Origin of the sequence: Pantoea sp. KPR_PJ (assembly GCF_041386365.1) — a bacterium.
Lineage (GTDB): Bacteria > Pseudomonadota > Gammaproteobacteria > Enterobacterales > Enterobacteriaceae > Pantoea.
On the sequence record NZ_JABMIK010000008.1, the window covers coordinates 172,475 to 226,236 of the forward strand.

Annotated in this window: 50 protein-coding genes and 4 tRNA genes (1 of these 54 cut by a window edge); 40 read left to right on the forward strand and 14 right to left on the reverse strand. The window is 56.5% G+C overall.

Translation table 11 applies throughout. The annotated features are described in order from the left end of the window. The 6 genes from wzyE to HP564_RS16630 all read left to right on the forward strand — a co-directional run. Positions 1–966 carry the 3' portion of an ECA oligosaccharide polymerase gene (gene wzyE, locus HP564_RS16605; RefSeq protein WP_371244893.1) on the forward strand. Its footprint begins 378 nt before the window's first position, so only the last 966 of its 1,344 coding nucleotides appear in the window; the start codon falls outside the window, past its left edge; its stop codon occupies positions 964–966. Positions 967–1,001: 35 nt separating this feature from the next. Continuing rightward, the gene (wecG, locus tag HP564_RS16610; RefSeq protein ID WP_371244895.1) at positions 1,002–1,742 is read left to right on the forward strand and encodes a lipopolysaccharide N-acetylmannosaminouronosyltransferase; all 741 of its coding nucleotides are present in this window, start codon (positions 1,002–1,004) and stop codon (positions 1,740–1,742) included. Positions 1,743–1,901: 159 nt separating this feature from the next. Continuing rightward, positions 1,902–1,978: transfer RNA gene (locus HP564_RS16615), tRNA-Arg, on the forward strand. A 94-nt stretch (positions 1,979–2,072) separates the two neighbouring features. Continuing rightward, positions 2,073–2,148, forward strand: a tRNA-His gene (locus HP564_RS16620). A gap of 16 nt (positions 2,149–2,164) precedes the next feature. Further along, a tRNA-Leu gene (locus HP564_RS16625) sits at positions 2,165–2,251 on the forward strand. A gap of 25 nt (positions 2,252–2,276) precedes the next feature. Further along, a tRNA-Pro gene (locus HP564_RS16630) sits at positions 2,277–2,353 on the forward strand. A gap of 738 nt (positions 2,354–3,091) precedes the next feature. On the opposite strand, the gene hemY is transcribed toward HP564_RS16630, so the two are convergent. The 4 genes from hemY to hemC are packed head-to-tail and all read right to left on the reverse strand — an operon-like array spanning position 3,092 to position 7,129. Then, the gene (gene hemY / locus HP564_RS16635; RefSeq protein ID WP_371244897.1) at positions 3,092–4,288 is read right to left on the reverse strand and encodes a protoheme IX biogenesis protein HemY; all 1,197 of its coding nucleotides are present in this window, start codon (positions 4,286–4,288) and stop codon (positions 3,092–3,094) included. Positions 4,289–4,292: 4 nt separating this feature from the next. After that, positions 4,293–5,426 (reverse strand): uroporphyrinogen-III C-methyltransferase, encoded by a 1,134-nt coding sequence (hemX, locus tag HP564_RS16640; RefSeq protein WP_371244899.1) that lies wholly within the window; start codon positions 5,424–5,426, stop codon positions 4,293–4,295. Positions 5,427–5,450: 24 nt separating this feature from the next. Next, positions 5,451–6,191, reverse strand: coding sequence for a uroporphyrinogen-III synthase (gene hemD, locus HP564_RS16645; protein ID WP_371244901.1), 741 nt, complete (start codon positions 6,189–6,191; stop codon positions 5,451–5,453). Next, entirely contained in the window at positions 6,188–7,129 is a 942-nt protein-coding gene (gene hemC, locus HP564_RS16650) for a hydroxymethylbilane synthase (protein WP_371244903.1), read from the reverse strand. Before hemC ends, hemD begins: the two co-directional genes overlap by 4 nt. 316 nt (positions 7,130–7,445) lie before the next feature. On the opposite strand from hemC, the gene HP564_RS16655 reads away from it, so the two are divergent. From HP564_RS16655 to corA, 9 genes are all read left to right on the forward strand, one after another. Continuing rightward, on the forward strand, positions 7,446–10,004 hold the full coding sequence (locus tag HP564_RS16655) for a class I adenylate cyclase (RefSeq protein WP_371244905.1): 2,559 nt from the start codon (positions 7,446–7,448) through the stop codon (positions 10,002–10,004). Positions 10,005–10,135: 131 nt separating this feature from the next. Further along, positions 10,136–10,354: a lipoprotein gene (locus tag HP564_RS16660; protein ID WP_371244907.1), complete on the forward strand. Its 219-nt coding sequence runs from the start codon at positions 10,136–10,138 to the stop codon at positions 10,352–10,354. Between the two features lie 29 nt (positions 10,355–10,383). After that, the gene (gene dapF / locus HP564_RS16665; RefSeq protein ID WP_371244909.1) at positions 10,384–11,208 is read left to right on the forward strand and encodes a diaminopimelate epimerase; all 825 of its coding nucleotides are present in this window, start codon (positions 10,384–10,386) and stop codon (positions 11,206–11,208) included. Next, on the forward strand, positions 11,205–11,909 hold the full coding sequence (locus HP564_RS16670) for a DUF484 domain-containing protein (protein WP_371244911.1): 705 nt from the start codon (positions 11,205–11,207) through the stop codon (positions 11,907–11,909). Before dapF ends, HP564_RS16670 begins: the two co-directional genes overlap by 4 nt. Continuing rightward, entirely contained in the window at positions 11,906–12,808 is a 903-nt protein-coding gene (xerC, locus tag HP564_RS16675) for a tyrosine recombinase XerC (protein WP_371244913.1), read from the forward strand. Before HP564_RS16670 ends, xerC begins: the two co-directional genes overlap by 4 nt. Then, positions 12,805–13,521: a 5-amino-6-(5-phospho-D-ribitylamino)uracil phosphatase YigB gene (yigB, locus tag HP564_RS16680; protein ID WP_371244916.1), complete on the forward strand. Its 717-nt coding sequence runs from the start codon at positions 12,805–12,807 to the stop codon at positions 13,519–13,521. The genes xerC and yigB overlap by 4 nt, the downstream gene beginning before the upstream one ends. Positions 13,522–13,619: 98 nt before the next feature. After that, positions 13,620–15,782 carry a DNA helicase II gene (uvrD, locus tag HP564_RS16685; protein WP_371244918.1) on the forward strand — a complete coding sequence of 721 codons (2,163 nt, stop codon included), beginning with the start codon at positions 13,620–13,622 and terminating at the stop codon, positions 15,780–15,782. 67 nt (positions 15,783–15,849) lie between these two features. After that, complete coding sequence (gene ysgD, locus HP564_RS16690) at positions 15,850–15,906, forward strand: YsgD/CorL family protein (protein ID WP_371244987.1); 57 nt, start codon at positions 15,850–15,852, stop codon at positions 15,904–15,906. 190 nt (positions 15,907–16,096) lie between these two features. After that, positions 16,097–17,050: a magnesium/cobalt transporter CorA gene (gene corA / locus HP564_RS16695; RefSeq protein WP_371244920.1), complete on the forward strand. Its 954-nt coding sequence runs from the start codon at positions 16,097–16,099 to the stop codon at positions 17,048–17,050. A 40-nt stretch (positions 17,051–17,090) separates the two neighbouring features. Here the strand turns inward: corA and rarD are convergent, their stop codons facing one another. Further along, entirely contained in the window at positions 17,091–18,023 is a 933-nt protein-coding gene (rarD, locus tag HP564_RS16700; protein ID WP_371244922.1) for an EamA family transporter RarD, read from the reverse strand. A 44-nt stretch (positions 18,024–18,067) separates the two neighbouring features. Then, positions 18,068–18,538, reverse strand: coding sequence for a thioesterase family protein (locus HP564_RS16705; RefSeq protein WP_371244924.1), 471 nt, complete (start codon positions 18,536–18,538; stop codon positions 18,068–18,070). A gap of 186 nt (positions 18,539–18,724) precedes the next feature. Here HP564_RS16705 and pldA point away from each other — a divergent pair, with 186 nt between their 5' ends. Genes pldA through rhtC form a run of 3 tightly spaced genes read left to right on the forward strand, consistent with a single transcriptional unit; the run spans position 18,725 to position 22,085 of the window. Then, positions 18,725–19,597, forward strand: a complete 873-nt coding sequence (gene pldA, locus HP564_RS16710; RefSeq protein ID WP_371244926.1) for a phospholipase A — start codon at positions 18,725–18,727, stop codon at positions 19,595–19,597. A 25-nt stretch (positions 19,598–19,622) separates the two neighbouring features. Then, the gene (recQ, locus tag HP564_RS16715; RefSeq protein WP_371244928.1) at positions 19,623–21,449 is read left to right on the forward strand and encodes an ATP-dependent DNA helicase RecQ; all 1,827 of its coding nucleotides are present in this window, start codon (positions 19,623–19,625) and stop codon (positions 21,447–21,449) included. 12 nt (positions 21,450–21,461) lie between these two features. Continuing rightward, the gene (rhtC, locus tag HP564_RS16720) at positions 21,462–22,085 is read left to right on the forward strand and encodes a threonine export protein RhtC (protein WP_371244930.1); all 624 of its coding nucleotides are present in this window, start codon (positions 21,462–21,464) and stop codon (positions 22,083–22,085) included. A gap of 207 nt (positions 22,086–22,292) precedes the next feature. Here the strand turns inward: rhtC and rhtB are convergent, their stop codons facing one another. Then, positions 22,293–22,916 (reverse strand): homoserine/homoserine lactone efflux protein, encoded by a 624-nt coding sequence (gene rhtB, locus HP564_RS16725; RefSeq protein ID WP_371244932.1) that lies wholly within the window; start codon positions 22,914–22,916, stop codon positions 22,293–22,295. 113 nt (positions 22,917–23,029) lie between these two features. On the opposite strand from rhtB, the gene pldB reads away from it, so the two are divergent. Together pldB and yigL are read left to right on the forward strand one after the other, a co-directional pair. Beyond that, a complete protein-coding gene (gene pldB, locus HP564_RS16730) occupies positions 23,030–24,013 on the forward strand; it encodes a lysophospholipase L2 (RefSeq protein WP_371244935.1) in 984 nt (327 codons plus the stop codon). 51 nt (positions 24,014–24,064) lie between these two features. Continuing rightward, positions 24,065–24,865: a sugar/pyridoxal phosphate phosphatase YigL gene (yigL, locus tag HP564_RS16735; RefSeq protein WP_371244937.1), complete on the forward strand. Its 801-nt coding sequence runs from the start codon at positions 24,065–24,067 to the stop codon at positions 24,863–24,865. 32 nt (positions 24,866–24,897) lie between these two features. Here the strand turns inward: yigL and glpT are convergent, their stop codons facing one another. Continuing rightward, complete coding sequence (glpT, locus tag HP564_RS16740) at positions 24,898–26,244, reverse strand: glycerol-3-phosphate transporter (RefSeq protein ID WP_371244939.1); 1,347 nt, start codon at positions 26,242–26,244, stop codon at positions 24,898–24,900. Positions 26,245–26,550: 306 nt separating this feature from the next. On the opposite strand from glpT, the gene HP564_RS16745 reads away from it, so the two are divergent. Next, positions 26,551–27,405 carry a carboxylate/amino acid/amine transporter gene (locus HP564_RS16745; RefSeq protein ID WP_371244940.1) on the forward strand — a complete coding sequence of 285 codons (855 nt, stop codon included), beginning with the start codon at positions 26,551–26,553 and terminating at the stop codon, positions 27,403–27,405. 432 nt (positions 27,406–27,837) lie between these two features. Here HP564_RS16745 and HP564_RS16750 read toward each other — a convergent pair whose 3' ends face one another. Beyond that, positions 27,838–28,320: a DUF1456 family protein gene (locus HP564_RS16750; RefSeq protein WP_371244942.1), complete on the reverse strand. Its 483-nt coding sequence runs from the start codon at positions 28,318–28,320 to the stop codon at positions 27,838–27,840. Between the two features lie 56 nt (positions 28,321–28,376). Beyond that, complete coding sequence (metR, locus tag HP564_RS16755; protein WP_371244943.1) at positions 28,377–29,303, reverse strand: HTH-type transcriptional regulator MetR; 927 nt, start codon at positions 29,301–29,303, stop codon at positions 28,377–28,379. On the opposite strand from metR, the gene HP564_RS16760 reads away from it, so the two are divergent. Beyond that, positions 29,302–29,451: a hypothetical protein gene (locus tag HP564_RS16760; protein ID WP_371244945.1), complete on the forward strand. Its 150-nt coding sequence runs from the start codon at positions 29,302–29,304 to the stop codon at positions 29,449–29,451. The two genes, metR and HP564_RS16760, sit on opposite strands and share 2 nt — an antisense overlap. After that, the gene (gene metE, locus HP564_RS16765) at positions 29,448–31,721 is read left to right on the forward strand and encodes a 5-methyltetrahydropteroyltriglutamate--homocysteine S-methyltransferase (protein ID WP_371244946.1); all 2,274 of its coding nucleotides are present in this window, start codon (positions 29,448–29,450) and stop codon (positions 31,719–31,721) included. Before HP564_RS16760 ends, metE begins: the two co-directional genes overlap by 4 nt. Before the next feature lie 44 nt (positions 31,722–31,765). Here the strand turns inward: metE and HP564_RS16770 are convergent, their stop codons facing one another. After that, on the reverse strand, positions 31,766–32,593 hold the full coding sequence (locus HP564_RS16770; RefSeq protein ID WP_371244948.1) for a dienelactone hydrolase family protein: 828 nt from the start codon (positions 32,591–32,593) through the stop codon (positions 31,766–31,768). Positions 32,594–32,895: 302 nt separating this feature from the next. Between HP564_RS16770 and udp the strand changes: the two genes are divergently transcribed. From udp to tatD, 10 genes are all read left to right on the forward strand, one after another. Further along, entirely contained in the window at positions 32,896–33,651 is a 756-nt protein-coding gene (gene udp / locus HP564_RS16775; protein ID WP_371244950.1) for a uridine phosphorylase, read from the forward strand. Between the two features lie 60 nt (positions 33,652–33,711). Then, entirely contained in the window at positions 33,712–34,965 is a 1,254-nt protein-coding gene (locus HP564_RS16780; protein ID WP_371244953.1) for a tetratricopeptide repeat protein, read from the forward strand. Positions 34,966–35,049: 84 nt separating this feature from the next. Beyond that, entirely contained in the window at positions 35,050–36,549 is a 1,500-nt protein-coding gene (gene rmuC, locus HP564_RS16785) for a DNA recombination protein RmuC (protein ID WP_371244955.1), read from the forward strand. A 75-nt stretch (positions 36,550–36,624) separates the two neighbouring features. Further along, on the forward strand, positions 36,625–37,383 hold the full coding sequence (gene ubiE / locus HP564_RS16790) for a bifunctional demethylmenaquinone methyltransferase/2-methoxy-6-polyprenyl-1,4-benzoquinol methylase UbiE (RefSeq protein WP_371244956.1): 759 nt from the start codon (positions 36,625–36,627) through the stop codon (positions 37,381–37,383). A gap of 12 nt (positions 37,384–37,395) precedes the next feature. Beyond that, positions 37,396–38,001 carry an SCP2 domain-containing protein gene (locus HP564_RS16795; protein WP_371244958.1) on the forward strand — a complete coding sequence of 202 codons (606 nt, stop codon included), beginning with the start codon at positions 37,396–37,398 and terminating at the stop codon, positions 37,999–38,001. Next, complete coding sequence (gene ubiB / locus HP564_RS16800) at positions 37,998–39,635, forward strand: ubiquinone biosynthesis regulatory protein kinase UbiB (RefSeq protein WP_371244960.1); 1,638 nt, start codon at positions 37,998–38,000, stop codon at positions 39,633–39,635. Before HP564_RS16795 ends, ubiB begins: the two co-directional genes overlap by 4 nt. A 112-nt stretch (positions 39,636–39,747) precedes the next feature. Further along, positions 39,748–40,002 carry a Sec-independent protein translocase subunit TatA gene (tatA, locus tag HP564_RS16805; protein WP_371244961.1) on the forward strand — a complete coding sequence of 85 codons (255 nt, stop codon included), beginning with the start codon at positions 39,748–39,750 and terminating at the stop codon, positions 40,000–40,002. A 3-nt stretch (positions 40,003–40,005) separates the two neighbouring features. Beyond that, on the forward strand, positions 40,006–40,545 hold the full coding sequence (gene tatB, locus HP564_RS16810) for a Sec-independent protein translocase protein TatB (RefSeq protein WP_371244963.1): 540 nt from the start codon (positions 40,006–40,008) through the stop codon (positions 40,543–40,545). A 2-nt stretch (positions 40,546–40,547) separates the two neighbouring features. Then, positions 40,548–41,306, forward strand: coding sequence for a Sec-independent protein translocase subunit TatC (tatC, locus tag HP564_RS16815; RefSeq protein WP_371244964.1), 759 nt, complete (start codon positions 40,548–40,550; stop codon positions 41,304–41,306). A gap of 95 nt (positions 41,307–41,401) precedes the next feature. After that, the gene (gene tatD, locus HP564_RS16820) at positions 41,402–42,184 is read left to right on the forward strand and encodes a 3'-5' ssDNA/RNA exonuclease TatD (protein WP_371244966.1); all 783 of its coding nucleotides are present in this window, start codon (positions 41,402–41,404) and stop codon (positions 42,182–42,184) included. On the opposite strand, the gene rfaH is transcribed toward tatD, so the two are convergent. Continuing rightward, positions 42,181–42,669, reverse strand: coding sequence for a transcription/translation regulatory transformer protein RfaH (gene rfaH / locus HP564_RS16825; RefSeq protein ID WP_371244968.1), 489 nt, complete (start codon positions 42,667–42,669; stop codon positions 42,181–42,183). The two genes, tatD and rfaH, sit on opposite strands and share 4 nt — an antisense overlap. A gap of 197 nt (positions 42,670–42,866) precedes the next feature. On the opposite strand from rfaH, the gene pepE reads away from it, so the two are divergent. The 3 genes from pepE to fre all read left to right on the forward strand — a co-directional run bounded on the left by pepE (position 42,867) and on the right by fre (position 45,899). Next, the gene (gene pepE / locus HP564_RS16830) at positions 42,867–43,592 is read left to right on the forward strand and encodes a dipeptidase PepE (protein ID WP_371244969.1); all 726 of its coding nucleotides are present in this window, start codon (positions 42,867–42,869) and stop codon (positions 43,590–43,592) included. A gap of 79 nt (positions 43,593–43,671) precedes the next feature. Continuing rightward, positions 43,672–45,156 (forward strand): 4-hydroxy-3-polyprenylbenzoate decarboxylase, encoded by a 1,485-nt coding sequence (ubiD, locus tag HP564_RS16835; RefSeq protein WP_371244970.1) that lies wholly within the window; start codon positions 43,672–43,674, stop codon positions 45,154–45,156. Between the two features lie 41 nt (positions 45,157–45,197). Next, a complete protein-coding gene (gene fre / locus HP564_RS16840) occupies positions 45,198–45,899 on the forward strand; it encodes an NAD(P)H-flavin reductase (RefSeq protein ID WP_371244971.1) in 702 nt (233 codons plus the stop codon). A gap of 66 nt (positions 45,900–45,965) precedes the next feature. On the opposite strand, the gene fadA is transcribed toward fre, so the two are convergent. Both fadA and fadB read right to left on the reverse strand, forming a co-directional pair. Beyond that, on the reverse strand, positions 45,966–47,129 hold the full coding sequence (fadA, locus tag HP564_RS16845; protein ID WP_371244972.1) for an acetyl-CoA C-acyltransferase FadA: 1,164 nt from the start codon (positions 47,127–47,129) through the stop codon (positions 45,966–45,968). Between the two features lie 10 nt (positions 47,130–47,139). Beyond that, positions 47,140–49,323 (reverse strand): fatty acid oxidation complex subunit alpha FadB, encoded by a 2,184-nt coding sequence (gene fadB / locus HP564_RS16850; protein ID WP_371244988.1) that lies wholly within the window; start codon positions 49,321–49,323, stop codon positions 47,140–47,142. A 184-nt stretch (positions 49,324–49,507) separates the two neighbouring features. Between fadB and pepQ the strand changes: the two genes are divergently transcribed. Genes pepQ through hemG form a run of 4 tightly spaced genes read left to right on the forward strand, consistent with a single transcriptional unit; the run spans position 49,508 to position 53,488 of the window. Beyond that, positions 49,508–50,839, forward strand: a complete 1,332-nt coding sequence (gene pepQ / locus HP564_RS16855; RefSeq protein ID WP_371244973.1) for a Xaa-Pro dipeptidase — start codon at positions 49,508–49,510, stop codon at positions 50,837–50,839. Further along, entirely contained in the window at positions 50,839–51,456 is a 618-nt protein-coding gene (locus HP564_RS16860; RefSeq protein ID WP_371244974.1) for an IMPACT family protein, read from the forward strand. Before pepQ ends, HP564_RS16860 begins: the two co-directional genes overlap by 1 nt. Positions 51,457–51,481: 25 nt before the next feature. Beyond that, positions 51,482–52,933, forward strand: a complete 1,452-nt coding sequence (gene trkH, locus HP564_RS16865; protein ID WP_371244975.1) for a Trk system potassium transporter TrkH — start codon at positions 51,482–51,484, stop codon at positions 52,931–52,933. An 18-nt stretch (positions 52,934–52,951) separates the two neighbouring features. Next, positions 52,952–53,488 (forward strand): menaquinone-dependent protoporphyrinogen IX dehydrogenase, encoded by a 537-nt coding sequence (hemG, locus tag HP564_RS16870; protein WP_371244977.1) that lies wholly within the window; start codon positions 52,952–52,954, stop codon positions 53,486–53,488. The last annotated feature ends 274 nt before the right edge of the window (positions 53,489–53,762 follow it).

The following is a 53,762-nucleotide window of genomic DNA, read 5'->3' on the forward strand; positions in this document are numbered from 1 at the left end:
GTGACGGTGTTTTTCCTGCATAACGGCTTTCTTTTGTTCCGGCTGACAGCCTATAACCAGATTTTCTCCAGCGAGGTCTCTGGCGTTGCACTGAAGCGCTTTTTCTATTTCTTTATTCCGGCGATGCTGATCCTCTATTTTCTGCGCCCCACACAGCGTAACTGGCTGCTGTTCCTGGTCGTAACGGTGGCTTTTGGCCTGCTGACCTACGCGCTGGTGGGCGGTACGCGCGCCAATATTATTATCGCTTTTGCGCTGTTTTTGTTTATCGGCATTACGCGCGGCTGGATCAGTTTATGGATGCTGGCAGCGGCAGGTGTGCTGGCCGTCTGTGGCATGTTCTGGCTGGCGCTGCGACGCTATAACCTTAGCGTATTTGGCGACGAGGCGTTCTATACCTTTCTCTATCTGACGCGCGATACGTTTTCGCCGTGGGAGAATCTGGCCTTGCTGCTGGAGAATTATTCCAGGATCGCGTTTCAGGGGTTGGCACCCATCTGGCGCGACTTCTATGTCTATATTCCCGGCTGGCTGTGGCCTGGCAGACCCTCAATGGTGCTGAACAGCGCGAACTACTTTACCTGGGAAGTGCTCAACAACCATTCTGGCCTGGCGATTTCGCCTACGCTGCTCGGTTCATTGCTGGTAATGGGGGGCGTATGGTTTATCCTGCCTGGCGCGATTGCGGTGGGACTTATTATTAAGGGCTTTGATACGCTCTACCGACGCGGACGCGACGCCGATAATCGCTACCGCGGTGCGGTTATGCAGAGTTTTTGCTTCGGCGCGGTATTCAATATGATTGTACTGGCGCGCGAAGGGCTGGACGCATTCGGCTCACGCGTCGTCTTTTTTGCTTTGATTTTTCTGGTCTGCCTCGGCGTAGCGAAGATGCTTTACTGGCTGCTGAATCGCGCCGGATTGATTCGACGTCGCAGCGACCGGGTGTTACAAAGTCCGGCTTAACGCCATTAGGCACAACAGGAAAACAGAACTCAACCATGACAAGGTTACCAGAAGCGCCGCAGTATATCATTCGCGGCGTGTCGCTGTATGGTTTTGACAGCATGTCCGCGTTTGTCGATTTTCTGCTGCCGGGTGAAACCGTGCGCAGCGGAACGCTGGTCGCCATCAACGCCGAGAAGATGCTGACAGCAGAGCATGACGATGAGCTGCGTGCGCTGTTGCAGGAGGCGGAGTTCAAATACCCTGACGGCATCAGCATTGTGCGCTCCATTCGCAAAAAGTATTCCCATGCAGCGGTAGAGCGTATTGCCGGTGCCGATCTGTGGGAGGCGCTGATGGCGCGCGCAGGCCGACAGGGGACGCCGGTATTTTTAATCGGTGGACGTCAGGCGGTGCTGGATGAGACCTGCGAGAAACTGCGTCGTCAGTGGAATGTGAATATTGTCGGTGCGCAAAACGGCTATTTTGCGCCTGCCGATCGCGAGGCACTTTTTAGCCGCATTGCGGCCAGCGGCGCGCGCATTGTGACGGTGGCGCTGGGCTCACCACGGCAGGAACTCCTGATGCGTGACTGTCGCGCGCACTGGGCTCATGCGTTGTATATGGGCGTGGGCGGTACTTACGATGTTTTTACCGGGCACGTGAAGCGCGCACCGAAGATCTGGCAGCGTCTGGGACTGGAATGGCTCTACAGGCTGATTCGACAGCCCAGTCGGCTGGGTCGCCAGTTAAAACTGATAAAATATTTACGCTATCACTGGCGCGGCGATCTTTGATATAGCTGATAAGCGCAGTGTTTTTCAGGTGAGGAAATAGCCAAAGTGCCGAATTACTCGACGAAATGCACAAAGCGTAATCAAACGCGTTTTTTTATTAAAAAAGCACTAGACAGGATCACCCCAAGCCCGTAGTATGCCCATCCGCAACGGCGCTACGCGCCCGTAGCTCAGCTGGATAGAGCGCTGCCCTCCGGAGGCAGAGGTCTCAGGTTCGAATCCTGTCGGGCGCGCCATTAAGTTTGTGCGCAGGAGCTGCGGTGGTTACATTACCGCGTTAGTAAAGAGTTACATGGTGTAGGTCAGCGACTTGCAACATACCAAATTGTGGTGGCTATAGCTCAGTTGGTAGAGCCCTGGATTGTGATTCCAGTTGTCGTGGGTTCGAGTCCCATTAGCCACCCCAGATTTTGCTGGGATATGCGAAGGTGGCGGAATTGGTAGACGCGCTAGCTTCAGGTGTTAGTGTCTTAACGGACGTGAGGGTTCAAGTCCCTCTCTTCGCACCAGGCAAAAGAGAACAATAAAAATTATCGGCGAGTAGCGCAGCTTGGTAGCGCAACTGGTTTGGGACCAGTGGGTCGGAGGTTCGAATCCTCTCTCGCCGACCATTTTATAAACCTGCTTGAAAAAGCAGGTTTTTTTTCGTCTTCAGAAAAGAGACGGTGGAGATGGTGTACCCGCAGATGACACAGACGGAGCGCCAGCTCGCTCGTACCTGGGCTTGATCATTCCGCGACATCGCTGTCGTAAACGCTTTGCTCTTCCATGTTATGCCATCTGCGCGCTGGCTGAGGTGCTGCCTCTTTGACAAGAGATGGACGGCAGGACGCTGAGTTTTTCCAGTCATGCTTTCCCACTCTGCACTAAAACAGGTTTGTCGTTAGTTTGAGACAACTAATTATCTGTTTTCTATGTAGATGTAGAGAGCGTGCTCTTTTTGTCTCAAAACACAGACAGTAAAGCAGCTTGATGTCGTCTGTTACCGACAATCTGGCAACCGCTGCCACGACCCCTTTTTTTAATCCTATAAAAAATAAAGGATTAATCTCTTTTCGGCAATCTGGCACGCTCTGTGCAATAATTATCGCGTAGATGCTCATTCCACCTCTTATGTCTGCTTACGCTGCATAAACCTGGGAATGATGCAGAGCCACTTTTGGGTACCTGTTGTCTGCCTGCCTGCATCGCTCACGCCTTACAGGGTCAACAGACACACCGTTGAGTCAGGTACCATAAGGTTGCCTTACCGACCTGATCTTATACCTGCTTCTGGCAGGTATTTTTTTGCGCTGAAAAACAGGCAAAAAAAAGCCGGGCAAGCCCGGCATCAAAAAGTAACAACAACATTAAGCATTCGGATTGTTTTTTAACGTCAGCAACAGTCCTTCCCGGCGCATTTTCGCCGCTTCTTCCTGACGATGCAGACGATCGTAGGCATCCGCCAGCCACGCATAGTCAAAGGCGTCAGGACGCTGTGCCAGCGCCTGCTGGAACGCCTCAACCGCCTGCTGCCATTCAGCATGACGCATCAGCAACTGTCCCAGCGTGCTATGCAGCAGCGGTGTTGCGCCATGCTGTTTAATCTGCTGGCGCAGCGCTTTTTCCAGCGCTTCAGGCGCGGTGCTTTTAATACGTGGCATCAACAATACCAGACGATCGTCGTACTGGCGTTTCAGGCCGTCCAGCACAATTTCCTGCGCGGTCTGGTGATCGTCGCACTCGATCAAATGATCAGCCATCGCCACCTGTAGCGCCGTTTGCTGACGCGTTTTACGGCTCAGATTTGACCACCAGCGTTTCAGGCCATCGCTGCCCTGATCGGCCATTGCCTGATTCATCAGGCCCAGCCATGCCTGCTGTTGCAGGTCGGCACGATGCTGTTCATTTCCCACCTGCGATTTTTCCATCGCTGGCAGGATATCAATCAGCGAACTCCAGGCCCCGGTGCGTACGTAGGCCTGCTCTGCCAGGCGCAGAACCTCTGGGTGACGCGGCGCGACTTCCAGCAGACGGTCGATGCCATGACGCGCAGCATGATCTTCATTGCGCGCCAGCAGGATGCGGGTGCGGGTAATCTCAACCGGAATAACATCGTTATCTGACAGCTCGGCAGCGCGCTCAAGATGCTGATTGGCGCGAATTTCATCGCCGCGCTGCTGTGCGGCTTCGGCTGCCAGCAGATAGTTGGCCACCGGTACTTCAGCGTGGTCAGCATCTTTTGACAGCAGTTTTTCAACCTGGCGATGATCGCCTTCGGCCAGCTTCATCAAGGCGGTCTGGGTATGGCGCTGCGCGCGGCGGCGCTTGCGTCCCGTAAACCAGCCGCGAGTGCGTGCACCGGTGCGGAACAGACGACGCAGCAGCCACTCCACGCCCAGAATAATCAACAGGCTGATAATCAGGATAATCACCAGCCCCGTTACGCTGGTTTCTACGTTCCAGTTATCGGTCTGTATCAACACGTAGCCCTGATGACCAGCAATCATTGGGCCGACCACAATCCCGGCGATCAGCAGCACAAACAGAATAAATACCTTGAGCATAGGCTTAGCCTCCTTGCTGATCAGCGGCGACGGACGGCTGCGCGATCAGGTTGCGCACGCGCGTCTGCATCAGCTTATCCAGCAGCGGCTGGCTTTCGAGACTGTCCGGCAGATCCATATTGATGCTCTGCTGACTCAGCTCATCCAGCTGTGCCAGAAAGGCCTTGGTGGCGGCATCGTTGGTGTCATACCAGGCACGTACCCAACTGGATACGGTATCAATAGACTGTTTGTAGATTTCATCCTGGTGACGTGGCACCGCCTGCGCCGCAATCAGCAGGCGTGAACGGATGTTTTCACGCAGGTAAACATCCTGATTAGGAGCCAGCAATGGCTGCGCGGTGTTATCGCGACGGCGGATGGTAATGAAGTCATCCATAAAGTTGTGCCAGCTTTTCACCAGGTTCTGGCGCCATTCACGTAGCGAAGAGGAGAGTTCACCCTCATCGCTGTCCATAGGCGCATCATCATTGTCGTTGTCTGCCAGACGCAGATTATCGACGCCATTCGACAGCTGGTTTAGCTTCAGAATAATGCCGTCATAGTCGATCTGGTTGATGGCCGAGAGGGTGCTGATATCCTGCGTAAGCGCGCGACGCACGCTGGTCACGCTTGGATCATTCATATCGGCAAGGCTGGCGTCTGCACTTTTTAGCAGCGCCGCCGCAGTTGTGACATCCTGATCGCTCCACAGCTTGCGCCCGGCCAGTTTCACCAGGTAATCCGCCTGCGAAATTAACCAGGTACGCACGTCATTACCTGATAGCGAAGCGACTTTTTCACGCAGCGTTTCCAGCTCTTTCGCCGTCGAATCCTGCTGATTTCGGGCATCATTCAGCGCGCTTTGTGCGCTACTGAGCTGCTGAGCCAGCTGCTGCTTATCGCTGTTTGCCTGCTGCTGCAAGGCATTCAGTTTGTCGCTCAGGCTCTGGTTTGCCTGCGCCTGAAGATCTGTCTGGTGTTTCCCGTTCAGGTACAGGCCTGCCCCCATTGCCAGGGCAATGACAATCGCCACTGCGCCCAGCACCAGTCCGCCATTTTTCTTATCGCGAGGCGGTTTCTGAGGTGAGGCGGGCGAAGTGTCTACCACTGGCGTGGTCTCTTCAACCGGGGCGGAGGTCGCTTTTTGTTCCGTCATCTGTGGTACATCCCATGAGTAAGTTCAGCGTAACGCACGCAGCAGCGCATCGTTATCGGCACCATCGGCTACCTGAATATCGTACCAGCCCAGTTCACTGGCCAGCGTAGCCAAACGTTCACTGACGACAACCAGTCGACAGCGCAATAACCATTCCTCACGATCGATCGCGGGGAACAGCGAAAACAGCTGTTGTAACATTTCACCGCTGGTCACTACCAGCGTTGTGATGCCGCGGTTGCGCCAGCGTCTACCTTCAATGGCACCATCGTACTGTTTTTGACAGCGCTGATAGCACTGGCTGAAAGAGACATCCGCGCCACGATTTTCCAGCGTGTCTGCCAGAAGTTCTCGTCCGGGATTGCCGCGTAGTATCAGCGCCTTCTTACCCGCTACCTGCTGCAACGCGGCCAGGCGAATCAGCTCTTCGCTGGTTTCGTGCGCATGTGGGTAATCGACATGACGACCGCTGGCGGTGTGAAACGCCAGCGCCGTGCTGCGACCAATTGCATAATAGTTCAGGTCTGACGGCCATGCTGCGCCGTGTCGCGTTAGCGCGGGCTGCGCATGGTAAATGACCTGCTGTGACAGCAGAAAAACCAGATCGCCAGCGCGCAGAGCGGCAAGCTGTTGCGGCAGAACATCAAGATCGCTGCCCGGGGCAAACTCAATCAGCGGCAGGCTCCACGCCTCGCTGCCGAGCTTGTGAAGACGCGAGACCAGCGCACTGGCCGCAGGCTCCGGGCGAGTGATCAGGATGCTCATACAGGCGGCTGCCCCTGATAGACATCGTGCAGAATTTCACGTGCGCCTTTAGCGAGCAGCTCTTCAGCCAGAGAAATGCCCATGGCTTCCGCTTCGGTGCGCGGGCCACGACGTTCGCCGCGTACCATTATGCTGCCGTCTGGCGCACCTACCATCCCACGCAGCCACAGGTCATCCCCTTCCAGCACGGCGAAGCTGCCAATAGGAACCTGACATCCGCCTTCAAGACGCGTATTCATGGCGCGTTCGGCTTTCACGCAGACCGCGGTATCATCATGGTTGAGCGCCTGTAACAGGCCGATCAGCTCATGGTCGTCAAGCCGGCACTCAATGCCCACGGCACCCTGGCCTACAGCAGGCAGAGAAATTTCGGCGGGCAGCGGCTGGCGAATACGTGCTTCAAGTTCGAGACGTTTTAGCCCGGCGGTCGCCAGAATAATGGCGTCGTATTCGCCTGCGTCGAGTTTCGACAGGCGGGTTCCGACGTTGCCGCGCAGCGAACGGATCACCAGGTCGGGGCGTCGTTCACTGATCTGGCTCTGGCGACGCAGACTGGAGGTACCCACTACAGCGCCGTGCGGCAGCGCGTCAAGGGAGGAGTAGTGGTTTGAGACAAAGGCATCGCGTGGATCTTCGCGCTCACAGATTGTCACCAGCCCCAGCCCCTCAGGAAAGGCAACCGGGACATCTTTCATTGAGTGGACGGCAAGATCGGCGCGATTTTCCAGCATCGCCAGCTCAAGCTCTTTGACAAAAAGCCCTTTGCCACCCACTTTAGCCAGCGGTGTATCAAGGATGATGTCACCTTTAGTCACCATCGGTACCAGCTCAACGCGCACGCCCGGATGGGCTGCCATCAGGCGCTGTTGGACATAATGTGCCTGCCAGAGCGCAAGGGGGCTTTGTCTTGTAGCAATTCTGAAAATTTTGTCTAACATGCTGTTAACCATTTTGATCGTTCACCGAATATCCTATCATTGTCGGCCAACGGCGGACAGTTTCAACGGACGATTTGACCGGACGGACAGGAAGATTGCCCGTTAAAAGAGGGAAACGCGGACGCCGGTGTCCGAAAGCGCAGGATGCGAACAGGAACGTGCTAAACTGTTAAGTAGCGCAACTTTCTTTACGGTCAATCTGCCAGGTGTTAGATTGATCACGTTTCCAGCAATAATCTGTCCCCCTTTTTTTATTATTAAGCGGCAGATTCCGGAAACAGGTTGCTTAAACACTGGGACAATCAGGCGAAACGTCTTGTACCTCTACATTGAGACACTGAAACAGAGACTGGATGCCATCAATCAGCTGCGCGTCGATCGCGCGCTGGCTGCGATGGGACCTGCTTTCCAGCACGTATACAGTCTGCTGCCAACCTTATTACATTATCATCACCCGCTGATGCCAGGTTACTTTGACGGTAACGTTCCCCGTGGCATCAGCTTCTTCACGCCTGAAGAAAACCAGCTGCAACTGCTTCGAGGGCTGGCGGGCAACCGCGAGCTGACGCTTGATGCTTCACGCACCGGCGAGATGCCCATCACCGCCATTTACTCCATGGGCAGCACCTCTTCAGTGGGGCAGAACACGATTTCTGACCTCGATATCTGGGTATGTCATCAGTCATGGCTGGACAACGAAGAGCGTCTCAATCTGCAACGCAAATGCACCCTGTTGCAGAAGTGGTGCATGTCGATGGGCGTGGAAGTCAGCTTTTTCTTGATTGACGAAAATCGCTTTCGCCACAACGAAAGCGGCAGCCTCGGGGCTGAAGATTGTGGCTCGACGCAGCATATTCTGCTGCTGGACGAATTCTATCGTACCGCCGTGCGCATGGCGGGCAAACGTATTCTGTGGAACATGGTGCCGTGCGAAGAAGAGCATCACTATGACGACTATGTGATGTCACTCTACGCGCAGGGGGTGCTCACGCCAAACGAATGGCTCGATCTGGGCGGACTGGGCACGCTGTCTGCGGAAGAATATTTTGGTGCCAGTCTGTGGCAGCTCTACAAAAGCATTGATTCACCTTACAAAGCGGTGCTGAAAACCCTGCTGCTGGAAGCCTATAGTTGGGAGTATCCCGATACTCAGCTGCTGGCGATGGATATTAAACAGCGCCTGCATGACGGTGAAATTGTCAGCTTTGGCCTCGATCCCTACTGCATGATGCTGGAACGCGTCACACACTATCTGACCAGCGTTGATGACCAGCCGCGTCTTGATCTGGTGCGCCGCTGCTTCTATCTGAAAGTCTGCGAAAAGCTGAGCGCCGACGCGAACAGCAGCCGTTCAGGCTGGCGTCGCGAAATCCTCTCTCAGTTAGTTAAAGAGTGGGGCTGGGACGATGAAAAACTGGCCATTCTCGATAACCGCAACGGCTGGAAAATAGAACGCGTGCGCGAAGCCCACAACGAGCTGCTGGATGCGATGATGCAAAGCTATCGCAACCTGATCCGCTTTGCCCGCCGCAACAATTTAAGCGTCAGTGCGAGTCCGCAGGATATCGGCGTGCTGACGCGTAAACTGTACGCCGCCTTTGAAGCACTGCCGGGAAAAGTCACGCTGGTTAATCCGCAGATTTCACCCGACCTGTCGGAAGAGAACCTGACCTTTATTCATGTGCCTGCGGGCCGTGCGAACCGTTCAGGCTGGTATCTCTATAACCAGTCGCCTGACATGAGTTCGATTATCAGCCATCAGCCGCTGGAATATAACCGCTATCTGAACAAGCTGGTGGCCTGGGCATGGTTTAACGGGCTGCTGACCAGCAAAACGCGTTTACACATCAAAGGAAATGAGATCTGCGACCTGGCACGGTTGCAGGAGCTGGTGAACGACGTTTCATCCCACTTTCCGCTGCGTCTGCCTGCGCCCACGCCAAAAGCGCTCTACAGCCCATGCGAAATCCGTCACCTGGCGATTATTGTTAACCTTGAGCACGATCCGACATCCGCCTTCCGTAATCAGGTGGTGCATTTCGACTTCCGTAAGCTCGATGTGTTTAGCTTTGGTCAGCAGCAGCAGTGTCTGATCGGCAGTATCGATCTTCTCTACCGCAACTCATGGAATGAGGTGCGTACGCTGCACTTCAGCGGCGAGCAGGCGATGATTGAAGCACTGAAAACCATCCTCGGCAAAATGCATCAGGATGCCGCGCCGCCTGATACGGTGGAGGTGTTCTGCTATAGCCATCATCTGCGCGGCCTGATCCGCACCCGCGTGCAGCAGCTGGTTTCTGAGTGCATTGAGCTGCGTCTCTCCAGTACTCGCCAGGAGCCGGGACGCTTTAAGGCGCTGCGCATGGCAGGTGAGACGTGGGGCCTCTTCTTTGAACGCATGAGTGTATCGGTGCAGAAACTGGAAAACGCCGTCGAATTTTACGGGGCGATTTCTAACAACAAGCTGCACGGCCTGTCGATTAAAGTCGAGTCGAATCAGACGCCGCTGCCGCCGGTGGTGAACGGTTACGCCAGTGAAGGAATTATTCAGTTCTTCTTTGAAGACACCACCGACGAGCAGGGTTTCAACATCTATATTCTGGATGAAACTAACCGCGTTGAGGTCTATCACCACTGCGAAGGCAGCAAAGAGGAGCTGGTGCGCGACGTCAGCCGTTTTTACTCCTCATCACACGACCGTTTTACCTATGGTTCCAGCTTTATCAACTTTAACCTGCCGCAGTTTTATCAGATCGTAAACAGCGGCGACCGCTTCCAGGTGATCCCGTTCCGCAGCCAGACGCTGGCGCAGCTTTGCGCCACGCAGCCGAATAACGATAACGGCGACTACCAGCCGCGTTACCAGGTACACTGACGCCACGCCCACCGCGCGGCACTTCCCTCAGAACGTCACCGTGCGCACGTGAATTGCGGGGATTTCCTGTTGCTTTTCCATCTTCAACTGCGATGATAAGCAACCAGGTTAAGGACAGAAGAGCAGAACAGATGAAGAGAGTAAAAAGCCTGCTGGCAATGGCGCTGGCGCTAACGACCCTGGCAGGCTGTGGACTGAAAGGACCGCTTTACTTCCCGCCCGCCCAGCAGCCCAAAACGCAAACCCCTCAGCAGGCTGAGCAGCAGAAACAGCAGCAGCAAAAGCGTGCGGCGCAGGCTGATACCAGGGGATTAGTGAGTGGCGGCAACGCCAGCATGTCAGCAGACTAATTGTAATGGCGCACCCGGCGGAGCAAAAAATGCAGTTCTCCAAAATGCACGGCCTCGGCAACGATTTCATGGTTGTGGATGCCGTGACGCAAAACGTCTTTTTCTCGCCGGAGCTGATTCGCCGGCTGGCGGATCGCCATCTGGGGATCGGTTTCGATCAGTTGTTGATCGTCGAGCCGCCCTACGATCCCGATCTCGATTTTCACTATCGCATCTTTAACGCCGACGGCAGCGAAGTGGCACAGTGCGGCAATGGCGCACGCTGCTTTGCCCGCTTTGTACGGCTAAAGGGGCTTACCAATAAAAGCGAGATACGCGTCAGCACGCAAACGGGCCGCATGGTTCTGAGCGTGACGCCGGAAGAGCTGGTGCGTGTCAATATGGGGGAGCCCAATTTTGAGCCGCAGCAGGTGCCGTTTCGCGCCAACAAAGCGGAAAACCTCTATCTGCTACGCGTTGCCGAGCAAACGGTGATGTTTGGCGCGGTTTCTATGGGCAATCCTCACTGCGTGATTCAGGTCGACAGCGTGCAGACCGCTGCGGTCGAGACGCTGGGCCCGGCGCTGGAGAGCCATGAACGCTTTCCCGAGCGGGTGAACGTCGGCTTTATGGAAGTGGTGTCGCCAGAACATATTCGCCTGCGCGTCTACGAGCGCGGTGCAGGTGAAACCCAGGCCTGCGGAAGCGGTGCCTGCGCTGCGGTCGCCTGCGGGATCCAGCAGGGCATCCTGTCGCCGAAGGTACGTGTCGATCTGCCGGGCGGCACGCTGCATATTGCCTGGAAAGGCGCGGGGCAGCCGCTGTTTATGACCGGTCCCGCCACACACGTCTACGATGGGTTTATTCATCTATGAAAAATATCGAAGAGCAGACGGACAATACGGTTCTGCTGGACGATCAGGCTGTTAACGATTACCTGCAACAAAATCCTGACTTCTTTATCCGCAACGCCCGCCGGGTCGAGCAGATGGCGGTGCCGCATCCGGTACGCGGCAGCGTGTCGCTGGTGGAGTGGCACATGGCGCGCCAGCGCAATCACATTCAGCGGCTGGAGGAAGAGATCACACTGCTGATGGAGCAGGCCAGCGCTAACCATGAGCTGTTCGATCGGCTGCTGGCGTTGCAGGGGCACCTGGCCGCTGCGGACTCGCTACAGGATATGCTCAACCGCCTGCATCGCTGGGCGCGCGATTTGGGCCTGGCGGGGGCGAACCTGCGTCTTTTTGCCGATCGGTGGCGGCTGGGCGCGCCATCAGAATTTGTTCAGCTTGGCCTGTCGCGCCAGGCATTTGAGCCGTTACGTATTCAGCGTTTCGGCCAGCAGCACCATTTTCTCGGTAGCCTGAACGGACCGGAACTGCTGCTGCTGCTGCCACAGGCGAAGGCGATCGGCTCAGTAGCGATGTCGCTAATGGGCGAGCAGGGTGAGCTGGGAGTACTGATTTTCAGTAGCCGCGACAGCCAGCACTATCAGGCTGGTATGGGTACACTGCTGTTGCAGCATCTGGCGCACATGATGCCGCAGCTGCTGTCGCGCTGGATAGAACGCGCATGAACGCGCTACAGACGGCCGTCGATGAATTTCTGCGCTATCTCAAGGTTGAGCGCCAGCTCAGCCCCCTGACGCAGGAAAACTACGCGCGCCAGCTTATGGCGCTGACGGAGATGGCCGAAGCGCTGAAGCTGGAGAGCTGGTCATCGCTTGAGCCGGCGCAGGTTCGCAGCATGGCGTCGCGCAGCCGCCGGGCAGGGTTAGGAGCCAGCAGCCTGGCGCTGCGTCTCTCTGCCCTGCGCAGCTTTCTTGACTGGCAGGTTAGCCAGGGCAAACTTTCTGCCAATCCTGCCAAAGGCATTACCACGCCGCGCAACGCGCGACATCTGCCAAAAAATATTGACGTCGATGAAGTAAACCAGCTGCTGGACATCGATCTCAACGATCCGCTGGCGGTGCGCGATCGTGCGATGCTGGAGGTGATGTATGGCGGCGGACTGCGACTGTCAGAGCTGGTCAATATGGACTGCGGCCATGTCGATCTTGAGACGGGTGAAGTCTGGGTCGTGGGAAAAGGCAGCAAAGAGCGTCGCGTGCCGGTTGGCCGTACCGCTGTGACCTGGCTGGAGTACTGGCTGCCGCTGCGCGCTGGGTTTGGCAGTGAGGATGACGCACTGTTCCTCTCCAGCCGTGGTCGCCGCATTTCAGCGCGCAACGTGCAGAAACGCTTCGCTGAATGGGGTGTCAGACAGGGCGTTGCCAGCCATATCCATCCGCACAAGCTGCGCCATTCGTTTGCCACGCATCTGCTGGAATCGAGCGGCGATCTGCGCGCGGTGCAGGAGCTGCTGGGACATGCCAACCTCTCGACCACGCAAATTTATACCCATCTCGATTTCCAGCATCTGGCCACGGTGTACGATGCTGCGCATCCCCGCGCCAAACGAGGAAAGAACGAATGAAGTTTTACCGTCCGCTACGCACCATTAAAGCGATCACTTTCGACCTCGACGATACGCTCTACGATAACCATCCGGTGATCCGCAAAACCACGGCTGAGTCGCATGCGGCGTTGCAGGCCTGTCATCCGTCGCTGCGCGACTTTACGCCGCTGGACTATCAGGCGCTGCGTGACGAACTGCTGGTGCGCGAACCCGATATTTATCATGACGTGTCGGAGTGGCGTCGTCGCTCCGTCGAGCTGGCCTTGATCAGGGCTGGCTTACCCCTGGAAGAGGCGACCGCAGGCGCTGAAAAGGTGATGAGCGTTTTTCACCACTGGCGCAGTCAGGTCGAGATGCCTGAAGAGACGCATCAGACCCTGAAGGCGCTGGGCGAAAAGGTGCCGCTGGTGGCGATCAGCAACGGTAATGCACGGCCAGAGCAGCTCGGCATCGCCGACTATTTCCAGTTCGCCCTGCGTGCCGGGCCGGATGGCCGCGCCAAGCCCTGGCAGGATATGTATCATCTTGCCGCTGAGCGGCTCGGCATTGCGCCGGAGCACATTCTTCACGTGGGTGACGACCTGACCACCGATGTCGCTGGCGCACTGCGCTGCGGTATGCAGGCGTGCTGGATTAATCTGCGCGGCGGCAATCTGATGCAGGCGGGTGATGCGCGCCTGTTGCCGCACGTTGAGATTTCGCGATTGGCATCCCTGACCTCACTGTTATAATAGCTGTAGATTTATCCAGTCATACCCTGAGTCAGGCGTTCTGTTGTCAGCCGAATGATTCAGGGTTCGCTTTTTGTTTTCTTTAGTGAACGGTGCTTATGGACGTTTCTGATCTGCTCGACGGTTTGAATGACAAACAGCGCGAGGCCGTCGCGGCCCCGCGCAGTAACCTGCTGGTGCTGGCAGGCGCGGGCAGTGGAAAAACACGCGTTCTGGTGCATCGTATCGCCTGGCTACTGTCGGTAGAAAACTGCTCGCCTTATTCGATTATGGCGGTGACCTTTACCAACAAAGCGGCGGCCGAGATGCGTCACCGTATTGAGCAGCTGATCGGCACCAGCCAGGGCGGTATGTGGATCGGCACCTTTCACGGCCTCGCTCATCGTCTGCTGCGCGCGCACCATCTTGACGCGGGTCTGCCGCAGGATTTTCAGATCCTCGACAGCGAAGATCAGCTGCGTCTGCTAAAGCGTTTGATTAAGGCGATGAACCTTGATGAGAAGCAGTGGCCCGCGCGTCAGGGTATGTGGTACATCAACGGCAAAAAAGATGAAGGGCTGCGCCCGAAGCATATCGAAAGCTACGGTAACCCGGTTGAACAGACCTGGCTACGTATCTATCAGGCCTATCAGGAAGCGTGCGATCGCGCAGGGCTGGTCGATTTTGCCGAGCTGCTGCTGCGTGCGCATGAGCTATGGCTGCATAAGCCGCATATCCTCAACCACTATCGCGAGCGCTTCAGCAATATCCTGGTGGATGAGTTTCAGGACACCAACAACATCCAGTACGCCTGGATCCGCATGCTGGCGGGCGACAGCGGGCGCGTGATTATTGTCGGCGACGATGACCAGTCCATTTACGGCTGGCGCGGCGCGCAGGTTGAAAACATCCAGCGCTTTTTGCAGGATTTCCCGGCGGCAGAAACCATTCGCCTGGAGCAGAACTACCGATCCACCAATAATATTCTGAAGTCCGCCAACGCCCTGATTGCCAACAACAATGGCCGTCTCGGTAAAGAGCTGTGGACCGACGGCACCGACGGCGATCCCATCTCAATCTACTGCGCCTTCAACGAGCTGGATGAAGCGCGCTTTGTGGTTAACCGTATTAAAAGCTGGCATGAGAACGGCAATGCCCTACAGGACTGCGCCATTCTTTACCGCAGCAACGCCCAGTCGCGCGTGCTGGAAGAGGCGCTGTTGCAGAGCAGCATGCCGTACCGCATTTATGGCGGTATGCGCTTCTTCGAACGGCAGGAGATTAAAGACGCGCTCGCCTATCTGCGCCTGATCGCTAACCGCAACGATGACGCCGCCTTTGAGCGCGTGGTCAATACGCCGACGCGCGGCGTGGGCGATCGCACGCTTGATGTGGTGCGCCAGACCGCGCGCGAACGCCAGATGACGCTGTGGCAGGCGACGCGTGAGCTGCTGCAAACCAAAGCGCTGGCGGGCCGCGCTGCGTCGGCGCTTCAGCGCTTCTGTGAGCTGGTCGACTCGCTGGCGACAGAAACCGTTGACATGCCGCTGCACGTGCAGACAGACCGCGTGATCAAAGATTCCGGCCTGTGGATGATGTATGAGCAGGAAAAAGGCGAAAAGGGCCAGGCGCGTATCGAAAACCTTGAGGAGCTGGTGACGGCGACGCGCCAGTTCAGCTATCAGGATGAAGATGAAGACCTGATGCCGCTCCAGGCGTTCCTGTCTCATGCGGCGCTGGAAGCAGGTGAAGGCCAGGCGGATAAGTGGCAGGATGCAGTGCAGCTGATGACGCTGCACTCCGCGAAAGGGCTGGAGTTCAGCCAGGTGTTTATTGTCGGCATGGAAGAAGGCATGTTCCCGAGCCAGATGTCGATTGATGAGGGGGGACGTCTGGAAGAGGAGCGCCGCCTCGCCTATGTGGGTGTGACGCGCGCCATGCTGAAGCTGACCCTGACCTATGCCGAAACGCGACGCCTCTATGGTAAAGAGGTCTATCATCGACCGTCGCGCTTTATTGGTGAGCTGCCGGAAGAGTGTGTGGAAGAGGTACGCTTGCGCGCCAGCGTCAGCCGTCCGGTCAGCCATCAGCGTATGGGGACGCCGGTCTCGAAAAGCGACAGTGGCTTCTCGCTCGGCCAGCGCGTGAAGCATGCGAAATTTGGTGAAGGCACCATCATCAATCTGGAGGGCAGCGGCGAGCACAGCCGCGTTCAGGTCGCGTTTCAGGGGCAGGGGATTAAGTGGCTGGTCGCCGCTTATGCGAAGCTGGAAACCGCTTAGTCATCGGTTGACGACTTTTTCGTCTCAGCGTAACATGCGCGCACTATTATCATGAGAGGACAATGCCTTGGATACGCCCAGTCGATGCTGGCTCAGTCACCTGGTTACCAGGAATAACATCTAAGGCTACCTCTTTTAGCTGGTAGCCTTAGCGGTTATCAGCGACCTCCCTTTCTGTCCCGTCGCATGAGTCAGCACTGATTCACCTTCTGAACGAGCGTTTCCGTGTCCAGGCGTTTGCCGTGCCCGATCGGCATCTTCGTCGTCTGGCTAACGGCCTTGTCCCATTTAGTCTGCAATGGGGAGTATTGCTTATGCTGAGCGCATTTAAACTGGATCGCAGCCGCCTGACGCGTCTGGAGCTGGAAGACGAAAACGACAGGCTGACGACGTCTGTCTGGGTCGATTTAATCGAGCCGGAAGAGGGCGAGCGCGATCGCGTACAGCGCGAGCTGGGGCAAAGCCTGGCGACACGTCCAGAGCTGGAAGATATCGAAGCCTCGGCACGTTTTTTTGAAGACGAAGACGGCCTGCATATTCACTCCTTCTTCTTTTATGAAGACGCAGAGGATCATGCCGGAAACTCCACCGTGGCATTTACCATTCGCGAGGGGCGTCTCTATACGCTGCGCGAGCGCGAGCTACCGGCGTTCCGCCTTTATCGTATGCGCGCCCGCAACCAGACTCTGATCGACGGCAACGCCTTTGAGCTACTGCTCGACCTGTTTGAGACCAAGATTGAGCAGCTGGCCGATGAGATTGAGAACATCTATAGCGCGCTGGAGAAGCTTAGCCGCGTGATTATGGAAGGGCAGCAGGGGGAAGAGTATGACCAGGCGCTGTCACGCCTGGCTGAACTGGAAGATATTGGCTGGAAGGTGCGGCTGTGTCTGATGGATACCCAGCGCGCACTTAACTTCCTGGTGCGCAAGGCGCGTCTGCCGAACAACCAGCTGGAGCAGGCGCGCGAGATCCTGCGCGATATCGAATCCCTGCTGCCGCATAACGAATCGCTGTTCCAGAAGGTAAACTTCCTGATGCAGGCGGCGATGGGCTTTATCAACATCGAGCAGAACCGCATTATCAAGATCTTCTCGGTGGTCTCGGTGGTGTTCCTGCCGCCAACGCTGGTCGCATCGAGCTACGGGATGAACTTCGAGTTTATGCCGGAACTGAAATGGAGCTTTGGTTATCCCGCGGCCATTGGCCTGATGATCCTTGCCGGCCTGGCCCCTTATCTCTACTTCAAGCGCAAAAACTGGCTGTAACCCTTCGCGCGAAGGCGCACCGCGATGATCGGGTGCGCCTTTACGCCGTCGGCGGGACGCGAGGCCAGGCCGCGCTTTTCACATAGCGGCGACTGCGCAGCGTCGCCACGACCGCATCGAAAATAAACACCGCCAGCGCCAGCCAGATAAATGCGAACGTTACCAGCTTGTCGGGCGTGATCGTCTCGCCGTAAAACAGCACCGCCAGCAGGAACATTAGCGTGGGGCCAAGATACTGGAAAAAACCAACGGTGGAGAGACGTAGCCGCGTGCAGGCTGCGGCAAACAGCATCAGTGGAATAGTGGTGACAATGCCTGCCGCGATCAGCTTCAGGTTGAGGCTCAGCGGATTGGCGCTGAGGTGGCTGGTGGCGGTATCAGCGACGCCAAACAGATAGATTGCCGCCAGCGGAAACAGCCACAGCGTCTCAATCAGCATGCCGCTCTGCGCGTCGACCTGTATTTTTTTGCGTATCAGGCCATAAAAGGCAAAACTCAATGCCAGGCCCAGTGCGATCAGGGGAAGTGAGCCGAACTGCCACAGCTGCACCAGCACACCGATCGCAGCCAGCAGCACCGCCAGCCACTGCAAGCGGCGAAAACGCTCGCGCAGAAACAGCATGCCGAACACCACGTTGATCAGCGGGTTAATAAAGTAGCCCAGGCTGGCTTCCAGCATATGCTGGTTATTCACCGCCCAGATAAACAGCAGCCAGTTACCGCCAATGGTCACGGCAGTGAGCGCCAGCAGCAGCACTTTTTTCGGCTGCGCCAGCACGCTGCGTACCTGCTTCCAGCTGCGGCTGAGGCTAATCAGGCCCAGCATGAACAGGGCTGACCAGATAACCCGGTGCGTCATAATCTCTGTGGGTGGAACGGTTTTGACCAGCTTGAAGTAAGCCGGGGCGATGCCCCAGATAAAGTACGCGCCGAGCGCGAAGCCGATGCCCTGTCGGGTTTGTTGCGTATCCATATATAGCGTCCGGATGAAAGTCGATTCTGACACAGCGTCCAGCATTAACCAATCAGGTAGGTTGCCGTCGCCGTGGCGATATAGTCGCCCTGTTGGTTATGTAGCTCTACGCGCGCGACGGCCACCTTATTTCCGGCGCGCAGCAGGCTGCTGGTAGCGATAAAGCGTTCACCGCGGCCAGGGCGCAGATAGTCAACGCGCATGTCTATCGTGCCCATACGCGACAGACGCTGACGCAGCTCCTCTTCGCTGATGCTCTCCGCGCGCGTCAGCGCGTTGCTGACGCAGACCATACCGGCGGCGACATCCAGCACCGAGGCGATGACGCCGCCGTGCAAGATGTGCTGTGCCGCGTTGCCGACCAGCATGGTTTTATTGGCGAAGCTGATCTCTGCATAGTCGCTTTCCAGCCGATCCAGCTCCAGGCCCAGCGCCTGATTAAAGGGCATATGATAAATAAAAATTTCGCCTACCATGCGGCGGGCTTCCTGCTGAGTCAGCAGCACTGAAGACATAATGACGATCCTGCGAGTACGCCCTGAGCGGCGCAAAATGTTAACGAGTTGTGTATTCTAAGCCGCGCGCGAGGGGCTTTCCAGTTTCAGAAATCAGCGCTCATCTTCACCGACTTTTGCGTGTAGAATGGCCTCCTTTTGACGACGCCCCATTAATTCGATACGCAGCTTTCACCGGAGAATGTTATGCGCAAGCATCGCGCCTTGTTAGCAGCCGCACTGTTACTTCCTGCACTGGCGCAGGCAGAGGAAGCCACCGTTAAAGAGGTGCACGATACGCCTCAGGTACGCGGCAGCATTATCGCTAACCTGCTGGAGAAGCATGATAACCCGTTCGTGCTCTATCCCTATGAGAGCAACTATCTGCTCTACACCTATACCAGCGATATTAACAAAGAGGCGATCGCCTCCTATAACTGGGCAGATAATGCGCGCAAAGATGAGGTGAAATTTCAGCTCAGTCTGGCGTTTCCGCTCTGGCGCGGTATTCTGGGAGACAACTCCGTGCTGGCGGCTTCTTATACGCAGCGCTCATGGTGGCAGCTGTCGAACCGCGGAGAGTCATCGCCGTTTCGCGAAACCAACTACGAGCCACAGGTATTCCTGGGCTGGGCGACGGATTACGATTTTGCTGGCTGGACGCTGCGCGATGTGGAAGTCGGCTTTAATCACGACTCCAACGGTCGCAGCGATCCAACCTCCCGCAGCTGGAATCGCCTTTATGCGCGCCTGATGGCGCAAAACGGCAATTTTCTGGCTGAAGTCAAACCCTGGTATCGCATTCCAGACAGTGAAGACGATAACCCGGACATCACCAAATATATGGGTTATTACCGCCTGAAACTGGGTTATGCGGCGGGCGACAACATTTTCAGCGTGGAAGGCAACTATAACTGGAACACCGGTTTTGGTGGCGCGACACTAGGCTGGAGCTATCCCATCAGCGAACACGTTCGCTTCTATACCCAGGTGTTTAGCGGCTACGGCGAGTCGCTTATCGACTACAACCATCGTCAGACGCGTCTCGGCGTTGGCGTCATGCTAAACGATCTGTTCTGACCCTTCAGAAAACAACAGGAATACCGTGGCAATCTCGGCAGTACATAATCAGGAATCGCTGGCGCAGCAGGTATTACACGATACCTTCGGCTATCAGCAGTTTCGTCCCGGCCAGCAAACCATTATTGATGCGGCGCTGAGCGGGCGAGATTGTCTGGTCGTTATGCCCACCGGCGGCGGTAAATCACTCTGCTATCAGATCCCGGCACTGGTGCAAGAAGGGCTGACGCTGGTCGTGTCGCCGCTCATCTCACTGATGAAAGATCAGGTGGATCAGCTGCTGGCAAACGGCGTGGCGGCGGCATGCCTCAACTCCACCATGACGCGCGAGCAGCAGCAGCAGGTCATGGCCGACTGTCGCACCGGGCGCGTGAAGCTGCTTTATATCGCACCTGAACGTCTGATGATGGATAACTTCCTGGAGAGTCTGTCTCACTGGCAACCCGCGATGCTGGCAGTGGATGAAGCACACTGTATTTCACAGTGGGGCCACGATTTCCGCCCTGAATACGGGGCGCTTGGTCAACTGCGCCAGCGTTTTCCGCAGCTGCCGGTGATGGCGCTGACTGCGACCGCCGACGAAACGACCCGCAACGATATTGTCCACCTGCTGCATATGCAGGATCCGCTGATTCAGATCAGCAGCTTTGATCGTCCCAATATCCGCTACACGCTGGTAGAGAAGTTCAAGCCAACTGAACAGCTGTTGCGCTATGTCCAGGATCAGCGTGGAAAAAGCGGCATCATCTACTGTAACAGCCGCGCGAAAGTTGAAGACACCGCTGCCCGCCTGCAAAGCCGTGGGCTAAGCGTCGGCGCCTATCATGCCGGGATCGACAGCGTGCAGCGCGCCCGCGTGCAGGAGGCTTTCCAGCGCGACGATCTGCAAATTGTGGTGGCAACGGTAGCGTTTGGCATGGGCATCAACAAGCCCAACGTGCGTTTTGTGGTGCACTTTGATATTCCGCGCAATATTGAATCCTACTATCAGGAAACCGGCCGCGCCGGGCGTGACGGGCTGCCTGCCGAAGCAATGATGCTGTATGACCCGGCAGATATGGCCTGGCTGCGCAAATGTCTGGAAGAGAAAACGCCGGGACCGCTACAGGATATTGAGCGGCATAAACTCAACGCCATGGGCGCATTCGCCGAAGCACAGACCTGCCGTCGTCTGGTTCTGCTGAACTACTTTGGCGAAGGCCGTCAGCAGCCGTGCGATAACTGCGATATCTGTCTGGATCCGCCCAAGCGCTACGATGGCCTGGTGGAGGCGCAGAAGGCGCTTTCCTGCATCTATCGTGTCGGCCAGCGGTTTGGTATGGGCTACGTAGTGGAAGTGCTGCGTGGCGCGAATAACCAGCGCATTCGCGACCAGGAACACGACAAACTGCCGGTTTACGGCATTGGCCGCGATCAGAGCCACGAACACTGGGTCAGTGTGCTACGCCAGCTGATCCACCTTGGGCTGGTGACGCAAAATATTGCCATGCACTCCGCGTTGCAGCTGACGGAAGCGGCGCGCCCGGTGCTGCGCGGCGAAATGCCCCTGATGCTGGCGGTGCCACGCCTCAATGCGGCGAAGCCAAAAAGCAGCAGCTCGCCAAAAATTTACGGCGGCAATTATGACCGCAAGCTGTTCGCCAAGCTGCGTAAGCTGCGTAAAGCCATTGCTGATGAAGAGAATATCCCGCCTTACGTGGTATTCAACGACGCCACTCTGATTGAGATGGCGGAGCAAATGCCGATGACGGCGTCGGAGATGCTGAGCGTCAACGGCGTGGGTCACCGCAAACTGGAGCGCTTTGGCAGACCTTTCCTGGTGATGATCAAAGAGCATCTTGATGAAGAGTAAAGGAAAATACTTATGCTGATGTTATTTGCCACGGTTGCGCTGGTGCATCTGGTTGCGCTGATGAGCCCGGGACCGGACTTCTTTTTTGTTTCGCAAACGGCGGCCAGCCGCTCCCGCAAGGAGGCGATGATGGGCGTGCTCGGTATTACGCTCGGCATTGTGATTTGGGCGGGAGTCGCGCTTATGGGGCTACACCTGATTCTGGAAAAAATGGCGTGGCTGCATGAGATTATTATGGTTGGTGGCGGCCTCTATCTGCTATGGATGGGCTGGCAGCTGCTCTGTTCCGCCCGCCAGCGCCAGAAGCAGCCCGTGCAAGATGAGCCAGTGGTCGAGCTGCCGAAAAAGGGCATGAGCTTCCTGAAAGGTTTCCTCACCAACTTGTCGAATCCAAAAGCCATCATCTACTTTGGTAGCGTCTTCTCGCTGTTTGTTGGCAACGACGTGGGCGCGCTGGCGCGCTGGGGCCTTTTTCTGCTGATTATTGGCGAAACTTTCGTATGGTTTACGCTGGTGGCGGCCATTTTTGCCCTGCCGTGGATGCGTGATAAATATCAGCGCGCGGCAAAATGGGTTGATGGCGTGGCGGGAGTTTTATTCGCCGGTTTCGGCATCCACCTGATCATTTCTCGTTAAGGCCTGGCTTACTTGCCATTCCGGCACCGGGCAGTGCTCGTCATCCTCACGTACTGTAGTACGCTCCGGTGACTGCGCGCTGGCCGGCACCGAACTGGCTGCGACACCGACGGCCTTAAGCATCGGTGCGCTTATTTTTTTCGTTAGCGCGCACTGTCCGCCCGCAATCTGGCTGCGCCGCGACGGCTCTAAACATCGGCGTGCTCTTCAGGCTATTCTTCTTGCGCTGGCTAACAGCGCGCCAACCGCCATAAACAGCCCGCCAAAGATACGGTTCAGCAACTTCATCTGCTTCGGCCCTTTAATCCACCCGGCGATACGCGTGGCTAACGTGGCATAGCCAATCATTACGATGATATCGACGATAATAGTGGTTGCGCCCAGCACCAGATACTGAATTGCCTGCGGCTGGTGCGGCAGGATGAACTGCGGAAACAGCGCGGCGAGAAACACAATACTTTTGGGGTTAGTGAGATTGACCAGCAGCGCGCGCTGGAACAGGCGGCGGCGTGGCATCGCTCGGGAGACTGCATCCAGATCGATCGCCCCCGATGAACGCCACTGCTGAATACCGAGCCACACCAGGTAGGCGGCACCTGCCCACTTCAGGATTTCAAACGCCAGCAGCGACTGCGAAAACAGGGCACCCAGCCCAATGCCGACCAGCACGATGTGAATGGCCAGGCCCAGCTGTAAACCACTGATGGAGGCTGCCGCGCCGCGATAGCCGTGGCTGATGCCGGTGCTCATGGTATTGATTGCGCCCGAGCCCGGTGAAAGGCTAAGGATGGTGGTGGTAAGAAGGTAGGTCAGCCACCATTCAGTGGTCATGGGTTGCGCTCCCTGTCTGGGCGGAAATGTGACACAATACGCCAGAAACAAGCGTGACGCTACGGGCTGCATGCGCGGCCTGCCCCCTTTATTGGGCGTACGCAGGAGGGGAGATGGAACGACATAAAGCGAGCTGGCTCAATCGGGAAAAAGCCTTTGCCGCCTTTGCGCACGGTCCGCTGCTCGACTTCTGGCACAGCCGCGAAGAGCGCGAATTTGTCGGCGTGGAAAACGTGACCCTGCGCTATGTGCGTTTTACCGCACCGCAGCACCAGCGCGTTATCCTGATTGTCCCCGGACGCATTGAAAGCTACGTTAAATATCCCGAACTCGCCTATGACCTGTTTCACTGCGGCTTTGACGTTGTCATCCTCGATCATCGCGGTCAGGGCCGTTCCGATCGTCTGTTGCAGGATTCTCACCGCGGCCATGTCGTGGAGTTCACGCACTACGTGGAGGATCTGGAAACGCTCTATCTGAAAGAGATAGTGGGCGGCCACTACCAGCAGCGCTATGCGCTGGCCCACTCCATGGGCGGTGCTATCCTGGCGCTGTTTCTGGCACGACAGCCGCAGGCGTTTCACGCCGTGACGCTGGTGGCTCCAATGTTTGGTATTGCGCTGCCGATGCCCTCATTTCTGGCGAACCGCATTCTTGACTGGGCGGAAAAGCGTCCGGCGATCCGCGATGGCTATGCGCTCGGTACCGGACGCTGGCGCGCCCATCCGTTTGGCATCAACCGCCTGACGCACAGCGCTGAGCGTTATCGCCGCAGCCTGCGCTTTTATGCTGACGATCCGGCTATTCGCGTCGGCGGGCCAACCTACCACTGGGTGCGTGAGGGTATCCATGCCGGACGTAATATTCTGAGTCTGGCAGGCACCATTACCACGCCGATCTTGCTGCTCCAGGCGGGTGACGATCGCGTGGTGGATAATCGTTCGCAAGATCTCTTTTGCTCCGCTATGGCCCAGGCAGGCCATGCGTGTGAGGTGCGGGTAATAAAAGAGGCACGTCACGAAATTTTATTTGAAAAAGATGCCATGCGCGCCGAAGCACTGAATGCGCTGGTCGATTTTTTTATGGCACACGTTTAATCCGAATCGTTACCTTACCGGCTACGGCCCAAAACACGACCTGAGGTTTTCATGTTTCAAATCGTCGCATCCGACCTGGATGGCACGCTGCTCTCTCCCGAACATCGACTGACGCCTTACGCGCACGACATACTGCAACAGCTGGTGGCGCGTGATATTCACTTTGTCTTTGCCACCGGACGCCACTATATCGACGTGGGGCAGATGCGCGACAAGCTGGGCATTCCCGCCTATATGATCACGTCGAACGGCGCGCGCGTGCACAACGCCCAGGGCGAGCTGGTGTTCAGCCACAACCTTGATGAAGATATTGCGCTGGAGCTGTTCGGCCTGCACTACGCCAACCCCGATATTCTTACCCACGTCTACCGTGACGATGAGTGGTTTATGAGCCAGGCGCGCCCGGAGGAGCAGGACTACTTTCGTGAGTCGGTATTTAACTACCAGGTTTACGAACCGGGCCTGCTGCCAGGAGATAACATCAGCAAAGTCTTTTTCACCAGTGACAATCCTGAAGCGCTCGTTCCGCTGGAGCTGGCACTGCAGGCGCGCTGGGGCGATCGTGTTAACGTCAGCTTTTCGCTGCCTACCTGTCTGGAAGTGATGGCGGGCGGGGTATCTAAAGGTCATGCGCTGGAGGCTGTGGCGAAGCAGCTGGGCCACTCACTCAAAGAGTGCATCGCGTTTGGTGATGGCATGAACGACGTTGAAATGCTGAGCATGGCGGGAAAAGGCTGCATCATGCGCAACGCGCATCAGCGCCTGAAGGATACGCTGCCCGAGCTGGAAGTGATTGGCAGCAATGCTGACGATGCCGTGCCGCATGCACTGCGTACGCTGTTCTTAGCATGAAAAAAGGCCGGTATTGCACCGGCCCTGGTTCATTACAGCGACGCGAGGCGCTGTTTGTGTTTGCGCTCGTTAATCATTGTGAGCAGCAGCAGAATAACAGCCAGCACACAACCGACCACCATGACCAGGAAGCCGCCGTCCCAGCCAAAGAAGTCAACGGTATAGCCAACGATGGCGCTGGCGGCAACCGAGCCGCCCAGATAGCCGAACAGCCCGGTAAAGCCTGCTGCCGTCCCTGCCGCTTTCTTCGGGGCCAGCTCCAGCGCATGCAGGCCGATCAACATCACCGGACCATAAATCAGAAAGCCGATAACGATCATGCAGGCCATATCAACGCCAGGATTGCCCGGTGGATTGAACCAGTAAACCACCGTTGCAATTGTCACCAGCGTCATAAAAAACACGCCGGTCGCGCCGCGATTGCCTTTAAACACCTTGTCCGACATCCAGCCGCAGAGCAGCGTGCCCGGAATACCCGCATATTCATACAGGAAGTAGGCCCATGAGGACTTGTCCAGCGTGAAGTGCTTCACCTCTTTCAGATAGGTCGGTGACCAGTCAAGAATGCCGTAGCGGAGCAGATAGACAAAGACGTTGGCCAGCGCGATGTACCACAGCAGCTTATTAGGCAGGACATACTGCATAAAAATCTGCTTCGCCGTCAGCTCTTCTTCATGCGAGGCGCTGTAGTCGGGTGGATAGTCATTTTTGTAGGCTTCAATCGGTGGCAGACCACAGGACTGCGGCGTATCGCGCATTAACGCGAAGGCGATCAGCGCGACGATGATGGCACCGAAAGCCGGCATATAGAGTGCTGCTTTCCAGTCGTTAAACCAGGCCATGCCGAGCAGGAACAGCAGCGGGGGAAGGCCGCCGCCCACGTTATGTGCACAGTTCCAGACGGAGACAATTCCGCCACGCTCTTTCTGCGACCACCAGTGCACCATCGTGCGGCCACACGGCGGCCACCCCATGCCCTGGAACCAGCCGCAGATAAACAGCAGGCTGAACATGATCATAATGCTGGAGGTGGCCCAGGGAACAAAGCCCATGATCAGCATCACCGCAGCGGCAAGGATCAGGCCGGCGGGTAAGAACACGCGCGGATTGGAACGGTCAGACACCGAGCCCATGATAAATTTCGAAAAGCCGTAGGCAATGGAGATACCTGAAAGCGCAAAGCCAAGATCGCCGCGTGAAAAACCCTGTTCGACCAGATAAGGCATGGCCAGTGCAAAGTTCTTACGCACCAGATAGTAGGCGGCATAGCCGAAAAATATCCCCAGGAAAATCTGCCAGCGCAGACGACGATAAAGTGGATCGACGCGATCCTCAGCGACTTGCGGTCGATGTGGTGCAGGTTTAAAAATACTCAGCATAAAGGCCCCCCAGGGCGCATTGTTATAAGTAAAATCAGCGATTTCGCCCAGAAACGAAATGAAATGCTCTTTTCCGCGTCTATTTTGTCCTTTTTCGCGCATCAAGGCTGTGATAGTTGACACATTTGTTACAGTTTTATGACAATAACGGTAAGTAATGTTTATTTTGTGGCACGGTTTTGCTCTGCCACCGGAATATACAGGGACTGATCGTTTTAATTGCGAACACTTGTAAACCAGAAATCGCCACGCGCCTGCAGCACTTTGATTACACTATCGGCCTCACCTTATTTCGGGATCGAAGCTGTGCTGTTATTGATCGTTACGACCATTCTCTGGGCTTTTTCATTTAGCCTGATCGGGGAATATCTGGCGGGGCAGGTGGATACCTGGTTCTCCGTATTAATGCGCCTGGCGCTGGCAGCGCTGGTGTTTTTGCCTTTCTTGCGCTGGCGCGGCTACCGTCCGTCAACGCTGCTGCTCTATATGCTGGTAGGAATGCTGCAGCTCGGCATCATGTATCTGATCAGCTTTGAAGCTTATCTCTATCTCAGCGTCTCAGAGTTCCTGTTGTTTACCGTGATGACGCCGCTGTACGTGACGCTCATTTACGATCTGATTAGCAAACGGCCACTGCGCATCGGTTACGCTTTTAGCGCCCTGCTCGCCGTGGCCGGAGCCGCCATCATTCGCTATGACAAGGTCAGCGATCACTTCTGGTTTGGCCTGCTGCTTGTGCAGCTGGCAAATATCTGTTTTGCCGTCGGCATGGTGGGTTACAAACGACTTCAGGAAACGCGTCCCATGCCGCAGCACACGGCGTTTTCATGGTTTTATCTCGGTGCGGTGCTGGTTGCTATCCTGGCCTGGTCTCTCTGGGGTAACCCGGACAAGCTGCCGACAACGTCGCTGCAGTGGGGAATTTTAGTCTGGCTGGGGGTGGCTGCTTCGGGTCTGGGCTATTTTATGTGGAACTACGGCGCGACGCAGGTCGATGCGGGCACGCTGGGGATCATGAACAACATGCACGTTCCGGCGGGGCTGCTGGTGAATCTGGCTATCTGGCAGCAAACCCCCCACTGGCCCAGCTTTATTGCCGGCGCACTGGTTATTTTTGCTTCGCTCTATGTCCATAAGCGCTGGATAACAGGCCATAAGTAAGCGTTTGATGGCCTGTTTGATCGGGAGCTTACTGACGAGAGTAAGCCCCGGCTGATTATTTTCCTGAATCTTGCGGCGGCAGCGCGCCTACCTGTATTTTATTTTGCAGCCAAACAGCCGGTTAATCACCCTGATTGTTTTGTTTACCGCCAGGCTGTTTTTGTCAGAGTAAGCCAGTAATTCACGCATATCCTCTGCAAGTTGATCGGCGGGTAACGACTCCGTTTTTTGGACGGCCCCACTGACGTGAGCGAGCTCGCTTCTGCATAATTCCTGCATTTCTCATCCTTAGTGAAGGTTTCTGGTCGGGCGGCTTTTTAGCCGCAGCGACAAAGGATTAAGCGGTCCGCAGCGAGAAAGGAATCGTAATTTATTTAAAGAGGCGAAAGATCATCTCTGGCAGGTGTATTAACACCTGCCGGTGAGGAGAGATTATTTTGCTTTTTTTACCGGTGTCGGACGCAGCGTCAGCGTCAGTCCTTTCAGGAAATTGCGCATAATCTGGTCGCCACACTCACGATAATTTTTATGGTCTGGCTTGCGAAAAATGGCACCGATCTCAGCCTGAGAAACATTGAAGTTTGCTTTTGCCAGGACAGCAGGAATATCGCTGGTTTTAAGGTCAAAAGCGATCCGCAGCTTTTTCATATAAATGTTATTGTTCATGCGGCGTTCAATTGAGGGGGCAGGAGCCTCTTCGCTTTTGCCACGGCGGAAAAAGATCAGACCGTTAAGAAAGTAGCCCATCAGGACATCCGGCAGCGGTTTGAATGCCAGCTCGTCTTCTTTTTTTAGCCACGCCTGCACATCATCCAGCGGAATCTCACAGTCGGCCAGCGCGAAAATCTCCACCACTTTGGCATCGCTTAAATCCAGCATAAAGCGCACGCTGCGCAGAATATCATTATTGGTCATGGTGAGATTTTCTCATGGTCGATAAACAGGCTGCGCATTATAGGGGAAATTGCGCTTCAGCGTTGCAAAATCACGCCAGGATGCGCTGCGTCGCGCACAAAGGGCAGGTGCGCACAGGCGTGCTGGCGTGCAAAGCGGGTAAATGCCTCCAGCACCGGCTGACGCTGCTCGCCGTCGCGTACGGCGGCATACAGACGACTCCACAAGCCATCACCGAGCGTTTTAGTGACAATTAATCCCTGCTTTTCAAAACTTTCCACCACCCAGTGCGGCAGTGCGGCAATACCCATGCGCGCCGATACCATCTGGATCAGCAGCAGGGTGTTATCAACGCTTTTCAGCGCCGGACTGACGCCGGCGGGTTGCAGAAAGTGACGCCAGATATCCAGTCGCTGACGCTGCACCGGATAGATCATCAGCACTTCCTCTGCCAGATCCTCAGGCGCGATGTGCTCAACCTGCGCCAGCGGATGATCAGGCGCCATGACCAGCCTTACCTCAAAATCAAACATTGGCGTGTAGTGCAGGCCGCTGCGCGGCAGGATATCCGAGGTGAGCACCACATCCAGCTCACCCTGTTGCAGTGCAGGCTGCGGGTCGAAGGTGACGCCCGATTTGAAATCCATCACCACCTGCGGCCAGTTCTGGCGGAAATTATCCAGAGCAGGCGTCAGCCATTGAATGCAGCTGTGACATTCAATGGCAATGCGCAGCGTGGCCTGATGGGGTTCATGGCACGCCTGTAGCGCCTGCTGGATCTGCGGCAGCACCTGCTCTGCCAGCTGCAGCAGAATTTCACCCTGCGGCGTGAACCGCAGCGGCTGGCTTTTGCGAACAAACAGGCGGAATCCCAGCCGCTGCTCAAGATCGCTGAACTGGTGAGACAACGCCGATTGCGTCTGATGGAGCTGTGCGGCAGCGGCGGCCAGCGAGCCGGTATTACGCAGAGCCTGGAGCGTCCGCAGATGCTTGAGTTCGATCATGAGAGTCCTTCACATCGAGATTGAACAATTTGCGCTTGAGCAGCATACAGTACCCGCAGAATATAGCGGTGTAAACATCTGGACGGCTAAACATCCTGAGTTTCCGGGCGAAGCGCAGGAGAATAATTATCTGGAGAAGCGTAAATGACCATTTTGACTCATACCCTCGGTTTTCCCCGCATTGGCCTGCGGCGTGAGCTGAAAAAAGCGCAGGAAGGCTACTGGGCTGGCACTCTTTCTCAGCAGGCGTTGCTGGCCGTAGGGCGTGAACTACGCGCCCGGCACTGGCAACAGCAGAAAGACGCGGGTGTCGATCTGCTGCCGGTGGGGGATTTCGCCTGGTACGATCATGTCCTGACCACCAGCCTGCTGTTGGGCAACGTACCGGCGCGGCACCGAAGTAAAGGGGGGGACATAGACCTGGATACGCTTTTCCGGATTGGTCGTGGTCGCGCACCGACAGGCGAACCGACCGCCGCCGCCGAGATGACCAAATGGTTTAATACCAACTATCACTACATCGTGCCGGAATTTACGCAGGGCCAGCAGTTCAGGCTAAGCTGGACGCAGCTGCTGGATGAAGTCGACGAAGCCCTGGCGCTGGGTCACCGGGTAAAACCGGTCCTGCTCGGCCCCGTCACCTACCTGTGGCTGGGCAAAGTGAAGGGTGAAGAGATGGATCGTCTGTCGCTGCTGAACGAGATCTTACCGGTTTATCAGCAGGTGCTGGGCGAGCTCAAAAAACGCGACGTGGAGTGGGTACAAATTGATGAGCCCGCGCTGGCGCTGGCGTTGCCGCAGGCGTGGCGCGAGGCCTTTCAACCGGCTTACGCTGCGCTACAGGGGGAGGTGAAGCTGCTGCTGACCACCTATTTTGACAGCATCAGTCAGAACCTTGATGCCATCTGTAAACTGCCAGTGCAGGGACTGCATGTCGATCTGGTGCATGGGCATGATGATATTGCCTGGCTCAATGCACAGCTACCGGCGGAATGGCTGCTGTCGCTCGGCGTAATCAACGGACGTAACGTCTGGCGTGCTGATTTGAGCCACTGGTTTGCGCGTCTGCAACCGCTGATAAGCCAGCGTGATCAGCTGTGGATTGGCTCCTCCTGTTCGCTGCTGCACAGCCCCATCGATCTCAGTGTTGAAACCCGTCTTGATGATGAGGTTAAAAGCTGGTTCGCTTTTGCGCTGCAAAAGTGTGGCGAGCTGAAGCAACTCAGCGATGCGCTCAATAACAACGATCCCTCTTCGCTGGCGGCATGGAGTGCGCCGATCCGCAACCGCGCCCACTCTGATCGCGTCCACAATCCTGCGGTCGCTACGCGTGTCGCGGTCATCTCTGCGCAGGATACCCAACGTCAGCATCCCTATCCCGAACGCGCCCGCGCGCAGCGCCGCCGCTTTAATCTGCCCGCCTGGCCAACCACTACGATTGGTTCTTTTCCACAAACCACGGATATTCGCGCACTGCGTCTTGACTTCAAAAAAGGCAACATTGATAGCGGCCGCTACCGTACCGGCATTGCAGAACATATCAAACAGGCGATTGTTGAGCAGGAGCGTCTTGGCCTGGATGTGCTGGTGCACGGTGAAGCGGAGCGCAACGACATGGTGGAATATTTCGGTGAAAATCTCGACGGCTTCGTTTTTACCCAGAACGGCTGGGTACAGAGCTATGGCTCACGCTGCGTTAAGCCGCCGATCATTACGGGTGATATCAGCCGGCCAAAGCCCATTACCGTAGAGTGGGCAACCTATGCCCAGTCGCTGACCAGCAAACCGGTAAAAGGCATGCTGACCGGGCCGATAACCCTCCTCTGCTGGTCCTTTCCGCGCGAAGATCTGGCGCGCGAAACCATTGCAAAGCAAATTGCACTGGCACTGCGTGATGAAGTGGCGGATCTGGAAGCAGCCGGGATAGGTATTATCCAGATTGATGAACCTGCGCTGCGCGAAGGTTTGCCGCTGCATCAGTCCGACTGGGCAGCATACCTGAAGTGGGCGGTGGACGCTTTTCGCCTGAGTGCCGCGGTGGTAAAAGATGATACTCAAATCCATACCCACATGTGCTACTGCGAGTTTAATGACATTATGGAGGCTATCGCCGCGCTGGATGCGGATGTCATCACCATCGAGACGTCGCGTTCCGACAGTGATCTGCTTGCGTCGTTTAAGGCGTTTACCTACCCCAATGAGATTGGTCCCGGCGTGTATGACATTCATTCACCTAACGTGCCAGGCGTAGAGTCGATAGAGAATCTGCTGCGTAAAGCGGCGCAGAGCATTCCGCAAGCGCGTCTGTGGGTGAACCCGGACTGCGGGCTGAAGACGCGTGGCTGGACGGAAACCCGCCAGGCGCTGGCAAATATGGTAGAGGCGGCGAAGAGACTGCGGAGTGAGACAATCGGGTAGGCAGGCTGCTGGGGCGCGCGGACGCGCCCCGTTTTCATGGCGGTTTATTCCACGCCAAACTGCCTGAACCAAACCAGCATACGCGCCCAGCCATCCTGCGCCGACTCCGCGTGATAGCTCGGACGGTAGTCGGCATTAAAGGCGTGGCCAGCATCCGGATAAACCACAATTTCTGCTTTGGCGTTAGCGGCATGCAGTGCCTGACGCATCTGCTCAACGCTTTCCAGCGGAATGCTTTCATCCTGGCCACCGTAAAGGCCCAGCACCGGTGCGCCCAAATCAACCGCGATATCAATCGGATGCTTCTGCTGCTTCATGGTTTTTTCGCCGATCAGGCGGCCATACCAGGCCACTGCCGCACGTAGCTGGGGGTTATGCGCAGCGTAAAGCCAGCTAATGCGGCCTCCCCAGCAGAAGCCGGTAATCCCCATACGACGAATATCACCGCCGTTGCGTGCCGCCCAGTTAGCCGCGTGATCGAGATCGGAGAGCACCTGACTGTCTGGTACTTTGCTGACCAGCTCCTTAAACAGCGTCGGGATATCGTGATAATCACTGGGATCGCCTTCGCGGAAGTAAAGCTCAGGCGCGATGGCCAGATAGCCTTCCAGCGCCAGTCTGCGACAGATATCGCGAATATGCTCGTGTACGCCAAAGATTTCCTGAACCACCAGCACCACCGGCAGCGGACCGCTGGCCTCTTTCGGTTTTGCATACCAGGCAGGCATATTTTCGCCCTGACTGGGAACGGAGGTTTCACCCGTATGAATGGCCGGGCTGTCAGTATGGATAGTGGTCGAAGCGGTGGGCTGTACTGCGGGTGCAAAGCCGCCCGACGAGGATTTTTGTGCCATATTGTCTTCGGTTTTCATTCTTATCTCCGTGCTGGCAGTAGCGCAATCACGTAACTATAGCCTGGCCAGCTCGCGTCTGGGCCATGGACCGGGAAGAGAGTAGGGAGCAAGCAAACACACTCTTCTCTTTAACATTGCTGCAAACCCGGACCCACACAGCTTGTAGCAATGGGACGATGAATGGATTGGTTATGTGATTTAGATCTCATTGTGTTATTGACTAAATGTAACATTCATTTTTTTAGGTGATTGTTGTCACATAAATTTGCGCTACGCTCGCGTAGAGTGGCGCGCTTCACTTCCCTCTTCAGGAGTTTGCTATGTCTGACGTTTTCCACCTTGGCCTCACCAAAGCCGATTTGCAAGGCGCAACCCTGGCTATCGTTCCCGGCGATCCAGAGCGTGTAAAGAAAATTGCCGGACTGATGGAGGATGCCCAGCCGCTGGCGTCGCATCGTGAATTTACCTCCTGGCTGGCGAAGCTGGATGGCAAACCCGTAGTGGTCTGCTCGACCGGCATCGGTGGGCCTTCAACCTCCATCGCGGTAGAGGAGCTGGCGCAGCTTGGCGTACGCACCTTCCTGCGCGTCGGCACCACGGGCGCCATTCAGCCGCACATAAACGTTGGCGACGTGCTGGTCACGACCGGCGCAGTGCGTCTTGACGGAGCCAGCCAGCATTTTGCGCCGCTTGAATTCCCGGCAGTAGCAGACTTTGCCTGCACGACGGCGCTGGTCGCTGCGGCAGAAGCGAGCGGGTCGGTAACCCATATTGGCGTGACCGCCTCTTCAGACACCTTCTATCCCGGCCAGGAGCGTTATGACACTTTCTCCGGCCGCGTGGTGAGCCGCTTTCAGGGATCGATGAAAGAGTGGCAGCAGATGGGCGTGCTTAACTATGAGATGGAGTCTGCGACGCTGCTGACCATGTGTGCCAGTCAGGGGCTACGCGCAGGAATGGTGGCGGGCGTGATTGTTAACCGCACCCAGAAAGAGATCCCGGATGCACAGACCATGAAGCAGACCGAAAGCGATGCGGTGAAAATTGTGGTCGAAGCGGCGCGCCGTTTGCTATAACGCTTTTCAGGCAGCGTGCGCGCTGCCTCTGCTCTTTACAGCAAAAGCGAGGATCGCCAGATGCGTCAGAAACCGGCTTTATCCATCAATTCCGCCGCGATGCAGGCGCGTCTGAATGAGACCGCCGCGCGCTTCCGCCAGCATATGGCGCAGCAGGATTACGCTGCCGCCGCAAAGTGTTGTGAGGAGGTGTTGCGCGCGATGCCGAATCAAATGCAGGTGCTGAGCGACTACGCGCTCTGCCTGATGCGCCTGGGTCACTACAGTAAGTCTTACAGGGTTTATCAAAAGATCTATCAGGCACCGCCTGCGGTGCGCGCCACCGCATCGGAGACCTGGCTGGATGGTCTGGCGGAGCTGTGCGGCTGGATGGGTAAACAGGATGAGCTGGCGAAATATGGCCTGGAAGCGTTAAATCATTCGGATGCCCGCTTTCGCGCAGGGCCGCGCGACGCTTTTCCCTGCGAACAGCCCGCGCCGATCGATCTCAGCAGGCCAGAGCAGAACATCATTGCTTTTAGCCTGTATGGGGGCCATCCACGCTACTGCGAAACCCTGCTCAAGAACGTCGAAGTGGCACCAACGCTCTATCCTGGCTGGACCTGCCGCATCTATCTTGACGGGAGCGTGCCGCAGCATGTGTGGCAACGACTTAACCAGCCGCATGTTCAGCTGGTCGATATGTCACAGGAAAAAGTGATTCTCCCTACGCTGTGGCGCTTTCTGGTGATGGACGATCCTCGCGTCAAACGCTTCATTATTCGCGATGCCGATTCGCTCCTGTCAGAGCGTGAGGCCGCGGCGGTCGACGCGTGGCTTGATTCACCCTACTGGTTCCACCATATGCGCGATTACTTCTCCCATACCGAGCTGTTGCTGGCGGGAATGTGGGGCGGTTGCAACGGCGTCTTCAGCAATATGGCGCAGTCGATGCGCGACTTTATTGCCCGCTACAGCGGTAACCCGCGCTTTACCGATCAATATTTCCTGAAGGTTGCGCTCTGGCCGACGGTGCGTGAGAGCCTGCTGAGCCACGACGAGATTTTTCATTTTCATCAGGCGCAGCCATGGCCGCCACATGCGCCGGTGCGCTGGCAAACGGCGCGTTTCCATGTGGGCAGCAATGCCGGTTTTGCCAGCATGGCGGGTAAGGCAACGGTAAAAGAGGGCGAGGTGCAGCCCGTTGAGCTCACCTGGGGCGGCAACGCGTTTGTCTATTCCGCACTCGTAACGGGCGACGAGTGGACGATGTCGATGCCGTTTTTCCTGACTGACGCCTGGAAAGCGGGGGAGTTAACGGTGAAAGCGCTGTAACGCTGCGCGTGCGCCGAAAATAGTCTGGACATTCATACAGGCCGACTTTACCTTTTCCCGAGCAACGCGCGTCGCGAGGGAAATATGGATCAGCAGATTGTTATCAGCGCCTGTCTGGCGCTCGCCGGATTGGGTATTGGCTGGATTCTGGCGCAGCTGCGCGCCAGCTATCAGGCGGCCAGCTTTACCACCGAGCGTCGTTTGCAGCAGGAGGCGCAGCAGCGTCAGCAGCAGGAGCTGGAACAGCTTCAGCGACTGTTGCAGCAGCGCGAACAGGAGTTACGTCAGCTACATGGCTCGCTAAGCGGCGCGCAGGAGCGGCTGCAACAGCTGGATTACTGGCGCAGTGAGTGCGAACAGCTCAACCGTGAGTTACGCAATCAGCTGGACGTTAACAGCGCGCAGGAAGCGGAGCTGCGCGAAGTCACTATCCGCCTTGAAGAGACGCGCTTCGCCGCTGAAGAGAAGCAGCGTTTACTGACCAACAGCGAACAGCGCCTCAGCGCGCAGTTTGAAAATCTCGCTAACCGTATATTCGAAAACAGCGGCCGCCGCGTCGATGAACAGAATCGCCAGAGTCTGAACAGCCTGATTAGTCCGCTACGCGAGCAGCTGGACGGCTTTCGCCGACAGGTGCATGAGAGTTTCGGTCAGGAGGCGCGCGAGCGGCACACGCTGGCGCATGAGATACGTCAGCTGCAGCAGCTGAATGCACAGATGGCGCAGGAGGCGATTAACCTGACCAAAGCGCTCAAAGGCGATAACAAAATTCAGGGCAACTGGGGCGAAGTGGTGCTGAGCCGCGTGCTGGAGGCGTCTGGTCTGCGTGAAGGCCACGAATATCAGACGCAGGTCAGCCTGCAGTCGGAGCAGCAGGGCAGAATGCAGCCGGATGTCATTGTGCGTCTGCCGCAGGGCAAAGATGTCGTGGTCGATGCCAAGATGACGCTGGTGGCCTATGAGCGCTATTTTAACGCCGAAGATGACATCACGCGGGAGCAGGCGTTACAGGAGCACGTTGCCGCCGTTCGTAGCCATATTCGCCTGCTAGGGCGAAAAGACTATCAGCAGCTGGCCGGTCTGCGCTCGCTGGATTATGTGCTGATGTTTATCCCGGTAGAGCCGGCTTTTTTGCTGGCTATCGACCGTCAGCCCGAGCTGATCAGCGAGGCGCTACAGCAAAATATTATGCTGGTGAGCCCAACCACGCTGCTGGTGGCGCTGCGAACCATCAATAATCTCTGGCGCTATGAGCATCAGAGCCGCAATGCGCAGCAGATCGCTGAACGCGCGGCGCGTCTGTACGACAAAATGCGGCTCTTCGTCGATGACATGAGCGGAATCGGCCATAATCTGGATAAGGCGCATCACAGCTACCGTGAGGCGATGAAAAAACTGGCAGAAGGGCGTGGCAACCTGATTGCGCAGAGTGAAGCGTTTAAATCCCTGGGCGTTGAAGTTAAACGTTCGATTAATCCCCAGTTAGTTGAGCAGGCGATGCCGGAAAAGGCATGGGACGAAGAGCCGGAGCCAGATGAGGTATCGAATCCGGTGGATGCGCGTGTGAGGCGGCTCCATGAATAAGCGGGTCGTCGCGTGCCTGACTACCCTGACTCTGATACACTTCGGGAAGTATTGTTTGTGGAACAGGTAAAACCGATGGCAGATGAATCACAGCAGGAAACTACCCATTTTGGCTTTCAGACGGTCGCCAAAAGCGAAAAAGCTGACAAAGTTGCGGACGTGTTTCATTCCGTAGCGGCGAAATATGACCTGATGAACGATCTGATGTCCTTTGGCATCCATCGCATCTGGAAGCGTTTTACCATTGACAGCAGCGGCGTGCGTCGTGGACAGCGCGTGCTCGATTTGGCAGGCGGTACAGGCGATTTGACGGCGAAGTTCTCTCGTCTGGTTGGCGAGAACGGTCAGGTGGTGCTGGCGGATATCAACAGTTCCATGCTGAAGATGGGCCGCGACAAGCTGCGCAACCTCGGCGTGGTCGGCAACGTCAGCTACGTGCAGGCTAACGCGGAAGCGCTGCCCTTCCCGGATAACCATTTCGACTGCATCACCATCTCGTTTGGCCTGCGTAACGTGACCGACAAAGAGAAAGCGCTTGCCTCGATGTTCCGCGTGCTTAAGCCGGGCGGACGCCTGCTGGTGCTGGAGTTTTCTAAGCCGGTTCTTGACCCGCTCAGCAAGGCCTATGATGCCTACTCGTTCCATATTCTGCCTCGCGTTGGGCAGCTGGTCGCGCAGGATGCCGAAAGCTATCGCTATCTGGCCGAGTCGATTCGTATGCATCCCGATCAGGAGACCCTGAAGGCGATGATGAACGACGCGGGCTTTGAGAATACCAGCTACTACAACATGACCGGCGGCATTGTCGCGCTGCATCGTGGATTTAAGTTTTAACCGGATATGGTAATGCGCTTAACGCCCCTGATTACTGCCGGTCTTGAGACCGCGCTAAACCGTGTGCTCTATCGCGATCGCAGCCTGAAAGCCGCACGCCAGCGTCTGGCAGGGCAGGTTCTCACGCTGCGCCTCGATGAGCTTTCCCATCCGCTGGTGCTGGTGTTTAGCGAGCACCAGCTCGACGTCCTGAGCGACTGGCAGGACAGCAGTGACTGCACCGTGATCACACAGCTGAAAACCCTGCCAAAGCTGCGCGATCGCCAGCAGCTCACCAGCCTGATCCGCAGCGGTGAGCTACAGGTTGAAGGCGATCTGCAGGTGGTGCAGCGCTTTTCCGCACTGATCGATCTGGCGGAGCTGGATCCGGCTGAGTATCTCGCCCCCTGGATTGGCGACATCGCCGCGCAGGGTGTCAGCCAGGCGGCGCAGCGTGTGCTACAGCGTGTTCGCAGTGAAGTCGTACGTCGTCAGGATTATCTGGGGCAGGCATTAACCGAAGAGTGGCGCGTCGCGCCCGGCGCGCTGGAGCTGGCGTGGTTTTCTGAGGAGGTAGACGCGATGGAACGTTCGCTTGATGCGCTGAATGCGCGTTTAGCGCAGCTGGAGGCGAAATGACGTTTGGAGAAATTCGCCGTTTATATTTCATCATCAAGGTTTTTTTAACCTACGGTCTTGATGAACTGATTCCCCGCATGCGCCTTACCCTTCCGCTGCGCCTCTGGCGTCGCGGTATTTTCTGGATCCCTAATCGCCACAAAGACGAAGAGATCGGCGTTCGTATGCGTCTGGCAATGGAGCAGCTGGGGCCAGTGTGGATTAAGTTTGGTCAGATGCTTTCAACGCGTCGCGATCTCTTTCCCCCTCTTATCGCCGATCAGCTGGCTATCCTGCAGGATCGCGTCGCGCCTTTTGATGGTCTTAAAGCCAAAGAGCAGATTGAAAAGTCTATCGGCGGTCCGGTGGATACCTGGTTTGATGATTTTGATATCAAGCCGCTGGCGTCAGCATCGATCGCTCAGGTGCATACCGCTACGCTGAAAGCCACCGGCAAGAAAGTGGTGATCAAGGTGATCCGCCCCGATATCCTGCCGGTGATCAAGGCGGACATGAAGCTGATCTACCGCCTGGCGCGCTGGGTGCCGCGCTTGCTGCCGGATGGTCGTCGTCTGCGTCCGATGGAAGTGGTGCGCGATTATGAAAAAACCCTGATTGACGAACTGAACCTGCTGCGTGAAGCAGCTAACGCCATTCAGCTGCGCCGCAACTTCGAAGAGAGCCGCATGCTTTATGTGCCAGAAGTTTATTCTGATTACTGTAGCGAAACCATGCTGGTCATGGAGCGCATTTACGGCATTCCTATCTCAGATGTCGCGATGCTGGAGCAGCACGGTGTCAATATGAAGCTGCTGGCCGAGCGCGGCGTGCAGGTCTTCTTCACGCAGGTGTTCCGCGACAGTTTCTTCCACGCCGATATGCATCCCGGCAACATCTTTGTCAGCTACGACCATCCGGAAGATCCGCAATATATCGGCATTGACTGTGGCATTGTGGGCTCGCTGAACAAAGAAGATAAGCGTTACCTGGCAGAGAACTTTATCGCTTTCTTTAACCGCGACTACCGCAAAGTTGCGGAACTGCACGTTGACTCAGGCTGGGTACCGCCAGATACCAACGTTGAAGATTTTGAGTTCGCCATTCGCACCGTCTGCGAACCTATCTTTGAGAAGCCGCTGGCAGAAATCTCGTTCGGTCATGTGCTGCTTAACCTGTTCAGCACCGCACGTCGTTTCAACATGGAAGTACAGCCGCAGCTGGTTCTGCTGCAAAAAACCTTACTCTATATTGAGGGGATTGGCCGCCAGCTCTACCCGCAGCTCGACCTGTGGAAAACGGCGAAGCCGTTCCTGGAAGAGTGGATTAAAGACCAGATTGGTCTGCCTGCTCTTTTGCGCGCTGTGAAAGACAAAGCGCCTTTCTGGGCAGAAAAGCTGCCGGAGTTGCCGGAATTGTTTTACGAGAGTATGCGGCACCATAAGCTTTTGCAGCATAGCGTGAATAAGCTGACTACCGATATGCAGGATCAGCGGACGCGTCAGCACAAATCGCGTTACCTGTTTGGCGTCGGTGCGACCCTGCTGTTAAGCGGCACGGCCGTATTGTTGAGTCGCCCGGACTGGGATTTCTTTCCGGCTCTGTTAATGGCGGCAGGCATCGTCACCTGGTTAATCGGCTGGCGCAAGACAAACTAATTGTCAGCCACGCCTGAATCGCGGTAATGTCGCAGCCTTAAGCCCGGCGTCATCAGGGCTTTTGGCTGACATTACTCTTCTCACTATCTCGCAACATCAGAGGCACTATCTCATGGGCGGTATCAGTATCTGGCAATTATTAATTATTGCCGTCATCGTTGTTCTCCTGTTTGGCACCAATAAGTTAAAAAACCTGGGTTCAGATCTCGGTTCCTCCATCAAGGGCTTTAAAAAAGCCATGAGCGACGACGACGAGAAAAAAAGCCAGCCAAATCAGCAGGACGCTGATTTCAATGCCAAAACGCTGGCGGATAAACAGCAAACTTCGACTAACAAAGAAGACGTTAAAAACGACAAGCAGGTGTAAACCGTGTTCGACATTGGTTTTAGTGAACTGGTACTGGTGTTCGTGATTGGCCTGATCGTACTGGGTCCACAGCGGCTGCCGGTTGCGGTTAAGACAGTAGTCGGCTGGATCCGGGCAATACGCTCGCTGGCTGCCAACGTACAGCACGAACTGGCGCAGGAACTCAAGCTCCAGGAACTACAGGACAGCCTGAAGAAGGTGGAAGAGGCCAGTCGCGGGACGATGTCGCCCGAGCTGAAAGAGTCAATGGAAGAGCTGCGTAAAACCGCCGATTCCATGAAGCGGTCGGTTCAGCAAAGCATTGACATCGAAAAAGCTGAAGATGAAGCCAATACCATCCATGCGCCACAGCAGCGCGCGGCTGAATCTGTAACGCCAGCGACGGCTGAAACCCAGGCCAGTGCGCCTGCGCAAGCGCCCGATATGGCCGCCGGGCGTGCCGCCACGACTAAATCCAATGTGAACCAGGAAGCGCCGGTTATTAAGCCTGAACCGGCCGCTTCGCGTAGCCCGGCAACCTCCTCTTCAAGTGATGAACGATAACCATGGCCGTTGAAGATACCCAACCGCTTATCAGCCATCTGATTGAGCTGCGTAAGCGTCTGCTTTACTGCATTGCCGCCGTATTTGTGATTTTCATGGCGCTTATCTATTTCGCCAACGATATTTATCATCTGGTTGCATCACCGTTGATCAGCCAGCTGCCGACCGGCGCTAGCATGATCGCAACCGATGTCGCCTCACCGTTTTTTACCCCGATTAAGCTCACCATTATTGTATCGGTCTTCCTGGCCGTACCGGTGATTCTGTATCAGGTGTGGGCTTTTGTCGCTCCGGCGCTCTATCGTCATGAACGCAAACTGGTCATGCCGCTGCTCTTCTCCAGCACGATGTTGTTCTACGTTGGTGTCGCCTTTGCCTATTTTGTGGTGTTTCCGCTGGCGTTCGGCTTCTTTGCCAAGACCGCGCCGCAGGGTGTCACTATTGCAACCGATATCAAGAACTACCTCGACTTCGTTATGACGCTCTTTATGGCGTTTGGCGTGGCGTTTGAAGTTCCGGTCGCCATTGTGCTGCTGTGCTGGACCGGCATCACCACGCCAGAAGATCTGAAAAAGAAACGTCCCTACATTCTGGTTGGCGCTTTCGTTGTTGGGATGCTGCTCACACCACCGGATGTTTTCTCGCAAACTTTGCTCGCTATTCCGATGTACTGCCTGTTTGAAGTCGGCGTATTCTTTTCCCGTTACTACGTCGGGAAGGGACGTTGGACGCAGGATGAGAAACAGGATACCGATTCCTGACTCGCGCTCGAAAAACTTCCCGCACCTGGCGGGTAGAGACTGTTACCGAACCGCCCATCTGGGCGGTTTTTGTTTAATGAGCCATGGGAAAAACTATGTTTGATATCGGTGTAAACCTGACCAGCACGCAATTCGCCGCCGATCGCGACAAGGTGGTAAAGCGTGCGCGCGAAGCGGGCGTCACCGGCATGTTAATCACCGGGACCAACGCGCTGGAGAGTCAGCAGGCGCAGCGGCTGGCGGAGCGCCAGCCCGATTTTTGCTGGTCAACGGCGGGCGTGCATCCGCATCACGCCAGTGAGTGGTCGACGGAGACGGCCAGTACGCTGCGCCGCCTGGCACAACGGCCACAGGTGGTCGCCATTGGCGAGTGCGGGCTTGATTTCAACCGCAATCTTGCGGCGCATGAGCAGCAGGAGTATGCCTTCGACGCGCAGCTGGCGCTGGCGGCTGAACTGAATATGCCCGTGTTTCTTCACTGTCGTGAGGCGCACGACCGCTTTGCGGCGGTGCTGGCACCCTGGCTACCGAAGCTGCCGGGCGCGGTGGTGCACTGCTTTACCGGCACCCGCGAGGAGCTGGAGTCGTGCCTGGCGATGGGGCTTTATATTGGCATTACCGGCTGGGTGTGCGACGAGCGTCGCGGCCTGACGCTGCGCGAGATGCTGCCTGAGATCCCAGCCGATCGTCTGCTGCTCGAGACGGATGCGCCTTATCTGCTACCGCGTGATATGCATCCACGGCCAACGTCACGTCGCAATGAACCCTGTTTCCTGCCGCATATCGTGCAGCAGGTCGCCAGATGGCGTGGAGAGGATCAGGCTGGGCTGGCGGCGCAGTGCGATCGCAACGCGCGTGCGCTGTTTCAGCTGCCCTAGATTTTACGGAACTGTTTGTTGTCGACGCTGCGCATGACCTGCTTGTTGAGCAGGTTGAGCAACAGCATAGAGCGGGTCTCACCGTCAGGCTCGGCAAAAATGGCGCGCAGACCTTCAAAGGTGCCTTCGGTGATGATGACCTCATCGCCGATCTGCGGCGTTTCTGGATCGATCAGCATCTCTGGCGCATCCGTTTGCAGCGCTTCGATCACCGCTGAGGGCACCGTCGCAGGCAGCGTGCCAAAACGCACAAAGTGGCTGACACCACGCGTGCTGCTGATAGTTGTGGTGTGAATCGCTTCCGGGTCGAATTCGATAAACAAGTAATTAGGAAACAGAGGCTCACTCACGGTGGTTCGTTTGCCGCGCACCACTTTTTCCAGAGCGATCATCGGGCTGAGGCAGTGCACCTCTTGCCGCTCAAGATGCTCTTTCGCGCGCAACAGCTGTCCACGTTTGCAATAGAGTAAGTACCAGGATTCCATAAATGCTCCCATCGAATGGACGCTAAGAATAGCAAACCTGCTGCCAGAGTTATAGCGCATCGCAGCGTGGAAAGCTGCCGAGATGGGTAAAGTGGTGGAGGTTTCAGCAAACCCGCTGGCTGATGAAGGAAAATTGACGGACGGCGGTGCGCTGGTACAGACTCGTTGCCCATAACGTTTGCGAAAAGGAGCGGCTAATGGAACTGTTTTTGTTAAGCAACGGCAAGCTGGCTGACGACGCGCCTCTGCTCGGTTATGCGCAGCCGCAGCTGCACGCGATGATCGCTCAGCGCGCTATCCGTTCAGCGGTACTGGTGCCTTACGCTGTTATTCGCGGCGACCACCAGCAGCGCGCCCGCGAGCTGAGTGCATCGCTGGGTATTGAGGTTCGCTGCGTGCAGGATTTTGACACGCCGGTGGCAGCCATCGAACAGGCGGAGCTGATTCTGGTCAGCGGAGGTAATACCTGGCTGCTTAACCAGATGCTGCACGAGACCGGCCTGATTGTGGCCATTCAGCGTGCAGTACGCGAACGTAACGTGCCCTATGTTGGCTGGAGCGCCGGTTGCAATGTGGCCACCCCTTCTATTCGCACCACCAACGATATGCCCGTGCGCAGCAGCGTGGTGTTGCCTGCGCTAGGCCTGTTTCCGGTACAGATTAATCCGCACTACATTGATGCGCACGTCAGCGGGCATATGGGTGAAACGCGTGATGAACGTCTTGCGGAGTTTTGCGCCGTCAATCCTGATGAATCGGTGATTGCGCTGCGCGAAGGTAGTTTTCTGCATGTGCATGAAAATCAGCTCAGTTACGTCAGCGTGCGCGGCGAAGATTTTAAGGTGTTCCGTCATAACCAGCCGGTTCAGACAGGCCGCGATACCGCAGCATTGCAGCCGCTGGTTCCCTTTCGCTGCGACTAAGGTTGCCGCATAAAACCCAACACGCCTGAAGAATCGGCCCTATAATGGCCGATTCACTTTGGCTGGAAGCGAAAGCCGCATGAAATATCACGATTTACGAGACTTCCTCACGCTGCTGGAACAGCGCGGTGAGTTGAAGCGCATAAGCCAGTCTATCGATCCTGAACTGGAGATGACTGAGATCGCCGACCGCACGCTGCGCGCGGGCGGGCCGGCGTTGCTGTTTGAGAATCCCAGGGGCTATGACATGCCGGTGCTGTGCAACCTGTTCGGCACGCCGAAACGCGTGGCGATGGGCATGGGCCAGGAAGAGGTCAGCGCCCTGCGCGAAGTCGGTAAGCTGCTGGCCTTTCTGAAAGAGCCGGAGCCGCCGAAAGGCTTCCGTGACCTGTTCGACAAGATGCCACAGTTCAAACAGGTGCTGAATATGCCGACTAAGCGGCTGCGTAATGCCCCCTGTCAGGAGGTGGTGTTTAGCGGTGATGAGGTCGATCTGTCGCGCATCCCGGTGATGAAGTGCTGGCCGGACGACGCCGCGCCGCTGATTACCTGGGGACTGACCGTCACGCGCGGCCCGCATAAAGAGCGGCAAAACCTCGGCATCTATCGCCAGCAGGTGATTGGCAAAAACCGGCTGATTATGCGCTGGCTCTCCCACCGAGGCGGCGCGCTCGATTTCCAGGAGTGGTGTCAGACCCATCCGGGTGAACGCTTCCCGGTATCGGTCGCGCTTGGTGCCGATCCTGCCACTATTCTCGGTGCCGTCACGCCAGTGCCGGACACGCTGTCAGAGTATGCCTTCGCCGGTCTGCTGCGCGGCAATAAGACCGAAGTGGTGAAGTGCCTCTCTAACGATCTGGAAGTGCCCGCCAGTGCCGAGATTGTGCTGGAAGGCTATATTGAGCCGGGCGATATGGCACCGGAAGGTCCCTATGGCGACCATACGGGCTACTACAATGAAATAGACAACTTCCCGGTTTTCACGGTAACGCACGTTACGCAGCGAAAAAACGCCATTTACCACTCTACCTATACTGGCCGTCCGCCAGACGAACCGGCGGTATTGGGCGTGGCGTTGAACGAAGTGCTGGTGCCCATCCTCATCAAACAGTTTCCGGAAATCGTCGATTTCTATCTGCCACCGGAAGGCTGTTCCTATCGCCTGGCGGTAGTCACGATGAAAAAACAGTACGCAGGGCATGCAAAACGCGTGATGTTTGGCGTCTGGTCATTTCTGCGGCAGTTCATGTACACCAAATTTGTTATTGTGTGTGACGATGATGTTAATGCGCGTGACTGGAATGACGTGATCTGGGCCATTACCACCCGCATGGATCCGGCGCGCGACACGGTACTGGTAGAGAATACGCCGATTGACTACCTGGACTTTGCATCGCCGGTTTCTGGCCTGGGTTCCAAAATGGGTCTGGATGCCACCAATAAATGGCCGGGCGAAACTCAGCGCGAATGGGGACGTCCGATCGTGAAAGATCCCGCCGTAACGGCGCGCATTGACGCAATCTGGGATGACTTAGGCATATTTAATCAGCCGCCGCAGCGCTGACGGCGTGCATAACCACAATGACGACCCGACAGAGGGAACGCATGACAATCTTGAGCTGTAAAGTAACCTCAGTGGAAGCGATTACCGAGACCGTATATCGCGTTCGCCTGATCCCGGAAGCGGATTTCTCTTTTCGCGCCGGGCAGTATTTGATGGTGGTGATGGATGAGCGCGACAAGCGACCGTTTTCGCTTGCCTCAACCCCAATGGAAAAAGAGATTATTGAGCTGCACATTGGCGCATCCGACCATAATCTCTATGCCATGGCGGTGATGGATCGCATTCGCAACGATCGCCAGGTTACCGTTGATATTCCGCACGGTGATGCCTGGCTGCGCGAAGACAGTACGCGCCCCATCGTTCTGATCGCGGGCGGCACCGGTTTCTCCTATGCACGCTCTCTTCTGCTGACCGCGCTGGCGCAGCAGCCGGATCGCGATATCGCCATCTACTGGGGCGGTCGTGAGCTACAGCACCTCTACGATCTGGAAGAGCTGAACGCGCTGGCGGTGAAGCATCCAAACCTGAAAGTGATCCCGGTGGTGGAACAGCCGGAAGAGGGCTGGAAGGGACGGTCCGGCACGGTGCTGACTGCGGTAATGCAGGACTTCGAGACGCTGGCAGAGCATGATATTTATATCGCCGGCCGCTTTGAGATGGCGAAAATTGCCCGCGATCGTTTCTGCGCCGAGCGCGGAGCGAAAGAGGCACAAATGTTTGGTGACGCGTTTGCCTTTATTTAAGGCGCAGCAGGCAGAAAAAACCCGCCCCTGACAGGCGGGAAAAGACTTCCAACGTGATCCAACGTATTACAGACGCTCGAATACGGTGGCGATGCCCTGGCCTAAGCCAATGCACATGCTGGCAAGGCCAAAGCGGGCATCGCGTCGTTCCATAATATTCAGCAGCGTGGTACTGATGCGCGCCCCGGAACAGCCGAGCGGATGGCCCAGTGCTATCGCGCCGCCGTTCAGGTTCACCTTGTCGTCAAGCCGATCCAGCAGGCCGAGATCTTTAATACAGGGCAGCGTCTGTGCGGCAAACGCCTCGTTCAGCTCTACCACCTCAATATCTTCTATGCTTAGTCCCGCACGCTTCAGCGCCAGCTTGCTGGCGGGCACCGGACCGTACCCCATAATGGATGGATCGCAGCCAGTCACCGCCATGCTTCTGATACGTGCGCGTGGCGTCAGGCCCAGTTCGCGTGCGCGGCTTTCGCTCATCACCAGCAGCGCGGCCGCCCCATCCGAGAGGGCTGAAGAGGTACCGGCGGTTACCGTACCGCTGACCGGGTCGAACGCCGGCTTTAACGCCGCCAGCCCTTCCAGGCTGGTCTCCTCACGGATAACCTCGTCGTAGTCATAGCGTTTCAGGACGCCATCAGCGTCGTGTCCGTAGGTGGGGACGATCTCCCGCAGGAAATCGCCGCGCTGTGTCGCTGCCCAGGCGCGCTGGTGCGAGCGTAGAGCAAAAGCGTCCTGCTGCTCACGGCTGATATGGTGCATACGCGCCAGCATCTCAGCAGTCAGGCCCATCATGCCGGCCGCTTTTGCGACCGTGCGGCCCAGCCCGGGGTGGAAATCGACGCCGTGGCTCATAGGGACATGGCCCATGTGCTCAACGCCGCCCACCAGACAGGCGTGCGCATCACCGACCATAATGGCGCGGGCTGCGTCATGCAGCGCCTGCATTGACGAGCCGCACAGGCGATTCACGGTGGTCGCTGGCACGCGATGAGGGATCTCTGCCAGCAGCGCGGCGTTACGCGCAATATTAAATCCCTGTTCCAGGGTCTGCTGCACGCAGCCCCAGACCACATCGTCCAGGCTTGCCGCATCAAGCGACGGATGACGGCTTAACAGCTCGCGCATCAGATGCGCAGAGAGATCTTCGGCCCGCACCTGACGGAATGCGCCGCCCTTGGAGCGGCCCATCGGCGTACGAATCGCGTCGACAATCACCACATTTTCCATTCTCTTTCCCTCACGCGCTCTGTAGCGCGGCTTCATCAATGGGTTGGGCCGCCGGATACCAGCTTTCATGCTGATGCGCTTTTTGCAGCAGGAGCGCGGGCAGTTCATACAGCGGACCAAGCGCGCTGTAGCGTCTGGCCTGGTCGATCACGTTGTTGTTGCCCAGCGTGTCGAGGTAGCGCAGGGCACCGCCGCGGAAGGGCGGGAAGCCCAGACCGTACACCAGCGCCATGTCCGCTTCGGCGGGGGAGGCGATGATGTTTTCTTCCAGGCAGCGCACAACCTCGTTGAGCATCGGGATCATCATGCGGTTAAGGATCTCCTCGTCGCTGAAGAGATGCTTCGCCTCACAGACAGGGGTTAACAGCGTGTCCACTTCGGCGTCGGCCACCTTTTTCGCTTTGCCTTTGCGATCGGTCTCCCAGCGATAGAAGCCTTTGCCTTTTTTCTGACCGTAACGTCCGGCAGCAAACAGGACATCGATAGCGTCGCGGTAATCCTTCTTCATGCGCGTGGGGAAACCGTCCGCCATCACTTGCTGAGCGTGGTGCGCGGTATCGATGCCCACTACGTCCAGCAGCCAGGCCGGACCCATCGGCCAGCCGAACTGCTTCTCCATCACTTTATCGATCTGGCGGAAATCTGCGCCGTCGCGCAGCAGCAGGCTGAACGCCGCAAAGTAGGGGAAGAGCACGCGATTGACGAAGAAGCCGGGACAGTCATTGACCACGATGGGCGTTTTACCCATCTTGCTGGCCCACGCCACCACTTTGCCAATCGTCGCATCACTGCTTTTCGCGCCACGCACGACTTCAACCAGCGGCATGCGCGGCACAGGATTGAAAAAGTGCATACCGCAAAAATTCTCTGGACGCTGCAGCGCCTGCGCCAGCTGGCTGATGGGAATAGTGGAGGTATTAGAGGCAAGCACCGCATCCGCGCGCAGATGCTGCTCGGTTTCCGCCAGCACTTTGGCTTTGATCTGCGGGTTTTCGACCACCGCCTCAACCACAATATCCGCGCGCTCAAAACCAGCGTAGTCGAGCGTTGGCTGAATCATAGCGATAGTGCTGGCCAGTTTAGCGCCATCAATTTTGCCGCGCTCCAGCTGTTTATTCAGCAGCTTGCTGGCTTCGCTCATTCCCAGCGCCAGCGCCTGTGGCTGAATATCTTTCATCTTCACCGGCACGCCTTTCCATGCCGACTGATAACTAATGCCGCCGCCCATAATCCCCGCCCCGAGCACTGCTGCCTGTTCAGGCGTACTGCTGGCGCTGGCATGCTTCTTAGCCAGCCCTTTAACATACTGATCGTTAAGGAATATACCCACCAGTGCGCGTGCTTCGTCACTCTGCGCCAGCGGAACAAACGCGGCGTTTTCCAGCTTAAGTGCATCATCGCGCCCCAGCGAGGCGGCCGCCTCAATGGTACTGACGGCGGTAAGGGGAGCCGGGTAGTGTTTACCTGCGGTTTGCAGTACCACGCTTTTAGCCATGGTAAAGCTCATGGCGGCTTCAATCGGACTCAGGCGCAGCGGCGCCAGCTTCGGCGCGCGTCGGGCCTGCCAGTCATTGTGCGTCATGGCCTCTTTCAGCATGGTAACGGCGGCCTGATGCAGTTTGTCGCTGCTGACCACCGCATCCACCAGGCCCAGTTTAAGCGCGCTGCTGCCGTCCACATCTTTACCCGCAGCAATGATTTCCAGTGCGGCATCCGCTCCCAGCAGGCGCGGCAGACGCACGCTGCCGCCAAAGCCAGGCATAATACCGAGACGAGTTTCTGGCAATCCTATGCGCGCCGTCGGTGTGGCAACGCGGAGGTCTGTCGCCAGAACGCATTCGCAGCCGCCGCCCAGCGCATAGCCGTCGATTGCGGCGATAGTCGGTACGGGCAGATCTTCCAGCCGGTTAAAGATAGCGTTAGCAAAGGCCAGCCATCGGCTGAGTTTTTCAGATGGCGCGTCGAACAGTGACAAAAATTCGGTAATATCGGCACCGACGATAAATGCCGGTTTCGCCGAGCTTAGCAGCACGCCGCGCAGCGTCGTCTGCTGCTCCAGCACGCCAATCGCTTCGCCGAGGCTGGCAACGGTTCTGGTGTCCAGTTTATTGACCGAGCCAGGTGCGTCGAACAGTAGCTCGGCGATGCCGTCTTCGAGCCAGCGCAGGGAAAGAGTCTCGCCTTGGTAGAGCATGTGCGTCTCCTGATCGCGAAAGTTGATCTGGTCATACCAGATGATCAGGAGTGTGCGAGCCATGTTAATTTTTTGCAAACCAATGTTTGCTTATTTGCTAACAGGATCACAGCGTCGGCAACGCGGCGTTCAGGCCACGGCTGTGCTACACTGCGGCGATTTTCGCGACACGGGAGAGCGAGTAATGGATTCACTTAAAACGCTGTATCAGACGCATATCGCAACGCTACAACAGCGTGCGCAACAGGTGCTGGCGCGCCATAAGCTGGATGCGATGTTGATTCACTCCGGCGAGCTACTGACGGTTTTTCTCGACGATCATGACTATCCCTTTAAGGTAAACCCTCAGTTCAAGGCCTGGGTGCCGGTGACGCAGGTGCCGAACTGCTGGCTATGGATTGACGGGGTGAATAAGCCGAAGCTCTGGTTCTATTCTCCGGTAGATTACTGGCATAACGTTGAACCTTTGCCAGATACCTTCTGGACGGATGCGGTCGAGGTCATCGGACTGAAAAACGCCGATGAGATTGCTCAGCTGTTGCCCGTACAGCGCGAAAAGGTCGCCTACATTGGTCCGGTGGTGCAGCGCGCTGCACAGCTCGGCATAAGCAGCGACCATATCAATCCCAAAGCGGTAATCGATTTTCTGCATTACCACCGCAGCATCAAAACAGACTATGAGCTCGCCTGTATGCGCGAAGCGCAAAAGCTGGCCGTTGCTGGTCACCGGGCCGCGAAAGAAGCCTTTTTCTCTGGCCTGAGCGAGTTTGATATTAATCTGGCCTATCTTTCTGCTACTGGCCACCGTGATGTGGACGTGCCTTACGGCAATATTATCGCGCTGAATGAACATGCCGCCGTACTGCATTATACCCGGCTCGATCACCAGCCGCCGTCGACGCGCCACAGCTTTCTGATTGACGCCGGGGCGGAATATCTTGGCTATGCGGCTGACCTGACGCGCAGCTATGCCGCCCAAAAGAGTTCGCTCTATGCCAGTATGGTGGCGGCAATGAACAGCGAAGAGCTGGCTCTGATCGGCACGCTGAAAGCGGGGGTGCGCTATACCGACTATCATCTGCAAATGCACCAGCGTATTGCTAAGCTGCTGCTGAAGTTCGACCTGGTGAAAGGGCTGAGCGAAGAGGCGCTGGTTGCCGAGAATATTACCGGACCCTTTATGCCGCATGGGTTGGGCCATCCGCTTGGGCTACAGGTTCATGACGTGGCGGGTTTTATGCAGGATGAAGAGGGTACCCATCTGGCGGCACCAGCACAGTATCCTTATCTGCGCTGCACGCGCGTACTGGAGCCCGGCATGGTGCTGACCATCGAGCCAGGTTTTTATATTATCGACTCGCTGCTCGCCCCGCTGCGCGAGGGGCCGCTTAGCCAGCATTTTAACTGGCAGGCGATTGATGCGCTGAAGCCTTATGGCGGGATCCGCATCGAGGACAATGTGGTGATCCACCCCAACCGCATTGAAAACATGACGCGCGATCTTCAACTTGCCTGATGGATGCGTTTGATATACCCGCTGTTGCCGTCAGCATCAGCGAGGAGACCATCAAGAAAAGCCGCTTCATTACGCTGCTGGCACATACCGACGGCGTGGAGGCGGCGCGCGCATTTGTTCAGCAGGTGAAAGAAGCACACCCTGATGCGCGTCATCACTGCTGGGCCTGGGTCGCCGGTGCGCCACAGGATTCCCAGCAACTGGGGTTCTCTGATGACGGCGAGCCGTCCGGGACGGCCGGAAAACCGATGCTGGCGCAGCTAATGGGAGCCAGCATCGGCGAGATCACGGCCGTGGTGGTGCGCTATTACGGCGGTATCATGCTAGGCACTGGCGGGCTGGTTAAAGCCTATGGCGGTGGGGTGCAGCAAGGGCTAAAACAGCTGGCGCGCACGCGCAAAGTGCCGATGAAGCCGTTTGCACTGCAGTGCGACTATGCCCAGCTCAGCGATATCGAACGCCTGCTGGCTCGCTTCGATGGCCGCATCGATAACATTGTTTATCTCGATCGTATCGCGCTGACGCTGGCACTGCCTTATGCGCACATTGATGCGTTTAAACAAACGCTCTCTGATTTTAGCCGGGGCGCGCTTAGCCTCGACCCGTTAACACCCTGACAACTCTTTTCTAAGGAACGGCTGAATGCATTTTCGCGCCATTACTCGCATTGTCGGTCTGCTGGTCATCCTTTTTTCTGTCACCATGATTCTGCCTGGGCTGGTGGCGCTAATCTATCGTGATGGTGCCGGCCGTGCGTTCAGCCAGACTTTTTTGATGGCGCTGGCGATTGGTTCGCTGCTGTGGTGGCCCAACCGTAAACAGCGCACCGAACTAAAGCCACGTGAGGGCTTTCTGATCGTGGTGCTGTTCTGGACGGTACTGGGCAGCGTCGGTGCGATGCCTTTTATTTTCGCCGAGCAACCACATCTTTCTGTAACCGACGCATTTTTTGAATCGTTCTCGGGCCTGACGACCACGGGTGCCACCACGCTGGTAGGGCTCGACACCATGCCTAAAGCTATCCTGTTCTATCGCCAGATGCTGCAATGGCTAGGGGGGATGGGGATCATCGTGCTGGCGGTAGCCATTTTGCCCATACTGGGTGTCGGGGGCATGCAGCTCTATCGTGCGGAAATGCCTGGCCCACTAAAAGATAACAAGATGCGGCCGCGCATTGCCGAAACAGCGAAAACACTCTGGCTGATCTATGTATTACTGACGATCGCCTGCGCAGTGGCGCTCTGGCTGGCGGGGATGCCGCTGTTTGACGCAATAGGACATAGCTTCTCGACCATTGCTATTGGCGGCTTCTCGACTCATGACGCCAGTATTGGCTATTTCAACAGCGGCACCATCAATACCATTATCGCAGTCTTTCTGCTGATCTCTGGCTGTAACTACGGCCTGCATTTCTCGCTGCTGAGCAATCGCAACCTGCGCGTCTACTGGCGCGATCCCGAATTTCGCACCTTTATCGGCGTACAGCTTACGCTGGTCGTTATCTGCACGCTGGTGCTCTGGTTTCATAATGTCTACACCAGCGGCTTGCAAACGCTTAACCAGGCTTTTTTCCAGGTGGTATCAATGGCAACGACCGCCGGGTTCACCACTGACAGTATTGCGCGCTGGCCACTGTTTCTACCTGTGCTGCTGCTCTGTTCTGCCTTTATCGGCGGTATGGCCGGTTCTACCGGCGGCGGACTGAAGGTAATTCGCATTCTGCTGCTGTGTAAACAGGGATCGCGCGAGCTGAAGCGTCTGGTGCATCCCAATGCGGTTTATACCATTAAGCTTGGCAACCGGGCGCTGCCGGAGCGAATTCTTGAAGCGGTATGGGGGTTTTTCTCAGCCTACGCGCTTGTCTTTTTGGTCAGTATGCTGGCCATCATTGCAACCGGGGTCGACGATTTCTCTGCGTTCGCCGCGGTTGCCGCCACGCTGAATAATCTGGGCCCGGGCTTAGGCGTAGTAGCTGACAACTTCACTTCAATGAACGATGTGGCGAAATGGATACTGATTACTACTATGCTGTTTGGTCGTCTTGAAGTGTTTACCTTACTAGTTCTGTTTACGCCGACTTTCTGGCGTGAATAAGTAAAACAGGATGTAGAGATGAAAGCGTTAATCCTCTTTTCCAGCCGCGATGGGCAAACGCGTGAAATCGCCTCTTATATTGCCAGTGAGATAAAGGGGCAGCAGGCGTGTGACGTCGTCAACATTCTGCATGCAGGATCGGTTGAATGGGCGCAGTACGATCGTGTACTGATTGGTGCCTCTATTCGCTATGGCAATTTTCATCCGGCCGTGGCGACGTTTGTAAAAAGACATCTGAACGAGTTGCAGCAGCGAACAACGGGGTTCTTTTCTGTGAACCTCACTGCGCGTAAGCCAGAAAAGCGGTCGCCACAAACCAATGCCTATACGCGTAAGTTCTTACATCAGTCACCGTGGCAGCCCGACTGCTGCGCCGTCTTTGCCGGTGCGTTGCGTTATCCGCGTTATCGCTGGTTTGACCGGATCATGATTCAGTTGATTATGCGTATGACCGGCGGAGAAACCGATAGCTCAAAAGAGGTGGAGTACACTGACTGGCATCAGGTAGAACGATTCGCTCGGGAATTTGCTCAGATACCCGCCAAAACGGTGTGATTAACAGCGAATTGCTGAAATTTGATGCGAACGATAATTTTTTTGAAATTAGCACTTGTCACCGCAAAAGAACGCCCTATAATGCGCCTCCACTGACACGGCACAACGGCTTACGGAATGCGGTGTTCAGGAGAGCCGGGTCGCCGGGTCGCCGGATGAAATCACTGAAAAAAAGTGGTTGACTCCGAAGGAGAGTCGCGTAATATACGCCACCTCGCAGCAGCAGGCTCCGCCGCTGACTGCACCGCTCTTTAACAATTTATCAGACAATCTG

Excerpts from the sequence above, each read along its gene's own strand:
- hemC (WP_371244903.1), bottom strand. The coding sequence starts at position 7,129 with ATGTTAGACAAAATTTTCAGAATTGCTACAAGACAAAGCCCCCTTGCG.
- HP564_RS16750 (WP_371244942.1), bottom strand. The coding sequence starts at position 28,320 with ATGACCAATAATGATATTCTGCGCAGCGTGCGCTTTATGCTGGATTTA.
- hemG (WP_371244977.1), top strand. The coding sequence starts at position 52,952 with ATGAAAGCGTTAATCCTCTTTTCCAGCCGCGATGGGCAAACGCGTGAA.
- pldA (WP_371244926.1), top strand. The coding sequence starts at position 18,725 with ATGCGCAAGCATCGCGCCTTGTTAGCAGCCGCACTGTTACTTCCTGCA.
- dapF (WP_371244909.1), top strand. The coding sequence starts at position 10,384 with ATGCAGTTCTCCAAAATGCACGGCCTCGGCAACGATTTCATGGTTGTG.
- HP564_RS16780 (WP_371244953.1), top strand. The coding sequence starts at position 33,712 with ATGCGTCAGAAACCGGCTTTATCCATCAATTCCGCCGCGATGCAGGCG.
- hemX (WP_371244899.1), bottom strand. The coding sequence starts at position 5,426 with ATGACGGAACAAAAAGCGACCTCCGCCCCGGTTGAAGAGACCACGCCA.
- HP564_RS16705 (WP_371244924.1), bottom strand. The coding sequence starts at position 18,538 with ATGTCTTCAGTGCTGCTGACTCAGCAGGAAGCCCGCCGCATGGTAGGC.
- rhtC (WP_371244930.1), top strand. The coding sequence starts at position 21,462 with ATGCTGATGTTATTTGCCACGGTTGCGCTGGTGCATCTGGTTGCGCTG.
- ubiE (WP_371244956.1), top strand. The coding sequence starts at position 36,625 with ATGGCAGATGAATCACAGCAGGAAACTACCCATTTTGGCTTTCAGACG.
- xerC (WP_371244913.1), top strand. The coding sequence starts at position 11,906 with ATGAACGCGCTACAGACGGCCGTCGATGAATTTCTGCGCTATCTCAAG.
- yigL (WP_371244937.1), top strand. The coding sequence starts at position 24,065 with ATGTTTCAAATCGTCGCATCCGACCTGGATGGCACGCTGCTCTCTCCC.
- ubiD (WP_371244970.1), top strand. The coding sequence starts at position 43,672 with ATGAAATATCACGATTTACGAGACTTCCTCACGCTGCTGGAACAGCGC.
- rhtB (WP_371244932.1), bottom strand. The coding sequence starts at position 22,916 with ATGACCACTGAATGGTGGCTGACCTACCTTCTTACCACCACCATCCTT.
- pepQ (WP_371244973.1), top strand. The coding sequence starts at position 49,508 with ATGGATTCACTTAAAACGCTGTATCAGACGCATATCGCAACGCTACAA.
- HP564_RS16860 (WP_371244974.1), top strand. The coding sequence starts at position 50,839 with ATGGATGCGTTTGATATACCCGCTGTTGCCGTCAGCATCAGCGAGGAG.
- trkH (WP_371244975.1), top strand. The coding sequence starts at position 51,482 with ATGCATTTTCGCGCCATTACTCGCATTGTCGGTCTGCTGGTCATCCTT.
- HP564_RS16770 (WP_371244948.1), bottom strand. The coding sequence starts at position 32,593 with ATGAAAACCGAAGACAATATGGCACAAAAATCCTCGTCGGGCGGCTTT.
- rarD (WP_371244922.1), bottom strand. The coding sequence starts at position 18,023 with ATGGATACGCAACAAACCCGACAGGGCATCGGCTTCGCGCTCGGCGCG.
- tatA (WP_371244961.1), top strand. The coding sequence starts at position 39,748 with ATGGGCGGTATCAGTATCTGGCAATTATTAATTATTGCCGTCATCGTT.
- HP564_RS16760 (WP_371244945.1), top strand. The coding sequence starts at position 29,302 with ATGAGAGTCCTTCACATCGAGATTGAACAATTTGCGCTTGAGCAGCAT.
- wecG (WP_371244895.1), top strand. The coding sequence starts at position 1,002 with ATGACAAGGTTACCAGAAGCGCCGCAGTATATCATTCGCGGCGTGTCG.
- corA (WP_371244920.1), top strand. The coding sequence starts at position 16,097 with ATGCTGAGCGCATTTAAACTGGATCGCAGCCGCCTGACGCGTCTGGAG.
- rfaH (WP_371244968.1), bottom strand. The coding sequence starts at position 42,669 with ATGGAATCCTGGTACTTACTCTATTGCAAACGTGGACAGCTGTTGCGC.
- tatD (WP_371244966.1), top strand. The coding sequence starts at position 41,402 with ATGTTTGATATCGGTGTAAACCTGACCAGCACGCAATTCGCCGCCGAT.
- HP564_RS16670 (WP_371244911.1), top strand. The coding sequence starts at position 11,205 with ATGAAAAATATCGAAGAGCAGACGGACAATACGGTTCTGCTGGACGAT.
- hemD (WP_371244901.1), bottom strand. The coding sequence starts at position 6,191 with ATGAGCATCCTGATCACTCGCCCGGAGCCTGCGGCCAGTGCGCTGGTC.
- pepE (WP_371244969.1), top strand. The coding sequence starts at position 42,867 with ATGGAACTGTTTTTGTTAAGCAACGGCAAGCTGGCTGACGACGCGCCT.
- uvrD (WP_371244918.1), top strand. The coding sequence starts at position 13,620 with ATGGACGTTTCTGATCTGCTCGACGGTTTGAATGACAAACAGCGCGAG.
- metE (WP_371244946.1), top strand. The coding sequence starts at position 29,448 with ATGACCATTTTGACTCATACCCTCGGTTTTCCCCGCATTGGCCTGCGG.
- hemY (WP_371244897.1), bottom strand. The coding sequence starts at position 4,288 with ATGCTCAAGGTATTTATTCTGTTTGTGCTGCTGATCGCCGGGATTGTG.
- fre (WP_371244971.1), top strand. The coding sequence starts at position 45,198 with ATGACAATCTTGAGCTGTAAAGTAACCTCAGTGGAAGCGATTACCGAG.
- rmuC (WP_371244955.1), top strand. The coding sequence starts at position 35,050 with ATGGATCAGCAGATTGTTATCAGCGCCTGTCTGGCGCTCGCCGGATTG.
- yigB (WP_371244916.1), top strand. The coding sequence starts at position 12,805 with ATGAAGTTTTACCGTCCGCTACGCACCATTAAAGCGATCACTTTCGAC.
- tatC (WP_371244964.1), top strand. The coding sequence starts at position 40,548 with ATGGCCGTTGAAGATACCCAACCGCTTATCAGCCATCTGATTGAGCTG.
- ubiB (WP_371244960.1), top strand. The coding sequence starts at position 37,998 with ATGACGTTTGGAGAAATTCGCCGTTTATATTTCATCATCAAGGTTTTT.
- udp (WP_371244950.1), top strand. The coding sequence starts at position 32,896 with ATGTCTGACGTTTTCCACCTTGGCCTCACCAAAGCCGATTTGCAAGGC.
- fadB (WP_371244988.1), bottom strand. The coding sequence starts at position 49,323 with ATGCTCTACCAAGGCGAGACTCTTTCCCTGCGCTGGCTCGAAGACGGC.
- glpT (WP_371244939.1), bottom strand. The coding sequence starts at position 26,244 with ATGCTGAGTATTTTTAAACCTGCACCACATCGACCGCAAGTCGCTGAG.
- metR (WP_371244943.1), bottom strand. The coding sequence starts at position 29,303 with ATGATCGAACTCAAGCATCTGCGGACGCTCCAGGCTCTGCGTAATACC.
- HP564_RS16660 (WP_371244907.1), top strand. The coding sequence starts at position 10,136 with ATGAAGAGAGTAAAAAGCCTGCTGGCAATGGCGCTGGCGCTAACGACC.
- HP564_RS16795 (WP_371244958.1), top strand. The coding sequence starts at position 37,396 with ATGCGCTTAACGCCCCTGATTACTGCCGGTCTTGAGACCGCGCTAAAC.
- pldB (WP_371244935.1), top strand. The coding sequence starts at position 23,030 with ATGGAACGACATAAAGCGAGCTGGCTCAATCGGGAAAAAGCCTTTGCC.
- fadA (WP_371244972.1), bottom strand. The coding sequence starts at position 47,129 with ATGGAAAATGTGGTGATTGTCGACGCGATTCGTACGCCGATGGGCCGC.